Here is a 47,969-nt window from a genome sequence, read left to right on the forward strand (position 1 = left end):
TGACACACTTGAAAGCTTATTTGATTAACACTCCGCAACTTTACTTGAGTGTTTACACAAAATTATTGACAGAATCATAACTAAATTTTTAGATAATGAAATAAAATGTTTATATAATAGTAATAGATCAATAGATATTTTTCCTAATGATTATTGGATTAGAAAAAAACAGTTTGAAAATGTGAGAGGCAAAATTTATAGTCAATTTGGAAAGTTCGGACTTATTGACGCTTATAGACATTCATTAGATAATAAACATGAATTGGATTGTATATATAAAAATTTTGAAGGAGATGTAAATAAATATATAATTCCACTTTATATCCCTTTAGTTAATATAAGAAAAGAAAAATTGAATGATCAGATCATTGAATATCTGGAGGAGAATTTCGGGTTTGATTTTATTAGTGAAATATATTTTGCTTTGAAAGATAGTGTAATATATCCGGAACAATTATCATCAGTCGATTTCTTAAAACTTGAATATAATACTGCAGAAGATTATAATTTTACTAATGCGATTAATAAAATTAAAGATAGTATTAATGATGAGAATCTATCAATTTTTATAGATTCTTATTTAAAATGTGGCTATATTGATTATTTGCCAAGGGAAAACAAAACTTATAAAAATGTTACGGTATATAATCCGTATAATAAAACTTCAAAAATAATTATGTCATTTAGAAATAAAATCAATGATGTGCCTGTTTTAGCTCATGAATTAGTCCATGCTTATTTTTTTGAATTATTAAAAGATAGATTGTCTCCAAAAAACTTTTTTAAAATACAAAAAGATTTTTGGGAGGTTTTGGCTAAAGTAGGTGAATTACTCGTATTACAGTCAATGAAGCAGATAAATTATTTTTATCGTAGATCACACTATCAATTAAATTTTTGTTTCTTAGATTATAAAATAATAACAAGCGAGGAAAAATCAATACAATTTGACGATATCCTTCATTTAAAAGATGAGATTACATCTTTCCAAGGTTTAGATCCTAAAAAATTGATTTACACAAATTTAAACTTTATAAATTATGAATTGTTGTATAGTGATAAAATGTCTAGTTATCAAGAAGTTTATGCGGATATTTTAGCAATTGCAATTTTTAATTTACTTCAATCCAATCATATCAAGTGGGATGATCTAATAGAGGTAATAAAAAATTTGAGATGTTTTACACTTACTGAATTAACATTGACTTTAAAACTAGATACTAAAAAGCTAATTGAAACTTATACTGAAAAAATCTCTCATTTTTTGTCTCATAACTTATTGGAGGGGTATTGTAAATGAAAGTTTTTTTAAGAAATATTTTTTTTAGGAATCTGGTCTTGTCTAGTTTCTTCGATGATTTAGGATCAACTATTTATAATCTTGTTTTTGTAGTTTTTGCAGCAAGTATGGCGAATAGTAAATTGGCAGTTGGTATAGCAAGTTTTATACAATATATTCCAACGATTTGTGCTCTTTTTATTGCAATGCAGGCTGACAAAACAAAGAATAAGAAATTGTGGTTGCTATTATTAGGATATATACAAGCAGTATTATTTATTATGGTTGCGTTCTTATCGAAAGAAAATTCATGGCTAGTTTTCTCGATTGTATGTTTCATTAACATCCTATCAGATTGTATTGCAGAGTACAGAAGAGGCCTAGTATTACCTATGTTTCAGTCACACATTCCCGAAGAAGACCTGATGGAAGCGTACTCTTTTGATCAAGTAATTAGTCAAATAACTTTGATTTCTGGTCAAACTTTGGGAGTTTGGTTACTAACGATTTCTCATAATAATTTCTTCTTTTTAGCTACGATAAATGCTATAAGTTTCTTATTATCATCGATGGTATTGCTTAAAATCCAAAGACAATTGACACATCCAGAAGTTAATTATTCACCAGAAAATGGGTTTATCTCACAACTTAAGAACCTTTACAAAAATAGTAAAAGTATATTTAAATATCAAGAGAAAGTACGTTTTGGTCTAATGATTTTTTCAATTTTAGGATTAAATTCGCTAGGCAGTGCTATTTTAATAATGTACAATCTGAAATTTACAGAAATAACTCCTTTTGGTTTATCTTTTGCTCAGTCGGTGTTTTTACTTCAAACAATATTATTTGTTTCAGCCCTAATTGGTGGAATGACCCCTAATGATTATTTTTCTAAACTTTCACTTATTAAAATACTTCAAATAGATAGTGGATTATTAATTTTAATAGGAATATGTGGTTGGATAAATGGTTTGGAAATTATTTCCTTTAGTGTGTTGGCATTCATGATGTATCTTAGTAGTAAGGTAAATCCCAAATTAAATAGCCTTTTAATGGCAAAACTTCCACCAGATATTCTTGCACAAACTAGTAGTTTTTTTAAGGTTATATCAGTATTATCAATGCCAATAGCAACTATTTTATTTACAAGTTTATCTATGTGGAACTCTCAGTTTGCCTGGGGTGTATTCTTATTATTATCTATTGTGGTATTTGTGCTTTCCTTATTTTCTAATAAATCGGTTACTAGTGATTAAGATTAGTTTACAAGATTTAAATGTTGCATAAAAAGGTACGTGTGTTTGATTTTTCTAAATTTTGAAAACAAGAGAAAACAGCTGAAAGCGTTTGAAATCATTCTTAAAATCAAGTATAATAAAACTAATAAAAGCATAGGAGAACTTGTTATGGCTGTTAAAGATTTTATGACACGTAAAGTGGTTTACATTAGTCCAGATACTACAATTGCCCATGCGGCAGATTTGATGCGCGAACAAGGTTTGCACCGTTTGCCAGTCATTGAAAATGATAAATTGGTTGGTTTAGTGACAGAAGGTACGATTGCAGAAGCAAGCCCATCTAAAGCAACAAGCTTGTCTATTTTCGAGATGAACTATCTGTTGAACAAGACCAAGGTCAAAGATGTCATGCTTCGTGATGTCATTACTGTCTCTAAATTTGCCAGCCTCGAAGATGCGACCTATCTCATGTATAAGAACAAGGTGGGAATTCTTCCGGTTGTAGACAATGACCAAGTATCCGGTGTCATCACAGACCGTGATATTTTCCGTGCCTTCCTCGAAGTATCCGGTTATGGAGAAGAAGGAGTTCGTGTTCGCTTTGTGACAGAAGATAAGGTTGGTGTTCTAGAACAAATCATTCATTTGATTGTAGAAGAAGGATACAATATCGCCAATACAGTCAATATCCCAACCAAAGATGATCATGTCGTTATCGAAGTTCAGATTGATGGCATTACCGATACGGAAGTTATCAAGAAGAAATTTGAAGAAAATGGTATTCGTGTGGATGAAATTAGTCGCACATCTGCAAAAGCCTTTTAAATAAAGAAAGAGCCTGAGATATTCTCAGGCTCTTTGTTTTAGCGAGCAATGGGTTGCTTGTTGGTATCCAAGGTAAATCCTTCTCCTAGGATTTCGTGGGCTTCTGTAATGGTAATGAAGGCAAATGGATCGATCTTATTGATGATATCTTTCATTTGTTTCATTTCATTCCGTGAGACCACGCAGTAGACAATCTTCATTTCTTGTTGGCTATAATAGCCCATGCCGTTTACGAAGGTGACTCCTCGGCCCAAATCAGTCGTGATTTGTTTGGCAATTTCATCTGGTTTAGATGTAACCACGAGGAATCCTTTTCCTGCAAAACCTCCTTCACCGACGATATCAATGACGACGGTGTCAATCAGGATAAAGAGGAGGGTGTAGGCTGCAATTCGGAAGTCCTTGAAGACGATCAAAACAGTTGTCAAGACGATGGCATCCACAATTAACATGAGGCGTCCCATGGAAAGCGTCGTGTACTTGTTAAAGATACGCGCGACAATATCGGTTCCACCTGTTGTTCCTCCAGCGTTGAAGATAATCCCCAGTCCAGTTCCAAGGATAACCCCTGATCCGATACAGGCCAGAAGGATATCTCCGTCAAGAGCCGTAAAGACTGCAGTTTGAAGATGATGACTTCCAGGGATCAGCTCGAAGATGGCCATCCAAATAGAGACCGAAAAAGTTCCAATCAAACTGAGATAGAGGGATCGGAGCCCCAGTAATTTCCAGGCTAGGAAAAAGAGGGGAATATTGATGGCCAAGTTCATGACCGAAACGGGAATTTTAAAGAGGTAGTAGGTAATCAGGGTAATCCCTGTAGCTCCTCCCTCATAAAAGTGAAATGGAATGACTAAAAAGAAGATTCCAAAAGAAAAAATGCCAGCCCCCAAAATAATGGCCAGAATATTTTTTGCCTTAAACATGCTCGTTCTCCTATTCATTTTTCACCATACATTTTACCAAAAAAAATGAAAAATAGGAAATAATTTTCATCAATTTTCACGAATTCGGACAGGATTTTTACCCCTATTTTTGGTAAAATAAAAAGAAGTGATGCATGCTAGAGAAATGAGTATAGAAAGTTAAGATAAGAGAATGAAACAGGGAACATTAATTTCAATTGAAGGCCCAGAAGGTGCAGGGAAATCCTCCGTTTTAGAAGCCTTGCTACCACGCTTGGAAAAGGCAGGGATTGCCTATATTACCACGCGGGAGCCAGGGGGCGTCGAAATAGCAGAAAAAATACGCGAGGTCATTCTAGATCCATCCCATACGGAAATGGATCCCAAGACAGAATTGCTTCTTTATATCGCCAGTCGTCGCCAACACTTGGCAGAACGTGTCCTTCCAGCTTTGAAAGCAGGGAAGCTAGTTATCATGGATCGTTTTATCGACAGTTCGGTAGCATACCAAGGCTTTGGGCGTGGATTAGCAGTAGCAGATATTGAATGGTTGAACCAATTTGCGACTGATGGTCTGAAACCCAATCGGACCTTCTACTTTGACATTGATGTAGAAGAAGGGTTGGCGAGAATTGCTAAGAGTGCTAGCCGTGAAGTCAATCGCTTGGATCTAGAAGGACTCAGTCTCCATCAGAAAGTCCGTCAAGGCTATCTGGCTATCCTCGAAAAAGAACCACAACGTGTGGTGAAAATTGATGCCAGTCAACCTTTTGACCAGGTGGTCGAAGATACTTGGCTATTATTGAAAGAAATCTTGGAGATCAGTGAATGAAGTTAGAACAAGTGCAAAAACTTCAACCTCAGTTAGTCGATCGCTTCCAAGCTATTTTAGAACAAGACCGCTTGAGCCACGCCTATCTCTTTACAGGAGATTTTGGCAGTTTTGAGATGGCCCAGCTCTTGTCCCAAAGTCTCTTTTGTACGGACAAGAAGGGTGTTTGGCCCTGTGGGACTTGTCGGGCTTGTCGCTTGATTGAAGAGGATGAATTCTCAGATGTAACGGTTGTCCGACCGGTCAATCAAATCATCAAAACGGATCGGATCCGGGATTTGATCCAGCATTTTTCTCAGTCAGGCTACGAAGGATCCAAGCAAGTCTTTATCATCTGCGATGCAGACCGGATGCATGTCAATGCGGCCAATTCCCTCCTCAAGGTCATTGAAGAACCTCAGAGTGAAGTTCATATTTTTCTGCTGACAGCAGATGAGCAGCTGGTTCTCCCGACCATAAAAAGTCGGGCGCAGCAGGTCCATTTTCCAAAAAACCAAGATTTCCTAAAAGAGTATCTCCTTCAGGAAGGTCTCTTGCTTCAACAAGCAGATTTGTTAGCCAACTTTAGTCAAGGTTTCCAAGAGGCTCAAATTCTCGCTCAGAATACCTCCTTTTTCGATCTGACGAGGGAGTGTGAGCGTTTCGTTGCAGCTTGTCTAAAAGCAGATCCGCATATCTACTTACTGGTCTCTCGCTTGGTTCAAGAGACGGATGATAAAGAAAAGCAGGCTCAAGCCTTTCGCTTGTTGGAATTGCTCTTTGCACGCTCCATCGGTCAGTCCTTAGGAAGAGACTATCTAGAAAAATTGGTCTTGGCCAAACAGATGTGGGAACGGAATGTGAGTTTTCAAAATGCTCTCGAGTATATGGTCCTACAGTTGAAAAATAGAAGGTAAAGAGATGAATAAAAAAGAATTATTTGATGCTTTGGATGGCTTCTCCCAGGAATTGCTGGTTACATTAGCAGAGGTTGAAGCCATTAAGAAAAATCTCAAACTCATTGTCGAGGAAAATACAGCTCTGCGTCTTGAAAATGATAAATTAAGAGAGCGCTTAGGAGAAGTGGAGAAAACCAGCTCCCCTAAATTCCATCGCAATGGTCGTGAAAATTTACAAAGAATTTACAATGATGGATTTCATGTTTGTACAGACTCCTATGGTCAACGTCGTGAAAATGATGAAGAGTGTATTTTCTGTGATGAATTGTTATTTAGGGAGTAAATATGCAGATTCAACGAAGTTTTAAAGGGGATAAAGCGACAGGGACTCTATTTTTAGTGCCAACCCCAATTGGCAATCGGGATGACATGAGCTACCGCATGATCCAAACTCTAAAAGAGGTGGATCTGATAGCAGCAGAAGATACACGCAATACAGGACTCTTGCTCAAGCATTTTGAGATTGCGACACCACAAACTAGCTTCCATGAGCACAATGCCATGGAGAAAATCCCTGATTTGCTAGCTCATTTAGAGTCTGGAAAGGACCTGGCCCAGGTATCGGATGCAGGACTGCCCAGTATTTCGGATCCAGGTCACGACCTGGTCAAGGCGGCTATTGAACGAGAAATCCCTGTTGTGGCAGTTCCTGGCCCGAGCGCCGGCATTACCGGCCTAATTGCCAGTGGCTTGGCACCCCAGCCCCATATCTTTTATGGCTTTCTTCCACGCAAGGAAGGGCAGCAAAAGGCCTTTTTCCAGGAAAAGCTAGCCTATCCTGAGACTCAGATCTTTTATGAGTCTCCGCACCGAGTTCGTGCGACCCTTGAAAATATGCTGGCAGTATATGGAGACCGTCCAGTTGTGCTGGTCCGAGAACTGACCAAGATCTATGAAGAATACACGCGAGGGACCATCGCAGAGTTAGTGGACTATCTGGAGGAAAATCCCCTTAAAGGAGAGTGCCTTCTGATTGTAGAGGGAGCCAGTGAACAGGAGCTAGATCTAGAAGAAGTGGATCTGATCCAAGAGATTGATCTTCTGGTCCAGTCTGGCATGAAAAAGAACCAGGCAATCAAACAGGTTGCCAAACAATTCGGGCAGCAAAAGAGTGATCTCTATGCCCGATACCACCAAGAGGAAGAATAAGGAGAGTCTGATGGAAATTAGAATGGCCTATCCCAATGAAATCAATCGGATTATGGAAATCATTCAAGATGGCAAGGACAGCTTAGCTGCAGCTGGAGTGGACCAATGGCAGGATGGTTATCCGGATCAAGAAATCATTTTTGAGGATATCCTAGAAAGCCGTGGTTATGTAGCTGTAGAGAATCAAGAAGTCGTAGCTTATGCCGCTCTCTACAAGGGAAATGAAGCAGCTTATAATGACATTTATGACGGAAAATGGGAACATGATAACTATCTCTATATCAGTTTTCACCGGATCGCTGTTGCCAAAGAAGCTGCTGGACGAGGCGTAGCCCAAACCTTCCTTCAAGGCTTGATCGAAGGAGAAAAGGGCCCAGATTTCCGCTGTGATACCCATCCTGACAACAAGGTTATGCAACATCTTTTAGAGAAGTTAGGCTTCCATTACTGTGGAAAAGTGCCAATTGATGGGGTTCGTCTCGCTTATCAGAAGATCAAACGAAAGGCAGAAACCAGCCTCTTCCAAGTGATTAGCGAAGATGATCGTTGGGACTACCGTGCAGAACAGTCTCAAAATGACTAGGTTCTATCGGCAACTCTATCAGAGTCCCTTGGGACCTCTATCTATTGTGGTGGATGAGGAAAGCCTAGTTGGGATCTGGTTTTGTGACCAAGCCAATTGTGAGCAGGGGCTTGAGAATATCGAAGCAGCTTGTCAGCCACTTCATGAGGCTGTCTTTGAATGGCTGGATCAGTACTTTTTAGGGGAAAATCCTTCCATGCCCTTTCCCCTGTCTCCTCAAGGGACAGACTTTCAACAAAGAGTTTGGGCCTATCTAGCTCAGATTCCCTATGGGGAAAGTCAGACTTATGGAGAGATTGCCCGGGCCTTGTCTTGTGGATCGGCCCAAGCCATCGGTCAAGCAGTAGGTCGGAATCCCTTGATCCTCCTCATCCCTTGTCACCGGGTGCTGGGGACGGAGAAAAAGTTGACAGGCTATGCTGCTGGCCTAGATCGCAAGCGTTGGCTGTTGCAACATGAGGCCATATCTTGGAAAGAATAAGGAGAAAAAATGTTATCATTTATTGAATACCCAAAATGTTCAACCTGCCGCAAGGCGAAATCGGAATTAACGAGCTTAGGCTATGAGTTTGATAGCAAAGATATCGTGGTAGACACACCAACTAGTGAGCAACTACAAACTTGGATCAAGGAGTCTTCCCTACCAATCAAATCCTTTTTTAACACCAGTGGGATGAAGTATCGGGAGTTGGGCTTGAAAGACAAGGTGGATCAGCTTTCGGTAGAAGAAGCGGCAGACCTTTTAGCTAGCGATGGCATGCTGATCAAACGCCCTCTCTTAGTGAAGGATGGAAAAGTTGTTCAAGTGGGCTACCGGAAGCCATATGCGGACTTAGGTTTGTAAGAAAAAAGGGAGTTGGACTCCCTTTTGATTCTGTCTTGAAGATGATATAATCATACGAGTGAAATCAATGAAAGAGAGTCAATCATGAGTATTTTAGAGGTGAAAAATTTAAGCCACGGCTTTGGAGACCGGGCTATTTTTGAGGATGTGTCCTTCCGCTTGTTAAAGGGAGAGCATATTGGTTTGGTTGGAGCCAATGGTGAAGGAAAATCCACCTTCATGAGCATCGTGACGGGCAAGATGCAACCCGACGAAGGGAAGGTCGAGTGGTCTAAGTATGTGACCGCTGGCTATCTGGACCAGCATGCTGTCCTAAAAGAAGGGCAAACGGTGCGCGATGTCTTGCGGACAGCTTTCGACGAGCTCTTTAAAGCAGAGGCTCGCATCAATGACCTCTATATGGAAATGGCTGAAGATGGAGCGGATATGGATGCTCTCATGGAAGAAGTCGGAGAGCTCCAGGATCGGTTAGAAAGTCGGGATTTCTATACCTTGGATGCCAAGATAGATGAAGTGGCGCGTGCTCTTGGGGTCATGGACTTTGGCATGGAGACAGATGTGACGGCCCTTTCAGGTGGGCAGCGGACCAAGGTCCTTTTGGCTAAATTGCTCCTTGAAAAACCAGATATCCTTCTCTTGGACGAGCCAACCAACTACTTGGATGCGGAGCACATCGATTGGCTCAAACGCTACTTGCAGAACTATGAAAATGCCTTTGTCCTCATTTCCCACGATATTCCTTTCTTGAATGATGTAATCAACATCGTCTACCATGTGGAAAATCAGCAGTTGACCCGCTATTCCGGAGACTACTACCAATTCCTTGAAGTCCATGAAATGAAGAAATCGCAATTGGAAGCGGCTTATGAACGCCAGCAAAAAGAGATTGCTGATTTGAAAGATTTCGTAGCCCGCAATAAGGCGCGTGTGGCGACACGGAATATGGCCATGTCTCGTCAGAAGAAACTGGACAAGATGGAACTCATTGAGTTGCAAAGTGAGAAACCAAAGCCATCCTTTGAATTTAAAAATGCCCGGACTCCTGGACGCTTCATTTTCCAGGCCAAGGATCTCCAGATTGGGTATGACCGTCCTTTGACCAAGCCTTTGAACCTAACCTTTGAACGCAATCAAAAGGTGGCCATCATCGGGGCCAACGGGATCGGGAAAACCACTCTCTTGAAGAGCTTGCTGGGAATCATCCCACCGATTGCTGGAGAAGTAGAACGTGGAGATTACCTAGAACTAGGCTATTTTGAGCAAGAGGTCGAAGGGGGCAATCGTCAGACACCGCTAGAGGCGGTCTGGAATGCCTTTCCAGCTCTCAACCAAGCAGAAGTCCGTGCAGCCCTTGCTCGCTGTGGTTTGACCACCAAGCATATCGAGAGCCAAATCCAGGTACTATCTGGTGGGGAGCAAGCCAAGGTGCGTTTCTGTCTTTTGATGAACCGTGAAAACAATGTCTTGGTACTGGACGAGCCGACCAACCACTTGGATGTGGATGCCAAGGATGAATTGAAACGGGCCCTTAAAGAATACAAAGGATCGATCCTCATGGTTTGCCACGAGCCAGACTTCTATGAAAGCTGGATGGACCAAATCTGGGACTTTAATGAATTGACGTAAACACAAAAAGAGAACCGTGCGGTTCTCTTTTTCTTATTTCTTGAAATCGTAGTCTTTTACGATTTCCATTTTTTCAATTTTGACATCTTCTTTTGGTTTGTCTTTGTCGTCCGTTTCAACTTCAGCGATTTTGTCGACTACATCCATGCCGTCGATGACTTGTCCAAAGACAGTGTAGTTCCCACCATCAAGGGTAGGGTTTCCACCATTCTTATAAGCTTCAATGATTTTAGCAGGGAAGCGCTCAGTTGGAAGCTTGCTGGACCAGTCTTCTTTATTTTGGTTAATATAGAATTGGCTACCATTTGTATTTGGACCGGAATTGGCCATGGCTAGAGAACCACGAAGATTGTAGAGGTAAGGGGAGTATTCATTTTCAAAGCCTGCTCCTGAATCTTTAGAGGTATCTTTTCCTTTCCAAATAGACTCGCCACCTGTACCATCTCCTTTAGGATCTCCTGTTTGGATCATAAAGTTATTAATCACGCGGTGGAAGAGGAGGCCATTATAATAGCCTTCCTTAGCATGGGTTAAGAAATTCTCAACGGCTAAAGGTGCGTATTTCGGAAAGAGCTTAACGGTAATGTCCCCTTTGTTGGTCGTGATTTTCACGACAGCTTCATCTTCAGCAACTTCGTTGGAGAGCTGAGGGAAGACCGCATTTTCATTGGTCATCGCATCTTGGATATCCTTACGAAGCTGATCTAATTTTTTTTGTTCACTAGCATCTACGCTAGAAGTAGTTGTTTGCTTAGTTTCTGAAGCCGAGCTAGAGGATGTCTTTGTATCTGATTGATTAGAGCCACATCCTGCCAAAGCTAAACCGGAAAATACAAGTAGGGCAATTAATTTTTTCATATTAATCCTTTCAACACATTAGTCTATCCTCTATTGTACCTTAATTTTCCATTTGATTCAAATCTATCCTTGGAATGTGGTGATATTAAGCTTGCAGGCCTATGAAAAATAAGGTATGATGGGAGGTAACTTATTTTGATATCAGAGAATCTGTTTTCAAGTAAAAATAAAGTCTATAAATAGGAGGCTAAATGATGGATTATAAAACTCTACGCAAAAATTATAGACTCTATATTAGATCTGCAGGCGTCTTGGCTATGCTTTTGATTGTTTGCATTGGGTTCGTGGTCAGGGATACTCTTCTTCAGACTGCTGGCCTCGTTTTGGTCCTTGCAGCCTTGTTTTTATTTCTCCACTTGCTCAAGAAGAGCTATACCAACAAGTGCAACACCTTGCTCCATGTAGACTTAGATTTAGCTTTTTGGCAGCAATACCTTCAGTTGAACAAGAATGTGAAAAAGCCCATTTTACAGATCGATATGAGGCTGACATCAGTCGCCTATTCTTTTATGATGGGAGATTTCGATACTGTCATAAAGGAAGCTAGGGAAGCACTCAGTCAGAAGGAACTACCGCAGAAATATAAGAACTTTTTTGAGAGTTATCTCATGCGATCAATTGTCCTGACAGATCCTGATTTGTCTAAGGAAGAGCTGGAGGCTCGATTAAATAAATTGACTATTACAGACACCACACTAGCTGAGAAAACTAAAAAGGTCTGTCTCGCTCTTTATGATTTAACCGTTCCCCACCAAAGCAATGGCTATTTCGAAGATTTAAGCAATGATTTCAAGTGCCAACAGTTGGAAATTATCTACTACCAGGCCTTAAATGCTACTCTTAAAGGTGATAAGCCTAGAGCGGAAGAGCTCTTTCGCAAATTAGTCTCAGAAGATGAGTCGCTCTATATCGTTCGAAAGGCGCAACAATACTTGAAGGATGAAGGTAATTATCTGTAAATCCTCCAAACAAAACAGATTTTTTTCAAATGAAGGTATAAATAGTTCAAGAGAGATAGGCTTAAAATGGAGAAACAGATGACAACTATTTCAGATATACTAGAAAAATTTTATGCAGATCACGAGGTGAAACCCTATATTTCGCCTGAGAGGGATTTGGAAGCTTGGTTGTTAGATCCAAAACCTGTTTCCAAACGAAATATGGAGCTCCTTCGAGATGGCTTGCTTGCAGGGGATATCATTCTCTTGTGGCGGATCCATTTTGGAACCTTTACGACAGAGACTTGGTTTCCTAAGTACTTCGAATACACTTATAGGATTCATGCGCCGGAACATTTGAAGGTTTTGGTAGATAAGGGGTATGCTGTTATCGAATCCGCTTTTGATTCGCTGGACCATATCAATGCGACCATGAAAAAAGCCATTCTTAAAAAGAAGGGAGTCGCGGGCTTGTCCAAAATGAAAGCAGCCGATTTGAACCAAGCTTTAGCGAATCACTTTACCGAAGAAGAGTTGGCACAAGAGTTCACAGTTCGGGGCTATCAGTTGACGGAAAAAGGAAAACAAGCGTTGAAAGAGCATCAAGCCATCATCGACCGCCACCCAAAGAAAAATCTATAAGTAACAGTACCTGTGAGGTACTGTTTTTTGTTGTTTATGTCGTAGATGAGAGAAAAGGATTTTACTAGAGAACTAGTCTAGAAATGTGGTATAATTAAGGTTATGGCAAACAATAATCAATCAAAAAAAACACGGTCGACAAGACGACTGTCTAAAGCAGAAATAGAAAGAAAAAAAGCAATTCGCCGAATGATCATGACGATTGTCTTAACTCTCGTCTTCATTTTCGCCTTTTTACGATTAGGGGCCTTAGGCTTAGTGACCTACAACCTTATCCGTCTCTTGGTAGGTAGTCTGGCTTACGTCGCGATGACGGCTGTTATTGTCTACCTCTTCTTTTTCAAATGGATTGAGAAGCATGAGGGGACCTTGTCTGGCTTTTTAAGTCTTTTTGCAGGCTTGCTACTGATCTATCAAGCTTACTTTGTCTCCCTCTTGAAACTTGAAGGCTCTTCTTTTGGGCCAACCTTCTCACGTATCTTAGGGGACCTCGTGCACCTTCGCGTCTCTTCTTTTGCAGGAGGAGGACTACTAGGAGCAATCTTATATACGCCGATTGCCTTCTTGCTCTCGAACATCGGGACTTATTTCATTGGAGGACTCTTGATCGTATTAGGACTTCTCTTGATGAGTTCTTATTCGGTTTATGATTTGTATGAGCAGGCTGTCGCAGCTTTTCACTCCTTTATGGAAAAACGGGAAATTCGTCGCCAAGAGCGCTTTGTCGAGCGTGAAGAGAAGAAGGCGCTTCAAGCAGAAGCAGAGGAGGCTGCCCGCATCGAGCAACTTGCAGAAGCTAGTCCCATGAGTACAGAAGGCTATCCTGTAGATTTTGAGACAGGTGAGGTCATGGAACCTGTGACCGAAACAGAAGCACCTGCAGAGGAGGCCTATCCTCAAATTTATCTACCAAATGAAGAGGAAGGCTACTCGGAAGAATGGTCGGACGACTCCCCAGAGGAGCTTGAAGAAGTTTCAGAAGAGGAGGATATGGATGAAGAAGTCACTGTAGACTTCACGCCTAAGGAACTCCTTCAATACAAACTTCCAACCATTGATCTCTTCGCACCTGACAAGCCGAAAAATCAATCCAAAGAGAAAAATATCGTTCGTCAGAATATTCGCATTTTGGAAGAGACCTTTGCAAGTTTCAATATCAAGGCGACAGTGGAGCGGGCGGAAATCGGCCCCTCTGTTACTAAGTATGAAGTAAAACCGGCTGTCGGTGTGCGGGTCAACCGCATCTCCAACCTAGCAGATGATTTGGCCTTGGCCCTAGCAGCCAAGGATGTGCGGATTGAAGCACCGATTCCAGGGAAGTCTCTGGTCGGGATTGAGGTGCCCAACTCAGAGATTGCGACCGTTTCTTTCCGTGAATTGTGGGAACAGTCCAAAACTGATCCTACCAAACTCCTTGAGATTCCTCTTGGGAAGGCTGTAGATGGCTCAGCTCGGACCTTTGATTTGGCTCGGATGCCCCACCTCTTGGTAGCGGGTTCGACCGGTTCTGGTAAGTCGGTAGCGGTCAATGGCATTATTTCGAGTATCTTGATGAAGGCCCGTCCGGACGAAGTCAAATTTATGATGGTCGATCCAAAGATGGTGGAGCTTTCTGTCTACAATGATATTCCCCACCTTTTGATCCCAGTGGTGACCAACCCACGCAAGGCCAGTCGGGCCCTACAAAAGGTTGTCGATGAGATGGAAAATCGCTATGAGCTCTTCTCAAAAGTGGGAGCTCGCAATATTGCTGGCTTTAATGCCAAGGTGGCTGAGTACAATGTCCAGTCTGAGATGAAGCAAGTGCCCCTTCCATTGATTGTGGTCATTGTCGATGAGTTGGCAGACTTGATAATGGTCGCAAGTAAAGAAGTGGAAGATGCCATTATTCGTCTGGGACAGAAGGCGCGTGCAGCAGGGATCCACATGATCTTGGCAACCCAGCGGCCATCGGTTGACGTTATCTCAGGTTTGATCAAGGCCAATGTGCCTTCTCGTGTCGCTTTTGCGGTATCATCCGGGACCGACTCACGGACCATCTTGGATGAAAATGGAGCGGAGAAACTGCTTGGTCGTGGAGACATGCTCTTTAAACCGATCGATGAAAATCATCCAATCCGTCTGCAAGGCTCCTTTATCTCAGATGACGATGTGGAGCGGATTGTTAACTTCGTCAAAGAGCAAGCTGAAGCGGATTATGATGATGCCTTTGATCCAGGTGAAGTATCTGAGTCAGACTTTGATGGAGGTATGGGTGGCTCAGACGAAGGCGATCCTCTCTTTGAAGAGGCAAAGGCGCTCGTGATTGAAACTCAAAAAGCCAGTGCTTCGATGATTCAGCGTCGCTTATCGGTTGGTTTTAACCGGGCCACTCGCCTCATGGAAGACTTGGAAGCAGCGGGTGTCATCGGACCAGCTGAAGGAACCAAGCCAAGAAAGGTCTTACAGACCAATTAATCTTTCTTTAAATGAAGAAGGAATGAGATATTTGACAATAGCAAAAACCTGCCTGTACAAGGGGCAGGTTTTGTTTACGATAAAAAAGAAAAGGACAGTAGATGCATCTCGATACCATTCACCACATTGCCATTATTGGCCACGATTATGATAAAACCAGAGAATTTTATGTAGATAAGTTAGGCTTTGAACCTTTAGACGAACACCATCGACCAGAAAAGCAGGATATTCTCTTTAATATTCGAAAAGGAAACCTGACCTTGGAAATATTTATCAAACCAGATGCCCCCAAGAGACCCTTTCTCCCTCATCCAGAGCATACCGGTCTCCGTCATCTGGCTTTTAAAGTGGAAGATGTCCAAGCCTGTCTAGCAGAGTTTGACCAATTAGGAATCCCTCATACAGAACTACGGGTGGATGATTTTGATGGGCGCAAAATGGCCTTCTTCTTTGATCCCGATGGCTTGCCTCTTGAACTTCACGAATAGGTCTACACAATCTTCGGTCTCTAGTCCCAAGCCAGAAGACATTCTTTTTGCTAAACTAGATACAGAAAAAAGAAAGAAGAAAATATGGAAGAGAAGCGATATAGCGGGCTAACGAATGAGCAAGTCCAAAGCAGAATTAGAGAAGGCAAACAAAATCGAGTAACCATCAGGGCAGAAAAGTTGACAAGAGATATTATTTATTCAAATGTCTTTACCTATTTCAACCTGGTTTTTGGTATTCTAGCTATCTTGTTGATACTAGTACGGTCTTGGAACAATATGTTATTTGTTCCCATTGTGGTCGTTAACTCCTTGATTGGGATTGTTCAAGAAATGCGGTCCCGGCGGATTTTAAATAAGATGCGCCTCCTTCAAGTAGAGAAAGCTCGAGTGATTCGTGAGGGAGAACGGCTGGATCTTCCTGTCGACCAGGTGGTCGAGGGGGATGTCGTCTTGTTCCAAGCAGGGGATCAAATCTATGCGGATGCCAAGGTTCTGGATGGTTCGATCATGGTCGATGAGTCTCAATTAACAGGTGAAGCAGATGAAATCCCTAAAGGTGAGAATCAGAAACTCATGTCAGGAAGTTTTGTCATCTCAGGTCAAGCAGTTGCCGTCTTAGAACAAGTAGGAGATGCGTCTTATATTAATCAGCTGAGTCTATCTGCTAAGAAAGTCAAGGGACACGAAGAATCCGAAATGGTTCATGCTGTGGATGGTCTCGTCCGAATGATCGGAATGATTCTCATCCCGATTGGCTTTCTCTTGTTCATGCAGAGCTATCTAGGAAATCAAGACTCCCTCAAAGTTAGCATTACCTCCATGGTCGGTGCTATCATTGGGATGGTCCCAGAAGGACTCTACCTCTTAATGACCCTGGCCTTGGTGCTTGGAGCAACCCGCTTAGCCCTTCAAAAGGTTCTACTCAACAGTATGAAGGGAATTGAAACCCTATCCCGTATCGACGTCCTTTGTCTAGACAAGACGGGAACCATTACCGAACACAGGATGCAGGTGAGTGAGCTCCTCCCCTTGGCACTAGATGAAAAAGAAGGCAAAGAAATATTAAGCCACTATCTCCAGGCCAGTGAGGATCAGAATGATACTATCACGGCCATTCGGCAGTATCACTCAGTCCAAACAAGTGAAGTTTGGACCGTTCAAGATCGTCTTCCTTTTTCATCCAAGAAGAAATTTGGGGGCCTTCAGTTCCAACAAGGTATTTACCTACTAGGGGCACCGGATGTTTTGCTTCGAGATGATCTCGATGCTTACCAAGAAGTCTGGCAGCGAGAGATTGAACGAGGGGCGCGTGTCCTTATTTTGGGGCATTACCAGGGGGAGCAATTGACGGAAGTATTAGAAGCTCCAGTCCTTCCCCTCCTAGCTTTGGTCTTGGAGAATCCCGTACGGTCGACTGCTCCTGAAACCTTTGCTTATTTCCAAAAACAAGGGGTGACCATCAAGGTTATTTCAGGGGATCATCCTGTGACAGTTGCTGCCGTTGCTCAGAAAGCAGGTATTCCTGATGCAGATCAAGTGGTCGATGCTAGTCAGCTTAAGACATATGAGGAGGTAGTAGATGCAGCAAGGACCTACACCATCTTTGGACGAGTTAGTCCAGAACAAAAACAAATCCTCGTAGAGAGCTTGCAGGCGGATGGCCATAAGGTTGGGATGACAGGGGATGGGGTCAATGACATTCTCGCTATGAAAAAGGCAGATTGTAGTATTGCCATGAATTCGGGCCACGATGCGACCAAAAAGGTGGCCCAGGTTGTGCTTTTAGATTCGGACTTCTCTCACATGCCGTCGATTGTGGATGAAGGTCGCCGAGTTGTCAACAATATTCAGCGTTCGGCGAGTCTCTTTTTGGTCAAGAATATCTTTTCAATATTATTGGCTATCTTGGCTATTCTCTTTCGTTTCACATATCCCATTCAAGCTTCTCAAATGTCCTTGATCAGTGGATTTACCATCGGAATCCCTGGTTTCTTACTGGCCTTGGAGAAGAATCGATCCCGGATAGAAGGAGACTTTATTGAAACCGTGATAGAGCAGGCTCTTCCAGCCGCCTTGACCAATCTCATATCGGTCCTTTTTCTTGTGGTTCTGGGTCCTTTCCTTGGATTAAGTCAGGGAGATATTTCGACCATCTCGATTTACCTGCTGGCTTTGATTGGCTTTACAAAAGTATACCAACTCAGCCTTCCCTTTAATCATGTAAAATTGGGCATCATCCTTCTTAATGTAACAGGATTTTGTCTGTCGGTCTTTGTATTTTCTTCCATTTTTAATCTCAGCCATCTTCATCTGACTGGCTGGATCTTGACTCTTGTCCTAGGACTGGTCATGGAAGGAGTTTTATGGGTGATGAATCGTCTTGTCTATACCTTGGTGCCCCATCTGCATAAGTCCAGAAACAAATAAAAAAACGGTATTAGCTAAATCATCTTGGATCTAGTTAATACCGTTATTTTATTATTAAAATCAGATAAAGAGACTAATCGTCATGATGAGGTATAGGAAGAAGGTAATGAGAAAACCTGCTCTCCAAAAGTACTTAAAAAATTTCGGATAGTAAAAGCTACGTCTCTTTTTCAAGAAATAGATAGTCAAGCCGATAGCTAAGAGGGACAAGGCCAATAACAATTGCGGCAACAAATTATGATAGTAAGCCGCATCTGAAATCAAATAGTATTCAAGCGCGAACAGAGGAAAAGCCAGATCGGCAAAATTCCAGCCATATCGACGCAGTTTAAAGACTCGAATAATAATCCCACTGAGAATCAGGGTCAAAAAAATAAATACAAGGGAAGCAACTTTTATTAACATACCTCCATTTTATCACAAAAGTAAAAAAAGTGTGATGGAAATGAAATTTTTTCTTGCATTCGGAAGAAAATAGTGTATAATAGAAAGGTATGCGCAGAGCATACTTGTGGGAGGTAAAAATCTGTAATTACCGCCAAAACCACAAAGGAGGATTTAAGAAATGGCTAAAAAAGTCGAAAAACTTGTAAAATTGCAAATCCCTGCTGGTAAAGCTACTCCAGCTCCACCGGTTGGACCAGCACTTGGTCAAGCAGGTATCAACATCATGGGATTCACTAAAGAGTTTAACGCTCGTACAGCTGACCAAGCTGGAATGATTATCCCAGTTGTGATCACTGTTTATGAAGATAAATCATTTGATTTCGTTACAAAAACACCACCAGCTGCTGTTCTTTTGAAAAAAGCTGCAGGTGTTGAAAAAGGATCAGGTACACCTAACAAAACGAAAGTTGCAACAGTTACTCGTGCGCAAGTACAAGAAATTGCTGAAACTAAGATGCCAGATTTGAACGCTGCAAACATTGAGTCTGCAATGCGTATGATCGAAGGTACTGCTCGTTCTATGGGATTCACTGTTACTGACTAATTGTAACAATCCTATTTGCCCGCAATACACTTGATCATGAGACGAGTGACGTGGGAGATGAAAATCGATATGACCACATTACAAGGAGAAAGATAAAATGGCTAAAAAAAGCAAACAACTTCGTGCTGCACTTGAAAAAATCGACAGCACAAAAGCATACAGCGTAGAAGAAGCTGTAGCTCTTGCAAAAGAAACTAACTTTGCAAAATTTGACGCAACTGTAGAAGTTGCTTACAACTTGAACATCGACGTGAAAAAAGCTGACCAACAAATCCGTGGTGCAATGGTATTGCCAAACGGAACTGGTAAAACTGCTCGCGTTCTTGTATTTGCACGTGGTGCAAAAGCTGAAGAAGCAAAAGCTGCTGGTGCAGACTTTGTAGGTGAAGATGACCTTGTTGCGAAAATCAACGATGGTTGGTTGGACTTCGACGTTGTTATCGCTACACCTGACATGATGGCTCTTGTTGGACGTCTTGGACGTGTCCTTGGACCACGTAACTTGATGCCAAACCCTAAAACTGGTACTGTAACAATGGATGTTGCTAAAGCAGTTGAAGAGTCTAAAGGTGGTAAAATCACTTACCGTGCTGACCGTGCAGGTATGGTACAAGCGATCATCGGTAAAGTGTCATTTGACGCTGACAAATTGGTTGAAAACTTCAAAGCTTTCAACGATGTTATCCAAAAAGCAAAACCAGCTACAGCTAAAGGTACTTATGTAACTAGCTTGACTTTGACTACAACTCAAGGTCCTGGTATCAAAGTGGATGTTAACTCACTTTAATTAGAAATCAAAGCTACCTTCGGGTAGCTTTTTTGACAATTCTTTCACTTAATTCTAAAAATATATCTAACTTCTGGCAGGGAATTGAAGTTGGAAGGTTTAAAATATTTTTGATAAATATCACTATATAAAAAACGCTTTTTGTGGTAAAATAATACAGATTAAAGAAGGAGTGACAAAATGGTAGAACCTAAGTATAAACGTATTTTAATTAAGTTATCAGGTGAAGCATTAGCTGGTGAGCGTGGTGTCGGAATTGATATCAAAACGGTTCAAAAGATGGCCCTTGAAATCAAAGAAGTTCATGACCTTGGAATTGAAATTGCTCTCGTTATCGGTGGAGGAAATCTCTGGCGTGGAGAACCTGCGGCGGAAGCAGGTATGGATCGCGTTCAAGCAGATTACACTGGAATGCTTGGAACAGTTATGAATGCCTTGGTGATGGCGGATTCTCTTCAACAGGTTGGAGTAGATACGCGTGTCCAAACAGCGATTGCCATGCAACAAGTCGCTGAGCCTTATATCCGCGGCCGTGCCCTTCGTCACTTGGAAAAAGAGCGTATTGTTATCTTTGGTGCAGGCATTGGTTCTCCATACTTCTCAACGGATACAACGGCTGCTCTTCGTGCCGCTGAAATTGAAGCAGACGCAATCTTGATGGCTAAGAATGGTGTTGACGGCGTTTATAATGCTGATCCAAAGAAAGACAAGACAGCTGTGAAGTTTGAAGAATTAACTCACCGTGATGTCATCAATAAAGGCCTTCGTATCATGGATTCGACAGCATCGACCATCTCAATGGACAATGATATTGACTTAGTCGTTTTCAACATGAATGAGCCAGGGAACATCAAACGCGTTGTCTTTGGAGAAAATATCGGTACTACTGTTTCTAATAATGTAGAAAAATAAGGAAGTTAGAGGAATAAAATGGCAAATCCAATCGTAGAAAAAGCTAAAGAAAGAATGACTCAGTCTCACCAAAGTTTGGGACGTGAATTTGGAAGTATCCGTGCAGGCCGTGCAAATGCAAGTCTCTTGGATCGTATTTATGTTCAATATTACGGAGTTGATACTCCATTGAATCAAATCGCATCGATTACCATTCCAGAAGCTCGTGTGATGTTGATCACACCTTTTGACAAGTCTTCATTGAAAGATATCGAGCACGCTTTGAATGCTTCTGATCTTGGCATTACTCCAGCCAACGATGGTTCGGTTATCCGTTTGGTCATCCCAGCTTTGACAGAAGAAACTCGTCGTGACTTGGCCAAAGAAGTGAAAAAAGTCGGTGAAAATGCTAAAGTAGCGATCCGTAACATTCGTCGTGATGCGATGGATGAAGCGAAGAAGCAAGAAAAAGCTAAAGAAATCACTGAAGATGAATTGAAGAATCTTGAGAAAGAGATCCAAAAAGTAACCGATGATGCTGTGAAACATGTTGATGAAATGACAGCACACAAAGAAAAAGAATTGCTTGAAGTTTAATCATTTCCAGCAGTTTACAGAGGAAATGAACTCAGTTGGCACTGCTGGCTGAGTTTTATTTCCATTAAGGGGCTATTGATGAGCTTTAGCCAGAAAGAAGGAAAAAATGAATACCAACCTCGCACATGATATCGTGGGCCTTGTAACGGATGAGAATGATCGCTTTTACTTTGTCCAGAAGGATGGGCAGACTTATGCCTTGGACAAGTCTGAAGGAGAGCATGCACTTGGAGAATCCGTCAAGGGCTTTGCCTATACGGATATGAAGCAACGTTTGCGTCTGACCACCCTAGAAGTCACAGCCCGTCAGGACCAATTTGGCTGGGGGACAGTGACTGAAGTTCGCAAGGACCTGGGTGTATTTGTCGATACGGGTCTACCCGATAAGGAGATTGTCGTCTCTCTGGATATTTTGCCAGAAATCAAGGATCTGTGGCCGAAAAAAGGCGATAAACTCTTTGTTAGCCTAGAAGTTGATAAAAAAGATCGGATCTGGGGTGTCTTGGCCTACCAAGAAGACTTCCAACGAATTGCTCGTCCAGCCTACAACAATATGCAAAACCAGAACTGGCCGGCCATCGTCTATCGCTTAAAACTTTCAGGGACCTTTGTTTACCTGCCTGAAAACAATATGCTGGGCTTTATCCATCCAAGTGAGCGCTATGCCGAACCCCGTTTGGGACAAGTCTTAGATGCTCGGGTCATCGGTTTCCGAGAGGTGGATCGGACCTTGAATTTGTCCTTGAAACCACGCTCGTTTGAAATGCTTGAAAACGATGCGCAGATGATTTTGGCTTACTTGGAGGGGAATGGTGGCTTTATGACCTTGAATGACAAGTCCTCCCCAGAAGAGATTAAGGCAACCTTTGGAATTTCCAAGGGGCAGTTCAAAAAGGCTCTGGGTGGCTTGATGAAAGCGAAAAAAATCAAGCAAGACCAGTTTGGAACGGAACTAATCTAAGAGGAGCCTTATGCGAAAATCATTTTACACTTGGCTGATGACAGAGCGCAATCCCAAAAGCAATGCTCCGAAAGCCTTGCTAGCTGATCTAGCTTTTCATGAGTCTGCCTTTCCAAAACATACAGATGATTTTGATGAGGTCAGCCGCTTTCTGGAAGAACATGCCAGTTTCTCCTTTAATCTAGGAGAATTTGATGCGATCTGGGAAGAATACTTAGGTCATTAGTAACAGGAGATAGTGGTGAGCCGGGGATGGTCAATTCTCGGTCACTTTGTTATAATAGAGAAAACTTACAGAAATAGAGAGGTTCTTTATTTGAAAGAACATTCAATTGATATTCAATTAAGTCATCCAGATGATCTCTTCCATCTGTTTGGATCCAATGAGCGTCATTTGCGTTTGATGGAGCAAGAGTTGGATGTGATCATCCATGCACGAACAGAAATTGTCCAGGTCATTGGGCAAGAAGAAGATTGTGAGAAAGCTAGACAAGTCATTGAGGCTTTGCTGATCTTGGTGAATCGTGGTATGATCATCGGGACGCCGGATGTCGTAACAGCTATTCAAATGGTTCGTAATGATGAGTTGGATAAGTTCGTCGCCTTGTATGAAGAAGAAATCATCAAGGATAGCTACGGCAAGCCCATTCGGGTCAAAACGCTGGGGCAAAAGATTTATGTCGATAGTGTCAAGCACCATGATGTGACCTTCGGGATTGGACCAGCCGGGACAGGGAAAACCTTCTTAGCGGTGACCTTGGCCGTCACCGCCCTCAAGCGTGGTCAAGTTAAGAGGATCATTTTGACCCGTCCAGCTGTAGAAGCAGGAGAGAGCCTTGGTTTCCTTCCAGGAGATCTCAAGGAAAAAGTGGACCCTTATCTACGACCGGTCTATGATGCTCTCTACCAGATTTTAGGGAAAGACCAAACTACTCGGATGATGGAGCGGGAGATTATCGAGATTGCGCCTTTGGCTTATATGCGGGGGCGGACCTTGGACGATGCCTTTGTCATCCTCGATGAAGCGCAAAATACCACCATCATGCAGATGAAGATGTTTTTGACCCGTCTTGGTTTTAACTCCAAGATGATTGTCAATGGAGATACCAGCCAGATTGACCTCCCTCGAAATGTCAAATCCGGTTTGATTGATGCTCAGGAGAAATTAAAAAATATTTCTCAGATTGACTTTGTGCATTTCTCTGCCAAGGATGTTGTTCGTCATCCAGTAGTAGCAGAGATTATCCGGGCCTACGAGCCCATTCCGAATCCAGTCCTCAAAGAAAAACTGGATGTGGAAGAAGAAGCAGAATAAAAGAAGAGGCAAAGATTTTATGATCTTTGCCTTTTAAATATTAGAAATTAAACCAATTCATCAATTGGTGTGAAGTTGCGTTCTAGCCCTTCTGCAACTGGTTGGCTTGTGATATGGCCTTGGTAAGTAGTAACACCTTGGCGCAATCCTTCATCAAGGGCGATGGCCTTATGGAAACCTTTGTCAGCCAAAGCTTCGACATAAGGAAGGGTTACATTGGTGAGGGCAATGGTAGAAGTACGAGCGACAGCGCCTGGGATATTGGCAACGGCATAGTGGAGCACACCATGTTTTTCGTAAACAGGCTCCGTATGTGTTGTCACACGGTCTGCAGTTTCAATAACACCACCTTGGTCGACGGCTACGTCCACGATGACAGAACCTGGACGCATTTGTTTGACCATATCGTCTGTCACTAATTTAGGAGCTTTAGCTCCAGGGATTAGGACGGCTCCGATGACAACATCGGCATCACGGACACTGGCTTCAATGTTAAATGGATTGGACATGAGGGTTTGGATTTGGTGACCAAAGACATCTTCTAGGACAGACAAGCGTTTAGCGCTGATATCCAAGATGGTAACTTGGGCGCCGAGTCCAAGAGCGATCCGAGCTGCGTGGGTTCCAACGACCCCACCACCGATGATGGTAACTTTCCCTTTAGGAACACCAGGTACCCCACCTAGGAGGACACCAGATCCACCTTCTTGTTTGGTGAGGAAGTGAGCCCCGATTTGAACGGCCATTCGTCCAGCAACCTCACTCATTGGTACCAAAAGAGGCAATTGTCCTTCAAGGTCTCGAACCGTTTCGTAAGCCACCCCAGTTGTCTTGGCAGTCACCATGGCATCAGCCAATTCAGGGGCAGCAGCCATGTGCAAGTAGGTGAAGAGCAAGAGGTCTTCACGAAGGAAGCCGTATTCTTCAGCGAGGGGTTCTTTGACCTTGACTACCAATTCAGCTGCCCAAGCCTCTGCCGCAGTAGCAACGATAGTCGCTCCTTGTTTGGCGTAATCTTCATCGGCAAAGCCAGAACCAAGTCCGGCATTTGTTTCTACCAAAACTTGATGGCCTTTCTTCACCAAGCTTTGTACACCTGCAGGGGTCAAGCCGACCCGATTTTCATTATTTTTAATTTCTTTTGGAATACCAATTAACATGATTATTTCTCCTTACTTAGATTTAGGTGTGAAAAGGTCATTGGCATGAGATTGCTCTCCTAACTCAATGACCTTTTCACTCCTCATCTGATTGTTTTGATTGATTTTATTGTATAGAAAAATGGGTTAAAAAGCAAGAAAAATTTGAGCTTGCCTTCCTTTATGTTATTTGCTAAACTAATCCCTAAAGAAGGAGTGTCAAATGGAAAATTTATATGTGAAGTTAGCGGCTTATCGAGAAATAGAGACTGAGCGCTTGCACTTGCGTCCGGTCACTCTAGAAGATGCACCGTCTATGTTTGAGTACGCTTCTAATGAAACAGTTACGCGCTACACTTTTCCAACCAATCAAAGTCTAGAAGAGACGCGTAATAATATTGCCCTCTTTTACCTAGCGAGCCCACTTGGCAGATGGGGGATCGAACTCAAAGAAAATGGAAAATTTATCGGGACTATTGATTTACTGGATTTGGATCTTTCTCTGAAAAAGGGGAGTATCGGCTATGTTTTGAATAAAGATTATTGGAACCAAGGTCTTGCGACAGAAGCTACCAAGGCAGTCATTGCCCTGGCTTTTGAACAGTTAGGGATGAACAAGCTCATTGCTGTTCATGATCAGGACAACCCGGCTTCTGGACGGGTGATGGCCAAATCAGGGATGAAATATTCTCATGAAGAGCCCTACGCGATGCTAGACCTGCATGAAGAAGGGAGAATGGTGACGAGAGTTCATTATGTCCTCACAAAGGAAGAATATTTGGCAGAAAAATGAGTCAGGATATTGACAAAAGGCCTATCTCCATGATATAGTAGATAGGTACTGCTGGTTTAGCTCAGTCGGTAGAGCGCATCCATGGTAAGGATGAGGTCGCCGGTTCAATCCCGGCAACTAGCATAGAAGAAGAGAGAAGCTTAGAGAGGATCTAGGCTTCTTTTTTGTGCTTTAATTTCTAATTTAGTGCCTATTTATGGATCTTTTTTCAACAATTTTCAAAAAAACGTTGACAAGCACAGAAATCCGTGGTAAAGTTAGAACAACAAAGAGAAAGGAGAAAACCATCATGAACAAAGTAGATGTTTTGATGACACAATTGAATACACAGCTTCTCCAATCTCAGTTGAGTTCTATGTAAAAATTGAATGAAACCCAAGATGGAGGAGTCTGTCTTGGGTTTTTTGTATGCATTTTTGCCTGCCTTAACTGAATTGGTGACAGGCATCAGAAGGCCCAAGTGTGGACTGAGCACGTACTCAGCTCCTACTTGGGTTTTTTCTGTGCCATTTTGAAAGGGGAGAAGATGATAGGAGCTTTATGGAAGTACATCTGGGAGCATAAGTGGCTGTATCTCAGCATTGCTGTGGTCCTAGTGATTTATGATTATACAATTTTAATACCTACACAGGTCATTCAACGACTAGTCGACCAGCTGAGCAAGCAGACCTTGACTCAGTCAAGTTTTACGAGAGATATTGCTCTCTTGTTGGGAGCTACTTTTTTAAATTACATTTCCGCTTACTACTGGCATCTGAAGTTGTTTCAAGCTTCGGTCCATTACAAGGCTAGATTACAGGGGCAAGCTTTTCGTAAGCTCGTAGCCATGAGACGGCCATTTTATGAAAAGTTTCGCTCAGGAGATCTCTTGACACGTTTTACCACGGATGTAGACGGGATGATGGGGATGGTCGGCTATGGAATGCTGATTGTCCTTTATGGGGGAGGTTTGTTCCTCTTTATCATTCCAGCCATGTTCTTGATTTCCTGGCAGTTGAGTTTGATTTCCTTTATTCCCATGAGCTTTCTGGTTTTATCAACCTATCTCCTCGGCAAAAAGGAAGAGATCTATGTGGATGAAAACCGTGATGCGGTGGCTCACTTGAATGATGAGGTCCTAGAATCCATCGAAGGGATTCGGGTTATGCGGGCTTATAGCCGTAAGGAGCGTCAGGTGCGACAATTTCAAGAGCGGACAGAAAGTTTGGCCAAAACAGGGGATAAGATCGCCTCTATTCAAAATGCCTTTGGTCCTTTTGCTCTCTTCTTTATCGGGGTTTCAACCGTCCTTCTTTTGGTCTGTGGGGGCCATTTCTTGAAAACTGGGCAGATTAGCTTGGGTCAACTGCTAGGTCTAGAATTGTATCTAGTGGCCTTGATTGAGCCGATGTGGATGCTAGCAGATTTTATCCTTGTCTATCAAACAGCCAAGACTTCCCACAAAAAGTTGTCAGAATTGGTCGAAGAGGATGATGATTTGGAAAGAGATGGGGACGATTGGCTAGAGGAACTGAATGAGGTGGTTTTCGAAAACTATACTTTTACCTATCCAATGGCGGAGAAGGAGAGTCTTTCGCAGATTTCTTTGCAGTTCAATAAAGGGCAAACCATTGGGATTGTAGGTCGAACAGGAGCAGGAAAGACAAGTTTGGTCCGTCAATTTTTACGTCAATACCCACTTGGGCAAGGGACGTTTACCATTAATGGGGAGTCCGTTACACGCTATGTGAGACGCTCTATTGAGGAAAAAATCGGTTACGTCTCTCAGGAACACATCCTATTTTCGAAGTCTATTTTAGAAAATATTTCCCTTGGTAAGAAGGGAGCTAGTCAAGAGGAAATCATGGATGCTATCGCTCAGGCAGCCTTCGCAGATGATTTGGAACGGATGTCGGATGGCCTGGATACTTTGATCGGAGAAAAGGGAGTATCCGTATCGGGAGGGCAGAAGCAGCGGATTTCTCTGGCACGTGCCTTTTTACGTGATGCCCAGTTGCTCCTCTTGGATGATTCTTTATCCGCAGTGGATGCCAAGACGGAACAGGCCATTATTGAGACCATTCAAAGAGAGCGCCAAGGAAAGACAACCTTGATAGTCTCTCACCGTCTCTCGGCTGTCCATCAGGCAGATTGGATCCTTGTGTTAGATCAAGGACGGATCGTGGAAGAAGGAACAGCTAGTGATTTACTGGCTCAAGAAGGTTGGTATTACGAACAATACCAACGGCAACAAAGACAGGAAGGAGAATAAGATGGGTATTTTAAAACGACTATTACAAAAACTATCCCTTTTTCCTGGTATTTTTGGCCTAGGTTTCATCTGTCTTTTGCTGGCAACGATTTTGTCAGATCTATCGCCATTTATTCTACAAAAAATGATTGATGGTCCCTTGACAGCCTTGAGTCAGGGAGGAGAGTTAGGAGCACTCTATCCTATGGGTGTCCTCTATCTGATTGTTTTGGCAGTGGGTCAGATTGTCAGTTATATAGGCAATCGGGTTTTGATCCATGGAGGCAATAAGGTAACTGCACAGCTACGCGATCAAGCCTTCCTCGTGATGCAACAACTACCGATTTCCTACTTTGATGACAAGCCAGCAGGGAAAATTGCTACACGAATTGTTAATGATACAGAGACCTTACGGACTCAATTTTACAATTCTTGTATGTATTTGGTGATTCATTTGATGCGTTTCTTTTTTATCATGGGAGTTCTCTTTACTATCAATCCCATGATGGGTCTCCTCTTATGCTTGATTTTCCCTATCTTTTACGGGATTCAGGCCTTGTATAAGCGCATGACGGACAAGCCCATGAAGGACTTCTTTGATTCCAGAAGTGAGATCAATACCCAGGTTAATGAACTGCTTCATGGAGCGAGTATGATCCAACTTTACGGACAAGAAGAGCGCGTGATTGATGAGTTTGATCAGACGACAGACAAGATGACTGTGGCCTATGATCGTTTGGTTCTAGCAGACTCCATTGCCTCTTGGAGCCTGACAGAATTCTTGAAATACATCGTCATTGCAGGAATTTTAACCATTGCAGGTCTATCCTATCTTGGGGGAGATTTGGGGATGACTGCAGGTTTCTTGTTTATCAATCTCAATTATGTTATTCAGCTCTTTGATCTCATGGCCAATTTGATCCGTCGTCTTCCGGATATCCGACGCTCTCTGGAAACAGGGCAACGGGTCTTGACTTTCCTAGATGAAAAGGTAGAGGCAGATGCAACAGAAGAGATCCAAATAGATCGGGCGGCTGTGGAGTTTGATCATGTCACTTTTGCCTATGAAGAAGGCAAGCCAGTTCTGAAGGACATTTCCATCCAAGCTCATCCGGGTCAAACCCTTGCCTTAGTTGGCCATACCGGTTCGGGTAAATCCTCCATTATGAACTTGCTCTATCGTTTCTATGATTCGCAGGAGGGAGAAATTCGGATCGACGGTCAGAATATTCGTCATTTCTCTAGAGAGAGTCTTCGCTCCCATATGGGAATTGTCTTACAGGATCCCTATCTGTTCTCAGGGACCATTGCTAGCAATGTGGCCATGAGTCAAACAGATATTGACCGTGATCGCGTCTTGGATGCTCTGAAACAGGTCGGTGCCCTGCCTATGATCCAGAGATTGGAAAAGGGAATTGACCATCCAGTAGTTGAAAAAGGCTCGGCCTTCTCAAGTGGGGAGCGTCAATTGATTTCCTTTGCGCGGACCCTTTACATGAATCCGAAAATTTTGATTCTGGATGAAGCGACCTCTCACATTGATACGGAGACAGAGGAGATTATTCAGAAGGCTATGGCAGTCCTGCAAAAGGGCCGGACGACCTTTATCATTGCCCACCGCTTATCAACCATTCAAGATGCGGATCAGATCTTGGTTCTATCAGAAGGACGCATTGTCGAACGGGGCCAACATGCAGACTTGATTGCCCATGGTGGCATCTATGCCCAGATGCAAGCTATCCAACAGACGGTTGAATAAAAGGGCATTCTTCAAATAGTAAAAGTAGCGTGTATTCTAGTATATACGCTATTTTTATGCTATAATTGAAATGATAGTGAGGTGATCCAAGATGTATATTGAAATGGTTGATGAGACCGGTCAAGTCTCTGAAGAAATGATCAAACAAACCCAGGAAATTTTAGAATTTGCTGCAAAAAAATTGGGCAAAGAAGACAAGGAAATGGCAGTGACCTTTGTAACCAACGAACGAAGCCATGAATTGAACTTGGAATACCGGGATACGGATCGCCCAACGGATGTGATCAGTCTGGAATACAAACCAGAGATGGACATTGCTTTTTCAGAAGAAGATTTAGAAGACCATCCAGAATTGGCAGAAATGATGGCAGAGTTCGATACCTATATTGGAGAGCTCTTTATTTCTGTAGACAAGGCGCGTGAGCAAGCGGCTGAGTATGGTCATAGCTTTGAGCGCGAGATGGGCTTTTTAGCAGTGCATGGCTTCCTTCATATCAACGGTTATGATCACTATACTCCGGAAGAAGAGAAGGAAATGTTTGGCTTACAGGAAGAGATTTTGACAGCCTATGGACTCACAAGACAATAAACGAAAATGGAAAAATCGAGAACTGATTGCCAGTCTTGAATTTGCTTTAACAGGGATTTTCACAGCCTTTAAAGAGGAACGAAATATGCGTAAGCATGCACTTTCAGCTATCTTAGCGATTGTTGCAGGCTTCCTTTTTGGCATTTCGGCAACAGAGTGGCTCTTTCTACTCTTAAGTGTTTCTTTGGTCATTGCCTTTGAAATCATGAATTCTGCTCTTGAAAATGTAGTGGATTTGGCGAGCGATTACCATTTCTCCATGCTGGCAAAGAATGCCAAAGATATGGCGGCAGGAGCGGTTCTCGTTATTTCGGGCTTTGCCTTGGTGACAGGTCTTATTATATTTGTGCCCAAGTTGTGGGCTCTAGTATTTGGATAAGAGGGAGACTTCCCTCATGAAAGGAAACTATGACATTTAAATCAGGCTTTGTAGCCATTTTAGGACGTCCCAATGTCGGGAAGTCAACTTTTTTGAACCACGTCATGGGGCAAAAAATTGCCATCATGAGTGATAAGGCGCAGACAACGCGCAACAAGATTATGGGAATCTACACGACCGATAAGGAACAGATCGTCTTTATCGATACCCCAGGGATTCACAAACCAAAGACAGCGCTTGGAGACTTCATGGTGGAGTCGGCCTATAGCACCCTTCGAGAAGTGGATACGGTTCTCTTTATGGTGCCAGCAGATGAACCGCGTGGGAAGGGCGATGACATGATCATCGAACGCCTCAAGGCTGCTAAGGTGCCGGTTATTCTGGTGGTCAACAAGATCGACAAGGTGCACCCTGACCAACTCTTGGCGCAAATCGATGACTTCCGTAGTCAGATGGACTTCAAGGAAATTGTGCCGATTTCAGCCCTTCAAGGAAACAATGTTTCGCATTTGATTGATATTTTGAGCGAAAACTTAGAAGAAGGTTTCCAATATTTCCCTGCTGATCAAATTACTGACCATCCAGAGCGTTTCTTGGTCTCTGAAATGATCCGTGAGAAGGTTTTGCATTTAACGCGGGAAGAAATTCCTCACTCTGTTGCCGTAGTGGTGGATTCTATGAAGCGGGATGAAGAGACAGATAAGGTCCATATCCGAGCAACCATCATGGTCGAGCGCGATAGCCAAAAAGGCATTGTCATCGGAAAAGGCGGTGCCATGCTCAAGAAGATCGGAACCCTTGCGCGTAAGGATATTGAGCTCATGCTAGGGGACAAGGTCTTCCTAGAAACCTGGGTCAAAGTCAAGAAAAATTGGCGGGATAAAAAATTGGACCTTGCCGATTTCGGTTATAACGAAAAAGAATACTAAGAAGAGGTGGGCAGAAGCCTGCTTCTTGTTTTTGAAAGGAGTTCTATGCCTGAATTACCAGAAGTTGAAACCGTAAGACGTGGGCTTGAGAAATTAATTCTTGGGAAGACCATCCAATCAGTGGAAGTAAAGTATCCCAAGATGATTCAGACGGATCTGGATGCTTTTCGTCAAGATCTCCCAGGTCAAGAAATTCGGGCCATGGGACGCCGCGGGAAATACCTCTTGTTTTATTTGACGGATTTGGTTTTGATCTCGCATTTACGTATGGAAGGCAAGTATTTCTTTTATCCAGACGAAGTCCCTTTTCGCAAGCACGCCCATGTCTTCTTTTATTTTACTGATGGCAGCACCCTTGTCTATGAAGATGTCCGCAAGTTTGGGACCATGGAAGTCTTAGTACCTGAGCTTGTAGACAGCTACTTTTTGGCGAAAAAGATTGGTCCAGAGCCGACAGAAGCGGATTTTAAAGGGCCAGCCTTCCAAGCAGCTCTTAAAAAATCAAAGAAACCCATTAAATCAGCTCTTTTGGACCAAAAATTGGTGGCAGGTCTGGGAAATATCTATGTAGATGAGGTCCTCTATCGTGCCAAGGTTCATCCAGCTCGTTTGGGTCAAAACTTGACTGCTAGAGAAGCCAAAGCTATTCGAAAGGAAACAATCGCCGTATTAGCTCAGGCTGTCGAAAAAGGTGGCTCCACTATTCGCTCTTACAGCAATGCTTTTGGAGAGGATGGCACCATGCAAGATCAACACCAAGTCTATGCAAAGACAGGTCAGCCTTGTTTGCGCTGCGGGACACCAATTGAGAAAATCCAGCTGGGAGGACGCGGAACCCATTTTTGCCCGCACTGTCAAAAGGAGAACTAGATGGCAAGAATCATTGGATTAACAGGAGGGATTGCTTCAGGAAAGTCCACTGTCACCTCCTATTTGAAAGAAAAAGGTTATCCTGTCATTGATGCTGATCGAGTGGTCCATGACTTGCAGGCACCAGGTGGAGAACTCTATCGAGCTTTAGTAGAGCATTTTGGAAGGGACATCCTCCTAGATACTGGAGACTTGAATCGTCCTGCTCTGGCTCAACGCATCTTTTCAAGCCAGAAAGATATTGCCTGGTCCAACCAAGTACAAGGGGAGATCATTCGCAAAGCTTTGGCGCGAGAACGGGATCGCCTAGCTAAAACAGAAGACCTCTTTTTCATGGATATCCCCTTGTTAATCGAGCAGGGATATCTGGATTGGTTTGACCAAGTTTGGCTGGTCTATGTGACGGAAGATACCCAGTTGCAACGTCTAATGGAAAGAAATGTCCTAACGGAGGTCCAGGCGCGCGATCGTTTGGCAGCCCAGATGCCTCTAGATGAGAAAAAAGCTTTTGTCGATCTCGTGATCGATAACAATAGCAAGCGTGATCGTCTCTATCAGCAAATTGATCGAGCTTTAGAACAAATAGAAAGAAGATGATCCTATTTCACTGGAAATCAATTGGCGTAAAAATCTTTTTATTGCCTGGATTGGCTGTTTTTTCGTAGGTGCCAGTCTTTCGTTGGTAGTCCCTTTTATGGCTCTATTTGTGGAGGAGTTGGGGATAAAAGGTCCGGCAGTTCCTTTTTATGCTGGGATTGCAGTCGCCTCCTCCTCTTTGACTTCCGCTCTAATGGCCCCAATCTGGGGGAGTTTGGCGGACCGTTATGGTCGGAAACCCATGATGTTGAGAGCCTCGATTGCCATGACCATGACCATGGGAGGAATTGCTTTTGTCCCTTCCGTCTTTTGGTTGTTGCTCCTACGCTTATTAAATGGTGTCTTTTCGGGCTTTGTTCCTAACAGTACGGCTCTCATTGCCAGTCAGGTGCCAAAGAATCAATCCGGATATGCTCTTGGAACCTTATCGACCGGAACCGTTGCTGGTACCTTAATGGGGCCTTTATTGGGTGGATTGATTGCGGAGCAATTTGGCATGCGGAATGTCTTTCTCCTCGTTGGTTTTTTCCTCTTTCTCGTCTCTGTCTTGACTTGGTGGGGCATTGAGGAAGACTACCAACAAATATCGAAGGAGGAGCATCTTTCAAGCTGGGATTTACTGGCTTCTATCCAGCATAAGGACATTTTACTGGGTCTTTTTTTGACCAGTATGACCATCCAGATGATAGGCCAATCTATTTCTCCCATTCTTCCACTCTATGTAAGAGAGCTTGGTCAGAGCGACAATGTTATTTTTGTATCTGGCTTGATTGTATCAGCTATGGGGATTTCCAGTATCCTGACATCGGGATGGATGGGAAAGCTCGGAGATAAAATTGGCAACCATCGCCTCTTACTTTTAGCCCTTCTCTATAGTGGGATCCTCTATATCTTCTGTGCCCTTGCTCAGACCCCTTTTCAATTAGGCTTTCTTCGTTTCCTATTTGGAATTGGGACAGGAGCCTTAATGCCTGGAGTGACGGCTCTCTTAAACCGCATGACTCCCAAGGAAGGAATTTCTCGGATTTTTAGTTACAACCAACTCTTCTTTTATGTTGGGGGAGTTCTTGGTCCCATGATGGGCTCTAGTATTGCCATGCATGTCAATTACCATTGGGTATTCTATGGGACTGCTATCCTGGCCTTTATAGATTTGGCCTTCCTTTTATTCATCTTTAGAAAGTATTTGAAAGTGAGAGAAATCAGTGCGCATTAAAGTACAACTAACCTGCACGAGTTGTGGCAGTCAGAATTATTTGACAAGTAAAAATATGAAGACCCACCCTGAAAAAATTGAAGTTCTGAAGTATTGTCCTAAAGAAAGAAAAGTGACATTACATCTTGAAACAAAATGATTTTTATGGTAAAATAGATAAGATTTTAAGGAGTTTTTTAATTATGACTAAACCGTTGATTACTATTTTATTGGTACTATCTGTATTAATTATTATCGCTATCTTTATGCAACCAACTAAAAATCAATCAAGCAACGTATTTGATGCTAGTTCAAATGATTTGTTCGAACGTTCAAAAGCTCGTGGATTCGAAGCGGTCATGCAACGAATGACAGGGGTTATGATTTTCCTTTGGTTACTCATTGCGATGATTTTAATGGTATTATCCAGTAAATAAGATAGGCTTAGACATTGTCTTTGCCTATTTTTTCATCTATGAGTTGTGTGATAGGGGGATTGTAACTTACAAAGAAATCCCTCTAAAAGAAAGAAAATAAAGGAGGCTGGCTATCCAGCACAAAATATGAAAAGTAGAATTATTGATTATTTAAAACAGGAGGGGAAAGCTCAAGTTGACCAGTTGGCCCAAGCCATTGGGACTACAGACGCCAAAGATTTTCGTGAACTGATTAAGACCATTTCGCTGATGGAGCGACGTCGTCAATTGACCTTTGAAGAAAATGGCTTTTTAAGTCTCCTTGATGCGAAACCAAAAGGGACCATTACCGTGAAAGGCATTTTTCATGCCCATAAAAGTGGCTTCGGTTTTGTTAGTCTCGAAGGAGAAGAAGAGGACCTCTTTATCGGACGAAATGATATCAACCATGCCATTGATGGAGATACGGTTGAAGTTGTAATCACCAAGGTAGCGGACCGTCAAAAGGGAACTGCAGCAGAGGGAAGAATTATTGATGTCTTGGAGCATAGTCTCCAAACGGTCGTTGGTCAAATCGTTCTGGATGAAGAAAAGCCCAAGTATGCTGGCTACATCGTTTCAAAGAATCAAAAGATTAGCCAACGCATTTATGTGAAAAAGCCAGCCCTGCAATTGGAGGGGACAGAAGTTCTCAAGGTTGCTATTGATCAGTATCCGAGTCGGAAACACAATTACTTTGTGGCCTCTGTACAAGATGTGGTTGGACATGTAACAGACCCTGGAATCGATGTATTGGAAGTCCTCGAGTCTATGGATATTGTCTCAGAATTCCCAGAAGCAGTCCTCAAAGAAGCAGAGAACATTCCAGATCAGCCATCTGAGAAGGATTTTGAAGGACGTTTGGACCTTCGAGATGAAATCATCTTTACGATTGATGGTGCCGATGCCAAGGACTTGGATGATGCGGTTCATATTAAACGCTTGGAAGGTGGGAATTTCGAACTAGGAGTTCACATAGCCGATGTCTCTTATTATGTAACCGAAGGTTCTGCCTTGGACAAGGAAGCTCTCAACCGTGCGACTTCTGTCTATGTAACCGATCGAGTTGTTCCCATGTTACCAGAGCGGTTATCCAATGGGATTTGTTCCCTAAACCCTCAAGTGGATCGCTTAACTCAATCAGCCATTATGGAGATTGACGAGCGTGGTCGGGTCCTTCGTTATCAGATTACCCAAACGGTCATTAAAACGACTTTCCGTATGACCTATAGTGATGTCAATGATATCATTTCGGGAGACCAAGAGAAGCGTGAGAAATATCAAGCTATTGTTCCAAGTATCGAAGCCATGGTTGGTCTTCATCAGATCTTAGAAGGAATGCGGGAAAAACGAGGGGCTCTTAACTTTGATACCAGTGAAGCTAAAATCCTAGTCAATCCTCAAGGAAAACCAGTCGACATCGTCTTGCGTCAACGGGGAATTGCAGAACGGATGATTGAATCTTTCATGCTGATTGCCAATGAGACAGTGGCTGAGCACTTTGCCAAACGAAAACTTCCCTTTATTTACCGGATTCACGAAGAACCCAAAGCAGAGAAGGTGCAAAAGTTTATCGATTATGCCTCTAGCTTTGGCCTTCCTATTTATGGGACAGCTAGTTCCATGAGTCAGGAAACCTTGCAGGACATTATGAAGAGAGTAGAAGGGGAACCTTATGCCGATGTCTTGTCCATGATGTTGCTTCGTTCCATGCAGCAGGCGCGTTATTCCGAGCACAATCATGGACACTATGGGCTAGCAGCTGAGTTCTATACTCACTTTACCAGTCCGATTCGCCGGTATCCAGACTTATTAGTCCACCGCATGGTGCGAGAGTATGGAAAAGATTCTGAAGTAGCTAGTCATTTTGAACAGGTCATTCCAGATATTGCTAGCCAATCCTCTAGTCGGGAACGCCGCGCCATTGATGCCGAACGGGAAGTGGAAGCTATGAAGAAGGCAGAGTACATGGAGGACTATGTTGGCGAAGAGTACGATGCTTTGGTGTCCAGTGTCGTCAAGTTTGGTCTCTTTGTTGAATTGCCAAATACCGTAGAAGGTTTGATCCATATCACTACCTTACCTGGTTTTTATCATTTTAACGAGCGCGATTTGACCTTGCGCGGGGAAAAATCAGGCGTCACTTTCCGTGTTGGTCAGGAGATTCGAATCAGGGTCGAAAGAGCGGATAAGATGACTGGCGAGATTGATTTTTCTTATATCCCAAGTGAGCTGGATTTGATTGAAAAAGTCACTAAAGCATCGGGCCGTAAAGATCGAAAAGGACACTCTAAGCGCCCTTCTTCTAAGAAAGAAGAACGTAAGCAAGGGGGCATTAGAGAGAACAAGCGCAAGCATTCTTCAAAAGACAAGAAGAAAAAGAGTAAGAAACCTTTTTACAAGGAAGTAGCTAAGAAAGGAGCTAAGCATGGCAAAGGGCGAGGGAAAGGTCGTCGCACAAAATAAGAAAGCAAGCCACGATTATACAATTGTTGAAACCATTGAAGCAGGAATGGTCCTGACTGGTACAGAAATCAAGAGTGTTCGAGCAGCTCGTATCAACCTCAAGGATGGATTTGCCCAAGTCAAAAATGGGGAAGTCTGGCTCAGCAATGTTCATATTGCTCCCTATGAGGAAGGCAATATCTGGAACCAAGACCCAGAGCGTCGTCGCAAACTCTTGCTGCATAAGAAGCAAATTCAAAAGTTGGAGCAGGAGACTAAAGGAACAGGGATGACTCTAGTTCCCCTTAAGGTTTACCTTAAGGATGGCTACGCCAAGCTCTTGCTGGGCTTAGCCAAAGGGAAGCACGATTATGACAAACGTGAATCCATCAAACGGCGGGAGCAAAATCGTGACATTGCTCGTGTCATGAAGCAATACAATACGCGTTAAAGTAAGAAATAGGAACAGCTGAAGCAAGGGCTGAAAACTGTTCCTATTTTTAAATTTCCTTTCTTGAAACCGCTTGCATTATTATCTGGATAAGAGTATACTGAAGGTAGCGTTGGTATAGTTGTTTTTCGTCGGCTTGAAAATGATTTTCTAGCCTCTTTTGTAGTCATAAAGGAGATCGACTATGAGAAAACTACTGGTCAAACTGATGATTGCTTTGATGGCCTTTGCCTTGATTCCAGTTCAAGTTGCGCAGGCCTGCTCAGCCTTCATTGTTGGGAAGGAACTCACGACAGATGGTTCCATGCTCTTTGGGCGGACTGAAGACTATCCTTATGCTCCCGATGGTGGTCGCCACAATAAAACTTACGAAGTGGTACCTGCCAAAGACTATAAGGATGGGGATATGTTGGAGGACGAATCCAACGGCTTTGCTTATCCCCACTTGAGTCATGAAATGAAATATACCGCAACTTATGATGCAGCCCATGGAGATGGTTCCAACGGGAATTTCGGAGCACACGGCTTTAACGAAGCGGGCGTTTCCATGACTTCTACCGTATCTGCAACCCCACACGATAAGATTTTGGAAGCAGATCCACTTGTGAAAAATGGCTTGGCTGAAGCTGCTATGGTAGACTTGGTTCTCCCACGTGCCAAAACAGCTCGTGAAGGAATTGAGTTGGTTGCCAAGGTACTTGATGAAAAAGGATCTGCCGAAGGAAACATCATTGTCGTAGCAGATAAAGATGAACTCTGGTACATGGAAATCCTCTCTGGTCACCAATATGTAGCCATTAAATTCCCTCAAGACCGCTATGCCATCTTTGCCAATACCTACTATCTAGGACATGTGGATTTCAAGGACAAGGACAATGTCATTGCTTCAAAAGATGTGGAAGCAGTTGCTAAAAAGGCAGACCACTACAAGACTGATAAAGATGGTAACTTCCATATTGCAGACTCATATGGTCCAGATGAATATACCGAACGCAACCGCTCACGGACCTATGCAGGGATTACCTTGATGGATCCTAAAGCGGACATCAAATATGATGATAAGCACTTTGACCTCTTGCACAAACCAACGGATCCTTCTAAAAAGTATAGTCTAGAAGATGTTTTCGCTGAACAACGGAACCGGTTCGAACACCTCAAACAATACACACCAGATGACTTAGTGGAACCAGGTAAAGAAGTCGATACCAATAAATACAAATATGCTTTGGGAAATGAAAACGTCATTAACGCCCACGTATACCAAATTAAGAAGGACTTGCCAACACCATTTGGTGGTGTTGTTTGGTTAGGTCTCGCTCAAAGCCGGAACACGCCTTATGTGCCATTCTATGGTATTGTCAACGATACCTACGCACCATTCAAAGTTCGCTCTGCCAAATATGATCCAACTTCTTGGTATTGGGCTGTTTGGCATATTGACCAAATGGTCATGAAATACCCAGATCTATTTGGTAATAGCATCCAAGAGAAGTGGAAAGAATTGGAAAAAGGCTGGATCAAAGAACAAGCAGCTTTGGATCAAAAATACAGTGGACTCACTGATGACCAAGCGAAAGCTACTGCAGACGAAGTAACAAGTGACTCACTTAAACGTGCGGAAACTATCTTCAAACAAATCAAGCAAGTTGAAAGTGAGATGGAAGATAAGATTCGTACAGAAAAAGGTTTGGAAGCAGACTTTGTTTATGATGGCTATAACAAGGCCAATCTGGTCGCAGCAGCTCAAGCTAAAAAAGATGCATCGAAAGAGACAGAAAAGAAGGAAGAAACAGCTTCTAGTCAATCATCTAGCAAGGCAAGTGATTCAAACAGCAGTTTATCTGCCGTCTTAGGAGTTTTGGCACTTGCAGGATTTGGCTTGGCAGGTTTCTACTTTAAAAAATCAAAAAAGAATGAAAATGAAGAATAAGTAGACTGAGACTGCTAAATCAGCATCCTGCCTCAACTGGATTCTATGAGAGTGGAATAGAAGTCTTCACAAAAGGAGCTTGTAATTCCACTCTTTTTATTGTTATTTGCATGCAATTTTTGTATGATAGGGATAGATAGAAAGAAGGAGAAGAAACGGATGCCTGAAAAATTAATTGCTTATAAACGGATGCCTTTGTGGACCAAGGATACCATGCCTGAAGCAGTCCAAAGAAAACACAATACCAAAGTAGGTACTTGGGGAAAGATTACCGTTCTCAAAGGAAAACTCAAGTTTGTTGAGCTGACGGAAGATGGGGAAGAAGTAGCCAGCCATGTGTTTGAGGCAGGTGCGGATAACCCGATGGCACAACCTCAAGCTTGGCACCGCGTAGAGGCCCTTACAGATGATGTGGAATGGTTTTTGGAATTCTACTGTGAACCCAAAGATTATTTTCCCAAAAAATATAATAGCAATCCCGTCCATTCAGAAGTGCTAGAAGCCATGGAGTCCCTTTCTCCAGGCAAGGCCTTGGATTTGGGGTGTGGACAAGGACGAAACGCTCTCTTTTTAGCCCAACATGGCTTTGAAGTGACAGCAGTCGATCAAAATGAATTGGCCCTAGAGATCCTACAAAGTATTGTAGAGCAAGAAGATTTGGAAATGACTGTGGGACTCTATGATATCAACTCAGCGAACCTAAAACAAAGTTATGACTTGATTGTTTCAACGGTTGTCCTCATGTTCTTGCAAGCGGATCGCATTCCGGCGATTATTCGAAATATGCAAGACCAGACCAATCCAGGTGGCTATAACTTGATCGTTTGTGCCATGGATACAGAGGACTATCCTTGCCAGGTTCCTTTCTCCTTTACTTTTAAGGAAGGCGAGCTAGCAGACTACTACAAAGATTGGGAACTCGTTAAATACAATGAAAATCCAGGGCATCTGCACCGACGTGATGAAAATGGCAATCGAATTGCCTTACGCTTTGCGACCATGCTAGCCAAGAAAATATAAATAGCTCTCTAGACAAGGACACCCTTGCAGTCGTCCTTGTCTTTTTATATCTGAAAACTTTCTGAAAATACTTGATTTTTTACAGAAAAGGAGTAGACTGTTAGTGTATCTTTCAAGAATTTTGAGGAGAAGCGCGTGAAACTATATGTTCAACTGATGATTATCTTTACCATCTCTTTGATTGGGGAAGGGATATCGACCCTCTTTCATTTGCCAATTCCAGGAAGTATTATCGGTCTACTGATTTTATTTCTTTGCTTGCAGTTGAAATGGCTTCGTATCCGCCATGTGAATCTGGTCGGATCTTTTCTCTTAGCCAATATGACGATTTTATTTTTACCTCCAGCGGTTGGGATTATGGATAAGTTTGATGTTATCCAGCCTTATTTATTGCCCATCGTATTGATTATTTTAGGGGCTATCATCATCAATGTAACCCTTATTGCCTTAGTTGTCGGTTTTATCAAGACAAGGTATGAGGGGGATTATGAAGGAGGGATAAAATAATGGAAAGTTTGTGGTCAAATCCTCTCTTTGGGATTTCTTTATCAGTCTTTGCCTATCTGATTGGGATGATGATTTTTCGTCGTTTTCCCCATCCCATCACGACCCCCCTCTTAGTTGCAACGGTCTTGATCATTGGTTTCTTAAAGCTGACAGGGATTTCCTATAAGGCCTATAATATTGGCGGGACCTACCTCAGTAATTTGATTGTGCCCTCAACGGTTGTCCTGGGAATTCCCTTGTATAAGAGTTTCCATTTGATGAAGCACCATGCCAAGAGTATTCTTCTTAGTAGTTTTCTAGCAGTAGTAGTCAACACGCTTTTTACAGCTGTCTTGGCTAAGCTTTTTGGGATGAAGTACTTTCTAGCTATTTCCCTCTTTCCTAAGTCTGTGACAACAGCCATGGCAGTGGGGATTTCTGAAAAAATGCAGGGAATAACTACCATTACCCTAGTTGTCGTTGTAGCGACAGGTATCCTGACAAGTGTCCTAGGACCAACGATTCTTAAGTTCCTAAAAGTAGAGGATCCTGTTGCCATTGGTTTGGCCCTTGGGGGTACAGGTCATGCGGTGGGGACTGGTACAGCCTTTCAGTATGGTCAAGTAGCCGGAGCTATGGGTGGCTTAGCAATTGGGATAACTGGCGTTTTCTACGTCTTTATAAGTCCCCTTGTCGCGAGCCTGATTCTTTCCTAAAAAGGTAGAGAGTATTCAGAAAAAGCTTGGAAGAAGTTCCGAGCTTTTTTGTATACAGTTAGATAGAGAAGGTTGTTTAATAATTTGAAGGTCAAACAATTTTCAGATAGATTACTAATTGATTACAGTCGTTGTAAGCGCTTGCCAAACTTTGGTTCAAAAGGTATACTAAAAGAGGTTATACGGTTAATATCTAGTTAAAGGAGTTCAATATGAAGAAACGTTATGCTCGATCAGCCTTGGGCTTGATCACTGCTCTCTTCCTCTTTGCCCAACCGGTAGAGGCCTGTACAGGTTTTATCATCGGTAAAAAGTTAACAGCAGATGGGAATGCTTTGTACGGACGTACGGAGGACTTAGAACCAAACCACAATAAGAACTTTGTGGTCAGAGAACGAACTTATAACAAGAAAGGGGAGGTCTTTGAAGATGCCACCAATGGCTTTAAGTATGAGCTCCCAGAAGTAAGTTATAAATATACAGCTGTCCCAGATGTTACACCAGAACAGGGTGTATTTGATGAAGCTGGTTTTAATGAGCATGGTGTGTCCATCTCGGCGACCGTCTCAGCTTCAGCAAATGACAACATTAAAAAGGTCGATCCTTATGTAGAGGACGGCTTGGCTGAGTCTGCCCTCACCACTGTCGTTCTTCCAAGTGTCAAAACGGCTCGTGAAGGAGTCGAGCTCATTGCGAAAATTGTGGAAGAAAAAGGGGCAGCAGAAGGAAATATTGTGACGATCGCGGACAAGGAAGGTATCTGGTACATGGAGATCCTTTCTGGTCACCAATATGTAGCGATTCTCTTCCCAGAAGATCGCTATGCAGTCTTTCCAAATACCTTCTTCTTAGGACATGTTGATTTTTCAGATAAGGAACGGACTATTGCCTCGAAGGATGTTGAAAAAGTCGCCCGTGATGCAGGAACCTATAAAGAAATCGATGGCCAGTTCCATGTGTCTCAATCCTACAATCCACCTTTGCATGAGGCAGATCGTTCTCGTGTTTGGTCTGGTATTAAGTCACTGGATCCAGATGCAGATGTGAACTACGATGACGAGTATTTTGACTTGATGCATACAACGGATCGGAAATTGACGCTACGTGATGCGATGAATCTCCAACGCAATCGGTTAGAAGGAACAGACTTCAAACCACAAGATCAAATGGAGTTAGATGGAAAAGGGATTCCAGAAAAAGGGAAGTTTGATGAAGTCTATAAATACCCGATTTCGAACCCGAATGTCATGGAAGCCCATATTTTCCAATTAAAGGACAATGTTCCTGATAGTGCTGGTGGGGGAACTATGTGGTTAGCGATGGGAAGCCCACGAAATGCTCCTTACCTGCCTTACTATGGCAATATCACCAATACCTACCAAGCCTATCAAGAATTAGGGACAGCCTATAATCCCCAATCTTGGTATTGGACCATGTCTCGCATTAATGATTTAGTTGCCAAATATCCTGATTTGTTCGGAGATGGAGTCATCCGTACTGAAATGGAACGCCTAGAATCTCAATGGATGGCTGAGCAAGAAATCAGTGACCAAGAACAAATTGCCCTCGCTTCGCAGCCAGAGCAGGCGAGCCTAAAAGCGACAGAAACGAGCATGACTCGAGCTCAAAAGACCTTCGATCGTCTGCAAGAAATTCGTCAAGAAGCAGAAGAAAAGGTGATTGCTCAATATGGACAAGGTGCTATTGACGATTTAACAGATGAAGAAGATGCAAACCAAGAAGAAGAAATCAATTTGGTACCATTTGATTATGACTTCGTCATCACGATTGGCTTAGCCCTTGTGACAGTGATAGGAGTAGGAATTTTCTTCATTAAATCAAAGAAAGCAAAGGGAGGTAAGAAGGATGAATAAGTTTCAACGAATATTGCTCTTCCTATTTTTGGTCTTAGCAGGGATTGGGATGGAGTTTGAGCTAGGCTCTCTCTCTCAACAAGAGTTTAACCAAGTAGCAGGAAGAGATTTGGTATTAAATCTGCTCGTTTTAGCGGTGATTGTCGTTCCTCTTTATCTCTTTATTAAGCGACTTGCAAAAAGATTTGAGGTTCCTCTTCTTGTTTTGTGGGCGACCATGTTTGGTGGTGCTTTTGTTGCTGGCTGGCTCAGTTTTTCAGGGAACAGCCTCATTGACCATTTCAATAGTCATCTCATTCAGGATGTTAGTACCTTTAATAAATGGACAGATGCTTTGACAGCACCTTTTTCTGAAGAATTTTTCAAAGCTCTGGTGGCCTTCTGGATCCTCTTGATTTTGGGTCGTAAGGATTTGAAATCGATTTTAATTGCCGGCTTTGGATCTGGTCTTGGTTTCCAAATCATTGAAGATCTAGGTTATGTGGCGCGTCAAACGCGAACTGGAGACCTCTCAGCAGTAACAGAGGCAGTGAACCGCATTTCTGGTGGTTTAGCATCTCATGCAGTCTACACAGCTGTTGTATCTGTTGGAGCCTTTCTCATCCTGTCTCAGTGCACCAAGCAAAAAGAAAAGCTCTTTGGTCTCTGGTGTGTAGTTTCCACGGTGACCAATCACTTCTTATGGAATTCCCCATTCTATGAAACAGACCATCGGGTCAATATTTTGGTAGGCTTGCTCTTTGCCTTCCAAGTGGGAACCTTTATTGAGGTCGTGCTCTTTACTCATAAAAATCCGAATCTAAACCTTTTAAAGAAAAACTAAGGAAAAGATTCAGTAGATATATAAATAAAAAAGCTTAGAAACTTTTGTTTCTAAGCTTCAGATTGAAGACAAAGTCATATTAAAAACTTTCCTTAGGTGAGTACGGACGTCAGCGAACTTCTTCGAAGTTCCAAGACTAAATCAAGATACTAAGGGCGTCTGCGGATAAAGTCAAAATAGGAAGTTTGACGCAGAATCTTTCGATTCTAGGAGAACTTATCTTTTTGACACAATCCGCAGCCTGTGTTCAATTTGTATTGAGCCCCCTCGCTCTTTAACTTCTGGGCTCAGGCTAAAACAGTTCCCCAAACTGTTTTACTCTCAATAATTCCGAGTGCCTGAAACGTTATTGTTTCAGGCACTTTTCTCACAGCGGAAAGTTTTGGTATTTTTTTGAATCGATTTAAAAATTGGAACTCATTTTTATTTCTTTGCAGAATCGCTTAACTTATTTTACTTTAAAATAGTTTGTCTACTTTCTAAAAGCTTAGAAACTTTTGTTTCTAAGCTTTTTTTACTAAATTCTATTTGCTTTCTTCTTTTTTCTTAAGACCAAAGAAGGCTAGGATGGATGTCAACAGAGTGAGCATGTAGATAGCAGGAGAGTCGGCTGTTCCTGTTTCTGGTAGGCTTGCAGAGCCCGCTGTGAATGTTTTAGCGACTGTCACTGACAAGTGATGGTTGTTGGCCTTGATCTGTGTATCGTCCTTAGCAGATGTAAAAGTATTCTTTGTTTGGCTAGCTAGTTGATTAGGAGAATTCGTACCAACTAGAGCTGGAATATATGTTTGATCCATTTTACCGGTAGATGGATTAGTTGGTTGAGCATTTTTACCGGTAGATGGGATAACTGGTTGGTTATTGCTTCCTGGGTAGGACTTTGGATTAGCAGAATCTGTTCCTTGTTTGATTTCCTCAATATCTGCCACACCATCTCCATCTGTATCTTTGTTAGCAGAAATAGAAATGGTACGAGAATTTGGATTGATGGTTGCATAGGCTGTGAGATCTGCCTTAGCAAGGTAATCTGCAAAGGCAACGTCCATGGAAGGACCTTCCTCGCGAGCTCCACCTAACATGGTGTAGCCATCCCCACCTGCTGCTAAGAAGTCATTGGTAGTCAAGTAGTAATCTTTAGCAAGGTTGAGCGGTTCATATTGACCAGTTTCTGGGTTTTTAATTTCAATATAGAGGACGCGCTTTTCAGCTGGTAGGGTTGTATCGTAATAAACTTTCGCTCCAGATACTTGGAGGAAGCCTCCGCTAGGTTCAAGAAGGGGTTGACCGTTTTCGTCAAGAACGGTTTTGCCATCTTTTTCTTGTAAAATAGAGCCAAGAGATTTAGCAAACATATCAGCAATATTCTGACCAGTTACTTTAATCTGAGAGATGGTATTCCCAAATGGAAGAACAGCAATGACACTTCCTTTGGTGATTGGCTTGTCTTTAGCAATGGTTTCGCGCAAACCACCACCGTTGGTTACAGCAAGGTCAGTCTTATGGCTAAAACCAGTTTGTCCATATTCATAGAGAGCATCTGCCACGACGTTTCCTAGGTTGGTTTCACGGACACGAACATTTTCCCGTTGACCGTTTAGTTCTACAGGACTATTGTCACGAACGATTTTTGCATTCTCAGCATCGTACTGTTCCTTGATCTTTTGGACCATGGCAGCTACTTTGGCATTTGGCACGACATTTTTTGTTGAAGCAGCTGAGATTTGTTGAGGGTTTCCAAGCAATTGGTTAGCCTGGTAGGTGATTTTACCGATATTATTCAGGTAGCTACCAGTTTGGTTATAGGTGACATTATCTCCGTATGTGGTTGATTGAACAGTATGGGAATGTCCATCAATTACGGTGACACGTTTTCCTTTCAGTTTTGAGTTTTTAGAAAGTTCCTCAGCTAAGGTAGATCCTCGCCATTCGATTGGTGTAGTAGTATCTACTCCCAAGTGAGCAAGGACAACATAGTTTTTGTATGTCTTGCCTTCTGCAGTAGCGCGTGCTTCAATCTCATCAATGACCTTGTTTACTTCTGAAATAGGATCTGTGAAGGTAACTCCTTGAACATTCTTAGGGTGGGTTTTTGTAGCTGTTTCAGGCGTTGTCACCCCGATAACAACAAACTCATCGCCAACCACATTCTTATCTTTATCGACGATGGTGGAAGCCTCAAATAAACGAGCACCGTTGATGTAGGTGTTGGAGCTGAGAAGTGGGAAGTTTAAGATTTCTTTGTATTTCTTTGCTTCATCCAAACCAAAATCGAACTCATGGTTTCCGACTGCCATGGCATCGTAGCCAATTTCGTTCAAAATTTTAGCTCGTTCTTCCCCTTTTGAACTATTTGAAATCGGTAGTCCTTGGAAGGCATCTCCAGCATCTACGACCAAAGTAGATGGATTTTTCGCCCGTTCTTCATCAATGACTGCGGCTAATTTAGCATCACCAATCACACCCTTTTCTTCGACGATCCGACCATGGACATCGTTGGTATGAAGGATATTTGCTTCAGGCAAGTCAGTTGAACTCTCTGTAGCACCTTCTGAAGTAGCTGTACTAGATTCTGTTGAAGCAGGAGTAGCAGCATCCGTTGCATTTGTGGAAGCAGCAGCTACTTCAAGGTTAGTTTCTGGAGCTGTTTGCTCATCTGCAGCTACCTGAGAAGCTAGGAAGGCAGGAGCAAGCAATAAGATCGGCAAAAGAAGTTTCTTCTTTTTCATAAACGTTCCTCATTTCTATTTTATTCCATACTAAATATTATAGCTAAAAAGGAAAGAAATGGAAAACGTTTTCTGATAGTTGGGCAAATAATCTTGTGAGAGCGTTGAGGTTCCAGCTAATTGCTCTTATCCATAAAAAAAAAGAAAACTTTCGTTCTCTCATTTTCTTATTCAGTTATGGGTTGGTTCCAAGTGGTAAAGTCAGTCACACTTAATACGACTGTCGCGATTTCGATCGGCTCTTCTTTTGCACCAGTTGACAACCATTTTGTGATTACGGCTTCAATCGTAGCTGCAAAGATCTCAACAGCATACTTATAAGGAACTTGGAATTTATTAACCAAGTGGTCTTTAGCGTGTGGAGTATTGTCAAGAAGTTGCAGGGTGAAATTTTTCATTAGAAAATGAAACTTTTGGTAATCCATCTGCATCAAGGCATAGATAAAGTCATAATTATCTTGAATATATTGAAGTGAGGCAAGAAAATTTGCTCGATTGACGGTGCTTGTAGCAAATAACTCTCCCAACTCGCCTAAGAGTTCAGATTTTAGCTGGTTGAACATATCTTGTTTGTCTACATAATGGAGGTAGAAGGTACCTCGATTAATGCCGGCTTCCTTTGTTAGTTGGCTAATTGTAAGGCTTTCAAGTGATTGTTCAAGAAGCAGGCGTGATAGGGCGCTTCGGATAGCATTTTTAGAATTCGTTTTTCTCTTCTTTCGGGTCATAGATCCTCCTTTATCATGTATTTGGTATAAATGATTATTCACTAATCACCATATTATACAGAAATCAACCTTATTCATCAACGGAATAAAATTTTAGTATCATTCTATAAGTCGAAATGGCTTAAAATCAGGTCTTATTCTTATACTGTAAAAGCCATTTTGGAAGGATTATAAAAAATTTTCCGATTCTGTCAATAATTTTGTGTAAACACTCAAGTAAAGTTGCGGAGTGTTAATCAAATAAGCTTTCAAGTGTGTCAG

Annotated in this window: 48 protein-coding genes and 1 tRNA gene; 43 read left to right on the forward strand and 6 right to left on the reverse strand. The window is 42.5% G+C overall.

Annotated elements, in window-relative coordinates; genetic code table 11:
* The first annotated feature begins 181 nt into the window (after positions 1 to 181).
* The 3 genes from K1J10_RS03390 to K1J10_RS03400 all read left to right on the forward strand — a co-directional run bounded on the left by K1J10_RS03390 (position 182) and on the right by K1J10_RS03400 (position 3,342).
* Entirely contained in the window at positions 182 to 1,300 is a 1,119-nt protein-coding gene (locus tag K1J10_RS03390; protein WP_223355884.1) for a hypothetical protein, read from the forward strand.
* The gene (locus tag K1J10_RS03395) at positions 1,297 to 2,535 is read left to right on the forward strand and encodes an MFS transporter (protein WP_049518248.1); all 1,239 of its coding nucleotides are present in this window, start codon (positions 1,297 to 1,299) and stop codon (positions 2,533 to 2,535) included. The genes K1J10_RS03390 and K1J10_RS03395 overlap by 4 nt, the downstream gene beginning before the upstream one ends.
* A gap of 150 nt (positions 2,536 to 2,685) precedes the next feature.
* Entirely contained in the window at positions 2,686 to 3,342 is a 657-nt protein-coding gene (locus K1J10_RS03400) for a CBS and ACT domain-containing protein (protein WP_048789562.1), read from the forward strand.
* A gap of 38 nt (positions 3,343 to 3,380) precedes the next feature.
* On the opposite strand, the gene K1J10_RS03405 is transcribed toward K1J10_RS03400, so the two are convergent.
* Entirely contained in the window at positions 3,381 to 4,268 is an 888-nt protein-coding gene (locus tag K1J10_RS03405) for a YitT family protein (protein WP_048689693.1), read from the reverse strand.
* Positions 4,269 to 4,440: 172 nt separating this feature from the next.
* Here K1J10_RS03405 and tmk point away from each other — a divergent pair, with 172 nt between their 5' ends.
* The 8 genes from tmk (at position 4,441) to K1J10_RS03445 (ending at position 10,219) form a co-directional block, all read left to right on the forward strand.
* Positions 4,441 to 5,079, forward strand: coding sequence for a dTMP kinase (gene tmk, locus K1J10_RS03410; RefSeq protein WP_048689690.1), 639 nt, complete (start codon positions 4,441 to 4,443; stop codon positions 5,077 to 5,079).
* Complete coding sequence (locus K1J10_RS03415) at positions 5,076 to 5,975, forward strand: DNA polymerase III subunit delta' (protein ID WP_048689687.1); 900 nt, start codon at positions 5,076 to 5,078, stop codon at positions 5,973 to 5,975. The genes tmk and K1J10_RS03415 overlap by 4 nt, the downstream gene beginning before the upstream one ends.
* Before the next feature lie 4 nt (positions 5,976 to 5,979).
* Entirely contained in the window at positions 5,980 to 6,300 is a 321-nt protein-coding gene (yabA, locus tag K1J10_RS03420; protein ID WP_023024026.1) for a DNA replication initiation control protein YabA, read from the forward strand.
* Positions 6,301 to 6,302: 2 nt separating this feature from the next.
* Positions 6,303 to 7,166: a 16S rRNA (cytidine(1402)-2'-O)-methyltransferase gene (gene rsmI, locus K1J10_RS03425; RefSeq protein ID WP_048689684.1), complete on the forward strand. Its 864-nt coding sequence runs from the start codon at positions 6,303 to 6,305 to the stop codon at positions 7,164 to 7,166.
* Positions 7,167 to 7,176: 10 nt separating this feature from the next.
* A complete protein-coding gene (locus K1J10_RS03430; RefSeq protein ID WP_048689681.1) occupies positions 7,177 to 7,749 on the forward strand; it encodes a GNAT family N-acetyltransferase in 573 nt (190 codons plus the stop codon).
* The gene (locus K1J10_RS03435; RefSeq protein ID WP_223355885.1) at positions 7,742 to 8,230 is read left to right on the forward strand and encodes a methylated-DNA--[protein]-cysteine S-methyltransferase; all 489 of its coding nucleotides are present in this window, start codon (positions 7,742 to 7,744) and stop codon (positions 8,228 to 8,230) included. Before K1J10_RS03430 ends, K1J10_RS03435 begins: the two co-directional genes overlap by 8 nt.
* A gap of 9 nt (positions 8,231 to 8,239) precedes the next feature.
* Entirely contained in the window at positions 8,240 to 8,593 is a 354-nt protein-coding gene (locus K1J10_RS03440) for an arsenate reductase family protein (protein ID WP_223355886.1), read from the forward strand.
* 84 nt (positions 8,594 to 8,677) lie between these two features.
* Positions 8,678 to 10,219, forward strand: a complete 1,542-nt coding sequence (locus K1J10_RS03445) for an ABC-F family ATP-binding cassette domain-containing protein (RefSeq protein WP_223355887.1) — start codon at positions 8,678 to 8,680, stop codon at positions 10,217 to 10,219.
* A gap of 33 nt (positions 10,220 to 10,252) precedes the next feature.
* Here K1J10_RS03445 and K1J10_RS03450 read toward each other — a convergent pair whose 3' ends face one another.
* The gene (locus tag K1J10_RS03450) at positions 10,253 to 11,077 is read right to left on the reverse strand and encodes a peptidylprolyl isomerase (RefSeq protein ID WP_223355888.1); all 825 of its coding nucleotides are present in this window, start codon (positions 11,075 to 11,077) and stop codon (positions 10,253 to 10,255) included.
* A 191-nt stretch (positions 11,078 to 11,268) separates the two neighbouring features.
* Between K1J10_RS03450 and K1J10_RS03455 the strand changes: the two genes are divergently transcribed.
* From K1J10_RS03455 to K1J10_RS03475, 5 genes are all read left to right on the forward strand, one after another.
* On the forward strand, positions 11,269 to 12,036 hold the full coding sequence (locus K1J10_RS03455; protein ID WP_223355889.1) for a hypothetical protein: 768 nt from the start codon (positions 11,269 to 11,271) through the stop codon (positions 12,034 to 12,036).
* A 78-nt stretch (positions 12,037 to 12,114) separates the two neighbouring features.
* A complete protein-coding gene (locus K1J10_RS03460; protein WP_223355890.1) occupies positions 12,115 to 12,657 on the forward strand; it encodes a hypothetical protein in 543 nt (180 codons plus the stop codon).
* Positions 12,658 to 12,759: 102 nt separating this feature from the next.
* Positions 12,760 to 15,114, forward strand: coding sequence for a DNA translocase FtsK (locus tag K1J10_RS03465; RefSeq protein ID WP_223355891.1), 2,355 nt, complete (start codon positions 12,760 to 12,762; stop codon positions 15,112 to 15,114).
* A gap of 101 nt (positions 15,115 to 15,215) precedes the next feature.
* Positions 15,216 to 15,602 (forward strand): SMU1112c/YaeR family gloxylase I-like metalloprotein, encoded by a 387-nt coding sequence (gene gloA2, locus K1J10_RS03470; protein ID WP_048689655.1) that lies wholly within the window; start codon positions 15,216 to 15,218, stop codon positions 15,600 to 15,602.
* 84 nt (positions 15,603 to 15,686) lie between these two features.
* Complete coding sequence (locus K1J10_RS03475) at positions 15,687 to 18,032, forward strand: HAD-IC family P-type ATPase (RefSeq protein ID WP_223355892.1); 2,346 nt, start codon at positions 15,687 to 15,689, stop codon at positions 18,030 to 18,032.
* Between the two features lie 60 nt (positions 18,033 to 18,092).
* On the opposite strand, the gene K1J10_RS03480 is transcribed toward K1J10_RS03475, so the two are convergent.
* A complete protein-coding gene (locus K1J10_RS03480) occupies positions 18,093 to 18,437 on the reverse strand; it encodes a DUF3397 family protein (RefSeq protein WP_006595849.1) in 345 nt (114 codons plus the stop codon).
* 160 nt (positions 18,438 to 18,597) lie between these two features.
* On the opposite strand from K1J10_RS03480, the gene rplK reads away from it, so the two are divergent.
* The 7 genes from rplK (at position 18,598) to K1J10_RS03515 (ending at position 23,574) form a co-directional block, all read left to right on the forward strand.
* Positions 18,598 to 19,023 carry a 50S ribosomal protein L11 gene (gene rplK, locus K1J10_RS03485; RefSeq protein WP_006595850.1) on the forward strand — a complete coding sequence of 142 codons (426 nt, stop codon included), beginning with the start codon at positions 18,598 to 18,600 and terminating at the stop codon, positions 19,021 to 19,023.
* Positions 19,024 to 19,120: 97 nt separating this feature from the next.
* A complete protein-coding gene (gene rplA, locus K1J10_RS03490; protein WP_223355893.1) occupies positions 19,121 to 19,810 on the forward strand; it encodes a 50S ribosomal protein L1 in 690 nt (229 codons plus the stop codon).
* A 180-nt stretch (positions 19,811 to 19,990) separates the two neighbouring features.
* Complete coding sequence (gene pyrH / locus K1J10_RS03495) at positions 19,991 to 20,722, forward strand: UMP kinase (RefSeq protein WP_006595852.1); 732 nt, start codon at positions 19,991 to 19,993, stop codon at positions 20,720 to 20,722.
* An 18-nt stretch (positions 20,723 to 20,740) separates the two neighbouring features.
* Positions 20,741 to 21,298: a ribosome recycling factor gene (gene frr / locus K1J10_RS03500; RefSeq protein WP_048689643.1), complete on the forward strand. Its 558-nt coding sequence runs from the start codon at positions 20,741 to 20,743 to the stop codon at positions 21,296 to 21,298.
* Between the two features lie 106 nt (positions 21,299 to 21,404).
* Positions 21,405 to 22,259, forward strand: a complete 855-nt coding sequence (cvfB, locus tag K1J10_RS03505) for an RNA-binding virulence regulatory protein CvfB (protein WP_048689640.1) — start codon at positions 21,405 to 21,407, stop codon at positions 22,257 to 22,259.
* 10 nt (positions 22,260 to 22,269) lie between these two features.
* Positions 22,270 to 22,485, forward strand: coding sequence for a YozE family protein (locus K1J10_RS03510; RefSeq protein ID WP_048689636.1), 216 nt, complete (start codon positions 22,270 to 22,272; stop codon positions 22,483 to 22,485).
* A gap of 90 nt (positions 22,486 to 22,575) precedes the next feature.
* Positions 22,576 to 23,574 (forward strand): PhoH family protein, encoded by a 999-nt coding sequence (locus K1J10_RS03515; protein ID WP_172605100.1) that lies wholly within the window; start codon positions 22,576 to 22,578, stop codon positions 23,572 to 23,574.
* 47 nt (positions 23,575 to 23,621) lie between these two features.
* On the opposite strand, the gene ald is transcribed toward K1J10_RS03515, so the two are convergent.
* Positions 23,622 to 24,734 (reverse strand): alanine dehydrogenase, encoded by a 1,113-nt coding sequence (ald, locus tag K1J10_RS03520; protein WP_061564226.1) that lies wholly within the window; start codon positions 24,732 to 24,734, stop codon positions 23,622 to 23,624.
* Positions 24,735 to 24,936: 202 nt separating this feature from the next.
* Here ald and K1J10_RS03525 point away from each other — a divergent pair, with 202 nt between their 5' ends.
* The 20 genes from K1J10_RS03525 to K1J10_RS03620 all read left to right on the forward strand — a co-directional run bounded on the left by K1J10_RS03525 (position 24,937) and on the right by K1J10_RS03620 (position 44,254).
* Positions 24,937 to 25,506 (forward strand): GNAT family N-acetyltransferase, encoded by a 570-nt coding sequence (locus K1J10_RS03525; protein WP_061564225.1) that lies wholly within the window; start codon positions 24,937 to 24,939, stop codon positions 25,504 to 25,506.
* Between the two features lie 50 nt (positions 25,507 to 25,556).
* Positions 25,557 to 25,629, forward strand: a tRNA-Thr gene (locus K1J10_RS03530).
* Positions 25,630 to 26,032: 403 nt separating this feature from the next.
* The gene (locus tag K1J10_RS03535; protein WP_223355894.1) at positions 26,033 to 27,757 is read left to right on the forward strand and encodes an ABC transporter ATP-binding protein; all 1,725 of its coding nucleotides are present in this window, start codon (positions 26,033 to 26,035) and stop codon (positions 27,755 to 27,757) included.
* A gap of 1 nt (position 27,758) precedes the next feature.
* A complete protein-coding gene (locus tag K1J10_RS03540; RefSeq protein ID WP_223355895.1) occupies positions 27,759 to 29,495 on the forward strand; it encodes an ABC transporter ATP-binding protein in 1,737 nt (578 codons plus the stop codon).
* A 91-nt stretch (positions 29,496 to 29,586) separates the two neighbouring features.
* Positions 29,587 to 30,084 (forward strand): rRNA maturation RNase YbeY, encoded by a 498-nt coding sequence (ybeY, locus tag K1J10_RS03545; protein ID WP_048689623.1) that lies wholly within the window; start codon positions 29,587 to 29,589, stop codon positions 30,082 to 30,084.
* Positions 30,065 to 30,463, forward strand: a complete 399-nt coding sequence (locus tag K1J10_RS03550) for a diacylglycerol kinase family protein (protein WP_048789580.1) — start codon at positions 30,065 to 30,067, stop codon at positions 30,461 to 30,463. Before ybeY ends, K1J10_RS03550 begins: the two co-directional genes overlap by 20 nt.
* A 29-nt stretch (positions 30,464 to 30,492) precedes the next feature.
* Positions 30,493 to 31,392 carry a GTPase Era gene (gene era / locus K1J10_RS03555; RefSeq protein WP_016465947.1) on the forward strand — a complete coding sequence of 300 codons (900 nt, stop codon included), beginning with the start codon at positions 30,493 to 30,495 and terminating at the stop codon, positions 31,390 to 31,392.
* Between the two features lie 45 nt (positions 31,393 to 31,437).
* Complete coding sequence (mutM, locus tag K1J10_RS03560; RefSeq protein WP_223355896.1) at positions 31,438 to 32,262, forward strand: DNA-formamidopyrimidine glycosylase; 825 nt, start codon at positions 31,438 to 31,440, stop codon at positions 32,260 to 32,262.
* Positions 32,263 to 32,859, forward strand: a complete 597-nt coding sequence (gene coaE / locus K1J10_RS03565) for a dephospho-CoA kinase (protein ID WP_223355897.1) — start codon at positions 32,263 to 32,265, stop codon at positions 32,857 to 32,859.
* Between the two features lie 16 nt (positions 32,860 to 32,875).
* Entirely contained in the window at positions 32,876 to 34,075 is a 1,200-nt protein-coding gene (locus K1J10_RS03570) for a multidrug efflux MFS transporter (RefSeq protein WP_223355903.1), read from the forward strand.
* Positions 34,065 to 34,214 carry a 50S ribosomal protein L33 gene (gene rpmG / locus K1J10_RS03575; RefSeq protein WP_081453577.1) on the forward strand — a complete coding sequence of 50 codons (150 nt, stop codon included), beginning with the start codon at positions 34,065 to 34,067 and terminating at the stop codon, positions 34,212 to 34,214. The genes K1J10_RS03570 and rpmG overlap by 11 nt, the downstream gene beginning before the upstream one ends.
* Positions 34,215 to 34,257: 43 nt before the next feature.
* Positions 34,258 to 34,491 (forward strand): preprotein translocase subunit SecG, encoded by a 234-nt coding sequence (gene secG / locus K1J10_RS03580; protein ID WP_135782613.1) that lies wholly within the window; start codon positions 34,258 to 34,260, stop codon positions 34,489 to 34,491.
* 126 nt (positions 34,492 to 34,617) lie between these two features.
* Positions 34,618 to 36,975, forward strand: coding sequence for a ribonuclease R (gene rnr, locus K1J10_RS03585; RefSeq protein ID WP_223355898.1), 2,358 nt, complete (start codon positions 34,618 to 34,620; stop codon positions 36,973 to 36,975).
* Positions 36,938 to 37,405, forward strand: a complete 468-nt coding sequence (gene smpB / locus K1J10_RS03590; protein WP_048689598.1) for an SsrA-binding protein SmpB — start codon at positions 36,938 to 36,940, stop codon at positions 37,403 to 37,405. The genes rnr and smpB overlap by 38 nt, the downstream gene beginning before the upstream one ends.
* Before the next feature lie 184 nt (positions 37,406 to 37,589).
* Complete coding sequence (locus tag K1J10_RS03595; protein ID WP_048689593.1) at positions 37,590 to 39,335, forward strand: C69 family dipeptidase; 1,746 nt, start codon at positions 37,590 to 37,592, stop codon at positions 39,333 to 39,335.
* 159 nt (positions 39,336 to 39,494) lie between these two features.
* Positions 39,495 to 40,355, forward strand: a complete 861-nt coding sequence (tehB, locus tag K1J10_RS03600) for an SAM-dependent methyltransferase TehB (protein WP_048689588.1) — start codon at positions 39,495 to 39,497, stop codon at positions 40,353 to 40,355.
* 135 nt (positions 40,356 to 40,490) lie between these two features.
* The gene (locus K1J10_RS03605) at positions 40,491 to 40,862 is read left to right on the forward strand and encodes a CidA/LrgA family protein (protein WP_048689585.1); all 372 of its coding nucleotides are present in this window, start codon (positions 40,491 to 40,493) and stop codon (positions 40,860 to 40,862) included.
* On the forward strand, positions 40,862 to 41,557 hold the full coding sequence (locus K1J10_RS03610; RefSeq protein WP_048689583.1) for an LrgB family protein: 696 nt from the start codon (positions 40,862 to 40,864) through the stop codon (positions 41,555 to 41,557). Before K1J10_RS03605 ends, K1J10_RS03610 begins: the two co-directional genes overlap by 1 nt.
* 212 nt (positions 41,558 to 41,769) lie before the next feature.
* Entirely contained in the window at positions 41,770 to 43,431 is a 1,662-nt protein-coding gene (locus K1J10_RS03615) for a C69 family dipeptidase (RefSeq protein WP_223355899.1), read from the forward strand.
* Positions 43,424 to 44,254, forward strand: a complete 831-nt coding sequence (locus tag K1J10_RS03620) for a PrsW family glutamic-type intramembrane protease (RefSeq protein WP_223355900.1) — start codon at positions 43,424 to 43,426, stop codon at positions 44,252 to 44,254. Before K1J10_RS03615 ends, K1J10_RS03620 begins: the two co-directional genes overlap by 8 nt.
* Before the next feature lie 524 nt (positions 44,255 to 44,778).
* On the opposite strand, the gene nt5e is transcribed toward K1J10_RS03620, so the two are convergent.
* Both nt5e and K1J10_RS03630 read right to left on the reverse strand, forming a co-directional pair.
* Positions 44,779 to 46,980 (reverse strand): cell surface ecto-5'-nucleotidase Nt5e, encoded by a 2,202-nt coding sequence (nt5e, locus tag K1J10_RS03625; RefSeq protein ID WP_223355901.1) that lies wholly within the window; start codon positions 46,978 to 46,980, stop codon positions 44,779 to 44,781.
* Positions 46,981 to 47,147: 167 nt separating this feature from the next.
* Complete coding sequence (locus tag K1J10_RS03630) at positions 47,148 to 47,708, reverse strand: TetR/AcrR family transcriptional regulator (protein ID WP_223355902.1); 561 nt, start codon at positions 47,706 to 47,708, stop codon at positions 47,148 to 47,150.
* Positions 47,709 to 47,969 lie beyond the last annotated feature (261 nt).

It is taken from the genome of Streptococcus australis, from assembly GCF_019930045.1.
GTDB lineage: Bacteria > Bacillota > Bacilli > Lactobacillales > Streptococcaceae > Streptococcus > Streptococcus australis_D.

Excerpts from the sequence above, each read along its gene's own strand:
- K1J10_RS03395 (WP_049518248.1), top strand. The coding sequence starts at position 1,297 with ATGAAAGTTTTTTTAAGAAATATTTTTTTTAGGAATCTGGTCTTGTCT.
- K1J10_RS03400 (WP_048789562.1), top strand. The coding sequence starts at position 2,686 with ATGGCTGTTAAAGATTTTATGACACGTAAAGTGGTTTACATTAGTCCA.
- K1J10_RS03405 (WP_048689693.1), bottom strand. The coding sequence starts at position 4,268 with ATGTTTAAGGCAAAAAATATTCTGGCCATTATTTTGGGGGCTGGCATT.
- tmk (WP_048689690.1), top strand. The coding sequence starts at position 4,441 with ATGAAACAGGGAACATTAATTTCAATTGAAGGCCCAGAAGGTGCAGGG.
- K1J10_RS03415 (WP_048689687.1), top strand. The coding sequence starts at position 5,076 with ATGAAGTTAGAACAAGTGCAAAAACTTCAACCTCAGTTAGTCGATCGC.
- yabA (WP_023024026.1), top strand. The coding sequence starts at position 5,980 with ATGAATAAAAAAGAATTATTTGATGCTTTGGATGGCTTCTCCCAGGAA.
- rsmI (WP_048689684.1), top strand. The coding sequence starts at position 6,303 with ATGCAGATTCAACGAAGTTTTAAAGGGGATAAAGCGACAGGGACTCTA.
- K1J10_RS03430 (WP_048689681.1), top strand. The coding sequence starts at position 7,177 with ATGGAAATTAGAATGGCCTATCCCAATGAAATCAATCGGATTATGGAA.
- K1J10_RS03435 (WP_223355885.1), top strand. The coding sequence starts at position 7,742 with ATGACTAGGTTCTATCGGCAACTCTATCAGAGTCCCTTGGGACCTCTA.
- K1J10_RS03440 (WP_223355886.1), top strand. The coding sequence starts at position 8,240 with ATGTTATCATTTATTGAATACCCAAAATGTTCAACCTGCCGCAAGGCG.
- K1J10_RS03445 (WP_223355887.1), top strand. The coding sequence starts at position 8,678 with ATGAGTATTTTAGAGGTGAAAAATTTAAGCCACGGCTTTGGAGACCGG.
- K1J10_RS03450 (WP_223355888.1), bottom strand. The coding sequence starts at position 11,077 with ATGAAAAAATTAATTGCCCTACTTGTATTTTCCGGTTTAGCTTTGGCA.
- K1J10_RS03455 (WP_223355889.1), top strand. The coding sequence starts at position 11,269 with ATGATGGATTATAAAACTCTACGCAAAAATTATAGACTCTATATTAGA.
- K1J10_RS03460 (WP_223355890.1), top strand. The coding sequence starts at position 12,115 with ATGACAACTATTTCAGATATACTAGAAAAATTTTATGCAGATCACGAG.
- K1J10_RS03465 (WP_223355891.1), top strand. The coding sequence starts at position 12,760 with ATGGCAAACAATAATCAATCAAAAAAAACACGGTCGACAAGACGACTG.
- gloA2 (WP_048689655.1), top strand. The coding sequence starts at position 15,216 with ATGCATCTCGATACCATTCACCACATTGCCATTATTGGCCACGATTAT.
- K1J10_RS03475 (WP_223355892.1), top strand. The coding sequence starts at position 15,687 with ATGGAAGAGAAGCGATATAGCGGGCTAACGAATGAGCAAGTCCAAAGC.
- K1J10_RS03480 (WP_006595849.1), bottom strand. The coding sequence starts at position 18,437 with ATGTTAATAAAAGTTGCTTCCCTTGTATTTATTTTTTTGACCCTGATT.
- rplK (WP_006595850.1), top strand. The coding sequence starts at position 18,598 with ATGGCTAAAAAAGTCGAAAAACTTGTAAAATTGCAAATCCCTGCTGGT.
- rplA (WP_223355893.1), top strand. The coding sequence starts at position 19,121 with ATGGCTAAAAAAAGCAAACAACTTCGTGCTGCACTTGAAAAAATCGAC.
- pyrH (WP_006595852.1), top strand. The coding sequence starts at position 19,991 with ATGGTAGAACCTAAGTATAAACGTATTTTAATTAAGTTATCAGGTGAA.
- frr (WP_048689643.1), top strand. The coding sequence starts at position 20,741 with ATGGCAAATCCAATCGTAGAAAAAGCTAAAGAAAGAATGACTCAGTCT.
- cvfB (WP_048689640.1), top strand. The coding sequence starts at position 21,405 with ATGAATACCAACCTCGCACATGATATCGTGGGCCTTGTAACGGATGAG.
- K1J10_RS03510 (WP_048689636.1), top strand. The coding sequence starts at position 22,270 with ATGCGAAAATCATTTTACACTTGGCTGATGACAGAGCGCAATCCCAAA.
- ald (WP_061564226.1), bottom strand. The coding sequence starts at position 24,734 with ATGTTAATTGGTATTCCAAAAGAAATTAAAAATAATGAAAATCGGGTC.
- K1J10_RS03525 (WP_061564225.1), top strand. The coding sequence starts at position 24,937 with ATGGAAAATTTATATGTGAAGTTAGCGGCTTATCGAGAAATAGAGACT.
- K1J10_RS03535 (WP_223355894.1), top strand. The coding sequence starts at position 26,033 with ATGATAGGAGCTTTATGGAAGTACATCTGGGAGCATAAGTGGCTGTAT.
- K1J10_RS03540 (WP_223355895.1), top strand. The coding sequence starts at position 27,759 with ATGGGTATTTTAAAACGACTATTACAAAAACTATCCCTTTTTCCTGGT.
- ybeY (WP_048689623.1), top strand. The coding sequence starts at position 29,587 with ATGTATATTGAAATGGTTGATGAGACCGGTCAAGTCTCTGAAGAAATG.
- K1J10_RS03550 (WP_048789580.1), top strand. The coding sequence starts at position 30,065 with ATGGACTCACAAGACAATAAACGAAAATGGAAAAATCGAGAACTGATT.
- era (WP_016465947.1), top strand. The coding sequence starts at position 30,493 with ATGACATTTAAATCAGGCTTTGTAGCCATTTTAGGACGTCCCAATGTC.
- mutM (WP_223355896.1), top strand. The coding sequence starts at position 31,438 with ATGCCTGAATTACCAGAAGTTGAAACCGTAAGACGTGGGCTTGAGAAA.
- coaE (WP_223355897.1), top strand. The coding sequence starts at position 32,263 with ATGGCAAGAATCATTGGATTAACAGGAGGGATTGCTTCAGGAAAGTCC.
- secG (WP_135782613.1), top strand. The coding sequence starts at position 34,258 with ATGACTAAACCGTTGATTACTATTTTATTGGTACTATCTGTATTAATT.
- rnr (WP_223355898.1), top strand. The coding sequence starts at position 34,618 with ATGAAAAGTAGAATTATTGATTATTTAAAACAGGAGGGGAAAGCTCAA.
- smpB (WP_048689598.1), top strand. The coding sequence starts at position 36,938 with ATGGCAAAGGGCGAGGGAAAGGTCGTCGCACAAAATAAGAAAGCAAGC.
- K1J10_RS03595 (WP_048689593.1), top strand. The coding sequence starts at position 37,590 with ATGAGAAAACTACTGGTCAAACTGATGATTGCTTTGATGGCCTTTGCC.
- tehB (WP_048689588.1), top strand. The coding sequence starts at position 39,495 with ATGCCTGAAAAATTAATTGCTTATAAACGGATGCCTTTGTGGACCAAG.
- K1J10_RS03610 (WP_048689583.1), top strand. The coding sequence starts at position 40,862 with ATGGAAAGTTTGTGGTCAAATCCTCTCTTTGGGATTTCTTTATCAGTC.
- K1J10_RS03615 (WP_223355899.1), top strand. The coding sequence starts at position 41,770 with ATGAAGAAACGTTATGCTCGATCAGCCTTGGGCTTGATCACTGCTCTC.
- K1J10_RS03620 (WP_223355900.1), top strand. The coding sequence starts at position 43,424 with ATGAATAAGTTTCAACGAATATTGCTCTTCCTATTTTTGGTCTTAGCA.
- nt5e (WP_223355901.1), bottom strand. The coding sequence starts at position 46,980 with ATGAAAAAGAAGAAACTTCTTTTGCCGATCTTATTGCTTGCTCCTGCC.
- K1J10_RS03630 (WP_223355902.1), bottom strand. The coding sequence starts at position 47,708 with ATGACCCGAAAGAAGAGAAAAACGAATTCTAAAAATGCTATCCGAAGC.